General features: G+C 67.5%; 41 protein-coding genes, 1 tRNA gene and 2 pseudogenes. 19 read left to right on the forward strand and 25 right to left on the reverse strand.

Annotated elements, in window-relative coordinates; all coding sequences use genetic code 11:
* From D7Y11_RS15425 to D7Y11_RS15440, 4 genes and pseudogenes are all read left to right on the forward strand, one after another.
* A pseudogene (locus D7Y11_RS15425) lies at positions 1 to 529 on the forward strand (DNA primase); the annotation flags it as partial.
* A gap of 90 nt (positions 530 to 619) precedes the next feature.
* Positions 620 to 2,740, forward strand: a complete 2,121-nt coding sequence (rpoD, locus tag D7Y11_RS15430; RefSeq protein WP_120581520.1) for an RNA polymerase sigma factor RpoD — start codon at positions 620 to 622, stop codon at positions 2,738 to 2,740.
* Between the two features lie 89 nt (positions 2,741 to 2,829).
* The gene (locus tag D7Y11_RS15435) at positions 2,830 to 3,162 is read left to right on the forward strand and encodes an MGMT family protein (RefSeq protein WP_120581521.1); all 333 of its coding nucleotides are present in this window, start codon (positions 2,830 to 2,832) and stop codon (positions 3,160 to 3,162) included.
* A gap of 71 nt (positions 3,163 to 3,233) precedes the next feature.
* Positions 3,234 to 3,306 (forward strand) — tRNA-Ile (locus tag D7Y11_RS15440).
* 98 nt (positions 3,307 to 3,404) lie between these two features.
* Here the strand turns inward: D7Y11_RS15440 and D7Y11_RS15445 are convergent.
* Positions 3,405 to 4,676: a hypothetical protein gene (locus D7Y11_RS15445; protein ID WP_126934079.1), complete on the reverse strand. Its 1,272-nt coding sequence runs from the start codon at positions 4,674 to 4,676 to the stop codon at positions 3,405 to 3,407.
* Positions 4,677 to 4,904: 228 nt separating this feature from the next.
* Between D7Y11_RS15445 and D7Y11_RS15450 the strand changes: the two genes are divergently transcribed.
* Positions 4,905 to 5,459 carry a hypothetical protein gene (locus D7Y11_RS15450; protein ID WP_126934080.1) on the forward strand — a complete coding sequence of 185 codons (555 nt, stop codon included), beginning with the start codon at positions 4,905 to 4,907 and terminating at the stop codon, positions 5,457 to 5,459.
* A 310-nt stretch (positions 5,460 to 5,769) separates the two neighbouring features.
* On the opposite strand, the pseudogene D7Y11_RS15455 reads toward D7Y11_RS15450, so the two are convergent.
* The 4 genes and pseudogenes from D7Y11_RS15455 to D7Y11_RS15470 form a co-directional block, all read right to left on the reverse strand.
* Positions 5,770 to 7,004: pseudogene (locus D7Y11_RS15455) on the reverse strand (IS3 family transposase).
* A 133-nt stretch (positions 7,005 to 7,137) separates the two neighbouring features.
* Complete coding sequence (locus D7Y11_RS15460; RefSeq protein WP_126934081.1) at positions 7,138 to 7,905, reverse strand: hypothetical protein; 768 nt, start codon at positions 7,903 to 7,905, stop codon at positions 7,138 to 7,140.
* On the reverse strand, positions 7,878 to 8,525 hold the full coding sequence (locus tag D7Y11_RS15465) for a DUF3592 domain-containing protein (protein WP_126934082.1): 648 nt from the start codon (positions 8,523 to 8,525) through the stop codon (positions 7,878 to 7,880). The genes D7Y11_RS15460 and D7Y11_RS15465 overlap by 28 nt, the downstream gene beginning before the upstream one ends.
* A gap of 49 nt (positions 8,526 to 8,574) precedes the next feature.
* Complete coding sequence (locus D7Y11_RS15470; protein WP_126934083.1) at positions 8,575 to 9,168, reverse strand: hypothetical protein; 594 nt, start codon at positions 9,166 to 9,168, stop codon at positions 8,575 to 8,577.
* 130 nt (positions 9,169 to 9,298) lie between these two features.
* Here D7Y11_RS15470 and D7Y11_RS44965 point away from each other — a divergent pair, with 130 nt between their 5' ends.
* From D7Y11_RS44965 to D7Y11_RS15480, 3 genes are all read left to right on the forward strand, one after another.
* Entirely contained in the window at positions 9,299 to 9,433 is a 135-nt protein-coding gene (locus tag D7Y11_RS44965) for a hypothetical protein (protein ID WP_255430381.1), read from the forward strand.
* Positions 9,434 to 9,503: 70 nt separating this feature from the next.
* Positions 9,504 to 10,718, forward strand: coding sequence for a methyltransferase (locus tag D7Y11_RS15475; RefSeq protein WP_126934084.1), 1,215 nt, complete (start codon positions 9,504 to 9,506; stop codon positions 10,716 to 10,718).
* Positions 10,719 to 10,856: 138 nt separating this feature from the next.
* Complete coding sequence (locus D7Y11_RS15480; protein ID WP_158629090.1) at positions 10,857 to 12,191, forward strand: CotH kinase family protein; 1,335 nt, start codon at positions 10,857 to 10,859, stop codon at positions 12,189 to 12,191.
* A gap of 198 nt (positions 12,192 to 12,389) precedes the next feature.
* Here the strand turns inward: D7Y11_RS15480 and D7Y11_RS15485 are convergent, their stop codons facing one another.
* The gene (locus tag D7Y11_RS15485; protein ID WP_120580624.1) at positions 12,390 to 12,740 is read right to left on the reverse strand and encodes a nuclear transport factor 2 family protein; all 351 of its coding nucleotides are present in this window, start codon (positions 12,738 to 12,740) and stop codon (positions 12,390 to 12,392) included.
* Between the two features lie 307 nt (positions 12,741 to 13,047).
* On the opposite strand from D7Y11_RS15485, the gene D7Y11_RS15490 reads away from it, so the two are divergent.
* Positions 13,048 to 13,425: a cytochrome c oxidase assembly factor Coa1 family protein gene (locus D7Y11_RS15490; protein ID WP_158624550.1), complete on the forward strand. Its 378-nt coding sequence runs from the start codon at positions 13,048 to 13,050 to the stop codon at positions 13,423 to 13,425.
* A gap of 31 nt (positions 13,426 to 13,456) precedes the next feature.
* Here D7Y11_RS15490 and D7Y11_RS43300 read toward each other — a convergent pair whose 3' ends face one another.
* From D7Y11_RS43300 to D7Y11_RS15505, 3 genes are all read right to left on the reverse strand, one after another.
* Positions 13,457 to 13,969, reverse strand: a complete 513-nt coding sequence (locus tag D7Y11_RS43300; RefSeq protein ID WP_139920183.1) for a hypothetical protein — start codon at positions 13,967 to 13,969, stop codon at positions 13,457 to 13,459.
* Between the two features lie 663 nt (positions 13,970 to 14,632).
* Positions 14,633 to 15,793: an IS30 family transposase gene (locus D7Y11_RS15500; RefSeq protein ID WP_233605331.1), complete on the reverse strand. Its 1,161-nt coding sequence runs from the start codon at positions 15,791 to 15,793 to the stop codon at positions 14,633 to 14,635.
* A gap of 210 nt (positions 15,794 to 16,003) precedes the next feature.
* On the reverse strand, positions 16,004 to 16,432 hold the full coding sequence (locus D7Y11_RS15505; protein WP_120580628.1) for a tellurite resistance TerB family protein: 429 nt from the start codon (positions 16,430 to 16,432) through the stop codon (positions 16,004 to 16,006).
* A 239-nt stretch (positions 16,433 to 16,671) separates the two neighbouring features.
* Here D7Y11_RS15505 and D7Y11_RS44285 point away from each other — a divergent pair, with 239 nt between their 5' ends.
* Positions 16,672 to 18,423 carry an MSCRAMM family adhesin SdrC gene (locus tag D7Y11_RS44285; RefSeq protein WP_233607296.1) on the forward strand — a complete coding sequence of 584 codons (1,752 nt, stop codon included), beginning with the start codon at positions 16,672 to 16,674 and terminating at the stop codon, positions 18,421 to 18,423.
* Positions 18,424 to 18,483: 60 nt separating this feature from the next.
* Here the strand turns inward: D7Y11_RS44285 and D7Y11_RS15515 are convergent, their stop codons facing one another.
* Positions 18,484 to 20,574, reverse strand: a complete 2,091-nt coding sequence (locus tag D7Y11_RS15515) for an aldolase/citrate lyase family protein (RefSeq protein ID WP_126934087.1) — start codon at positions 20,572 to 20,574, stop codon at positions 18,484 to 18,486.
* Between the two features lie 222 nt (positions 20,575 to 20,796).
* Here D7Y11_RS15515 and D7Y11_RS15520 point away from each other — a divergent pair, with 222 nt between their 5' ends.
* Entirely contained in the window at positions 20,797 to 21,435 is a 639-nt protein-coding gene (locus D7Y11_RS15520) for a response regulator transcription factor (RefSeq protein ID WP_233597405.1), read from the forward strand.
* 45 nt (positions 21,436 to 21,480) lie between these two features.
* A complete protein-coding gene (locus tag D7Y11_RS15525; protein WP_126934088.1) occupies positions 21,481 to 21,900 on the forward strand; it encodes a VOC family protein in 420 nt (139 codons plus the stop codon).
* Between the two features lie 63 nt (positions 21,901 to 21,963).
* On the opposite strand, the gene D7Y11_RS15530 is transcribed toward D7Y11_RS15525, so the two are convergent.
* Positions 21,964 to 23,439 carry an adenosine deaminase gene (locus tag D7Y11_RS15530; protein ID WP_233597406.1) on the reverse strand — a complete coding sequence of 492 codons (1,476 nt, stop codon included), beginning with the start codon at positions 23,437 to 23,439 and terminating at the stop codon, positions 21,964 to 21,966.
* A gap of 411 nt (positions 23,440 to 23,850) precedes the next feature.
* Here D7Y11_RS15530 and D7Y11_RS15535 point away from each other — a divergent pair, with 411 nt between their 5' ends.
* Positions 23,851 to 25,434: an amidohydrolase family protein gene (locus tag D7Y11_RS15535; protein ID WP_120580478.1), complete on the forward strand. Its 1,584-nt coding sequence runs from the start codon at positions 23,851 to 23,853 to the stop codon at positions 25,432 to 25,434.
* Positions 25,435 to 25,785: 351 nt separating this feature from the next.
* The gene (locus tag D7Y11_RS15540) at positions 25,786 to 26,406 is read left to right on the forward strand and encodes a hypothetical protein (protein WP_233605054.1); all 621 of its coding nucleotides are present in this window, start codon (positions 25,786 to 25,788) and stop codon (positions 26,404 to 26,406) included.
* Between the two features lie 72 nt (positions 26,407 to 26,478).
* On the opposite strand, the gene D7Y11_RS15545 is transcribed toward D7Y11_RS15540, so the two are convergent.
* Complete coding sequence (locus D7Y11_RS15545) at positions 26,479 to 26,814, reverse strand: hypothetical protein (RefSeq protein ID WP_120580479.1); 336 nt, start codon at positions 26,812 to 26,814, stop codon at positions 26,479 to 26,481.
* Between the two features lie 189 nt (positions 26,815 to 27,003).
* Positions 27,004 to 27,549, reverse strand: a complete 546-nt coding sequence (locus tag D7Y11_RS15550; protein ID WP_120580480.1) for an ester cyclase — start codon at positions 27,547 to 27,549, stop codon at positions 27,004 to 27,006.
* Positions 27,550 to 27,692: 143 nt separating this feature from the next.
* On the opposite strand from D7Y11_RS15550, the gene D7Y11_RS15555 reads away from it, so the two are divergent.
* Complete coding sequence (locus tag D7Y11_RS15555; protein ID WP_120580481.1) at positions 27,693 to 28,499, forward strand: hypothetical protein; 807 nt, start codon at positions 27,693 to 27,695, stop codon at positions 28,497 to 28,499.
* Between the two features lie 96 nt (positions 28,500 to 28,595).
* On the opposite strand, the gene D7Y11_RS15560 is transcribed toward D7Y11_RS15555, so the two are convergent.
* The 3 genes from D7Y11_RS15560 to D7Y11_RS15570 all read right to left on the reverse strand — a co-directional run bounded on the left by D7Y11_RS15560 (position 28,596) and on the right by D7Y11_RS15570 (position 31,466).
* Positions 28,596 to 29,528, reverse strand: a complete 933-nt coding sequence (locus D7Y11_RS15560) for a PD40 domain-containing protein (protein WP_126934089.1) — start codon at positions 29,526 to 29,528, stop codon at positions 28,596 to 28,598.
* 103 nt (positions 29,529 to 29,631) lie between these two features.
* Positions 29,632 to 30,417 (reverse strand): LytTR family DNA-binding domain-containing protein, encoded by a 786-nt coding sequence (locus tag D7Y11_RS15565; RefSeq protein ID WP_126934090.1) that lies wholly within the window; start codon positions 30,415 to 30,417, stop codon positions 29,632 to 29,634.
* Positions 30,414 to 31,466 (reverse strand): sensor histidine kinase, encoded by a 1,053-nt coding sequence (locus tag D7Y11_RS15570; protein ID WP_121753891.1) that lies wholly within the window; start codon positions 31,464 to 31,466, stop codon positions 30,414 to 30,416. The genes D7Y11_RS15565 and D7Y11_RS15570 overlap by 4 nt, the downstream gene beginning before the upstream one ends.
* A gap of 38 nt (positions 31,467 to 31,504) precedes the next feature.
* Between D7Y11_RS15570 and D7Y11_RS15575 the strand changes: the two genes are divergently transcribed.
* Positions 31,505 to 32,569, forward strand: coding sequence for a hypothetical protein (locus tag D7Y11_RS15575; protein WP_121753892.1), 1,065 nt, complete (start codon positions 31,505 to 31,507; stop codon positions 32,567 to 32,569).
* 18 nt (positions 32,570 to 32,587) lie between these two features.
* Here D7Y11_RS15575 and D7Y11_RS15580 read toward each other — a convergent pair whose 3' ends face one another.
* Genes D7Y11_RS15580 through D7Y11_RS15590 form a run of 3 tightly spaced genes read right to left on the reverse strand, consistent with a single transcriptional unit; the run spans position 32,588 to position 36,386 of the window.
* Complete coding sequence (locus D7Y11_RS15580) at positions 32,588 to 33,247, reverse strand: hypothetical protein (protein WP_158641953.1); 660 nt, start codon at positions 33,245 to 33,247, stop codon at positions 32,588 to 32,590.
* Positions 33,248 to 33,290: 43 nt separating this feature from the next.
* Complete coding sequence (locus D7Y11_RS15585) at positions 33,291 to 34,721, reverse strand: aldehyde dehydrogenase family protein (protein ID WP_126934092.1); 1,431 nt, start codon at positions 34,719 to 34,721, stop codon at positions 33,291 to 33,293.
* A gap of 33 nt (positions 34,722 to 34,754) precedes the next feature.
* Positions 34,755 to 36,386: an acetolactate synthase large subunit gene (locus D7Y11_RS15590; protein ID WP_121753894.1), complete on the reverse strand. Its 1,632-nt coding sequence runs from the start codon at positions 36,384 to 36,386 to the stop codon at positions 34,755 to 34,757.
* Positions 36,387 to 36,488: 102 nt separating this feature from the next.
* On the opposite strand from D7Y11_RS15590, the gene D7Y11_RS15595 reads away from it, so the two are divergent.
* On the forward strand, positions 36,489 to 37,373 hold the full coding sequence (locus D7Y11_RS15595; RefSeq protein ID WP_120581157.1) for a LysR substrate-binding domain-containing protein: 885 nt from the start codon (positions 36,489 to 36,491) through the stop codon (positions 37,371 to 37,373).
* A 9-nt stretch (positions 37,374 to 37,382) separates the two neighbouring features.
* Here the strand turns inward: D7Y11_RS15595 and D7Y11_RS43305 are convergent, their stop codons facing one another.
* Positions 37,383 to 37,793 (reverse strand): MAPEG family protein, encoded by a 411-nt coding sequence (locus D7Y11_RS43305; protein WP_158620746.1) that lies wholly within the window; start codon positions 37,791 to 37,793, stop codon positions 37,383 to 37,385.
* Between the two features lie 205 nt (positions 37,794 to 37,998).
* On the opposite strand from D7Y11_RS43305, the gene D7Y11_RS15605 reads away from it, so the two are divergent.
* Together D7Y11_RS15605 and D7Y11_RS15610 are read left to right on the forward strand one after the other, a co-directional pair.
* Positions 37,999 to 38,751: an alpha/beta fold hydrolase gene (locus tag D7Y11_RS15605; protein WP_126934094.1), complete on the forward strand. Its 753-nt coding sequence runs from the start codon at positions 37,999 to 38,001 to the stop codon at positions 38,749 to 38,751.
* 85 nt (positions 38,752 to 38,836) lie between these two features.
* Positions 38,837 to 39,379, forward strand: coding sequence for a biotin transporter BioY (locus D7Y11_RS15610; RefSeq protein WP_233607297.1), 543 nt, complete (start codon positions 38,837 to 38,839; stop codon positions 39,377 to 39,379).
* Positions 39,380 to 39,623: 244 nt separating this feature from the next.
* On the opposite strand, the gene D7Y11_RS15615 is transcribed toward D7Y11_RS15610, so the two are convergent.
* From D7Y11_RS15615 to D7Y11_RS15630, 5 genes are all read right to left on the reverse strand, one after another.
* Entirely contained in the window at positions 39,624 to 40,379 is a 756-nt protein-coding gene (locus D7Y11_RS15615; protein ID WP_126934096.1) for a DUF5953 family protein, read from the reverse strand.
* Positions 40,376 to 40,990 (reverse strand): DUF6310 domain-containing protein, encoded by a 615-nt coding sequence (locus D7Y11_RS15620; RefSeq protein ID WP_306770439.1) that lies wholly within the window; start codon positions 40,988 to 40,990, stop codon positions 40,376 to 40,378. The genes D7Y11_RS15615 and D7Y11_RS15620 overlap by 4 nt, the downstream gene beginning before the upstream one ends.
* 304 nt (positions 40,991 to 41,294) lie before the next feature.
* Positions 41,295 to 41,750, reverse strand: a complete 456-nt coding sequence (gene arsN2 / locus D7Y11_RS15625) for an arsenic resistance N-acetyltransferase ArsN2 (RefSeq protein ID WP_126934097.1) — start codon at positions 41,748 to 41,750, stop codon at positions 41,295 to 41,297.
* A gap of 187 nt (positions 41,751 to 41,937) precedes the next feature.
* A complete protein-coding gene (locus D7Y11_RS43310) occupies positions 41,938 to 42,093 on the reverse strand; it encodes a hypothetical protein (RefSeq protein ID WP_158624588.1) in 156 nt (51 codons plus the stop codon).
* A 133-nt stretch (positions 42,094 to 42,226) separates the two neighbouring features.
* On the reverse strand, positions 42,227 to 44,287 hold the full coding sequence (locus D7Y11_RS15630; protein ID WP_126934098.1) for a glycosyltransferase family 39 protein: 2,061 nt from the start codon (positions 44,285 to 44,287) through the stop codon (positions 42,227 to 42,229).
* Positions 44,288 to 44,426 lie beyond the last annotated feature (139 nt).

Here is a 44,426-nt window from a genome sequence, read left to right on the forward strand (position 1 = left end):
CCCCAACGCCGTCCCCGTCCAGGCCGTGCCCCGCCCGGTGCCCAAGCCCCAGGCGGAGCGCCCTCCGCCGGAGTCAGAAGCGCTCTATGTGGCCGCAATCCTTCGGGATTCCCGGCTGCTGGCCCGGGACACCTTCCGCGTGTGTGATGAGTTGTCCCACATGGGACTGCGGATGGTGCTGGCCCAGACGACGTCCGGGCAGGGGCTGGAGGAGGCGCTCTTCGAGGCCTCGGAGGTCGTCAAGCGGACGCTCCTGGAGGCCGGCCGCCGGCTCTCTCCGGCGGGAATGGAACTCGAGACGGAGTTCATCCTCGCGTGCCGCGACATCATGAAGAAGCGCATTGACGAGCGGCTCGTTTATATAAAGCGAGCGACGGAACAGACGCAGGGGGCTTTTGATTTGACAGAGGAGACGCGGTTGCTCCTTTCCGAGCGCAAGGAGCTGCTGGCGCTCCGCAAGCGCGTCCTGGATGAGCTGACCCCCGCTTCCTCGGCAACGGGAACAAAGGGACCAATGCAACCGGTTTGAGTTCGCGTTTGTAAGAAAGCTCGACTTTGCGGTAGATCGGCCGGCTCGCCCAGGCCAAAGCACCTGATTTTCTTAAGGAGAAGTACCCGAATGCCGACGCAGAAGCCCCCCAAGGCATCCGTGAAGCCCACCAAGAAGAAGGTGGACCCGGTGATCCGCAAGAAGAAGGCCCCGGACAGCCCTGCGGCGAAGGTCACGAAGGCAGCGGAGCCCGAGGAGAAGGAGCTGCTGGCGAAGGACGCCCCCGCCGAGGCGCCCGAGAAGATCAAGAAGAAGAAGGGCGTCGCCGCCATGGCCGACGACGTGGACCCCGAGGAGGCCGCGGAGGAAGCCGCCGCCGCCGTCCAGGTGGACCCGGACGCCGTGGAAGACGACGTGGAGGAGGATCCCGTCGCCGAGCGCAAGGAGGTCAAGGACCTGCTGGCCGCGGGCCGCGAGAAGGGCTTCCTCACCTATGACGAGGTGAACGACGCCCTCCCCGCCGACATCGTGTCGTCCGATCAGATCGACGACGTGATGAGCATGTTCGGCGACAACGACATTGAGATCGTGGACGCGCAGAAGGCCGCGCAGTCCAACGAGATCAAGCCCACCGTCGCGGTCGAAGAAGAGAAGGAAGACCAGGACGAGGACGAGAAGGACGAGGACGACGAGCCGGGTGGCAAGTCCAACGATCCCGTCCGTCTCTACCTGCGCAAGATGGGCAGCGTCAGCCTCCTCACCCGCGAGGGAGAGGTGGAGATCGCCAAGCGCATCGAAGAGGGCGAGAAGGAAGTCCTGCGTGCGCTGCTCGCCTGCCGCGTCGCGGTGGCGGACATCCTGGACATCAGCAACCGCCTGAAGACGGGCAAGCTGCGCGTGCGCGACGTCATCAAGGACGCGCCCGAAGAGGCCCAGACGGAGAACGCGGAAGAGCCCGCCGAGGAAGCAGCCGAGGGCGAGGCCCCCGCGCAGCTGGCGCAGAGCGAGCTCAACAAGATCGAGCAGATCTCCAAGCAGATTGAGCGCTTCCGCAAGTTCGCCAAGGACTGCGAGGTCCTGGAGGAGGAGCTCTCCGGGAAGAAGAAGCTCACGGAGGTTCGCAAGAAGGAGCTGAAGCAGGAGGTGAAGGACCTTCGGACCAAGATGATGGAGGTCCTGGAGGAGATGCGGCTGAACAAGAAGCAGGTGGACCGCATCGTCGTGAACCTCAAGGGCCTCATCGAGCGCGTGGAGAAGGCGGAGGAGGAGCTCGGGGACCTGGAGCGCCGCTACGGCGTGGTGATGAAGGACCTGCGCCCGCAGCTCAAGGAGTCGCGCGAGAACCCGAACATCGCCAAGAAGCTCCAGAAGCAGCTCAACTTCACGCCTGAGCAGCTGGAGGTCCTGGACCGCGACGTGCGCACTGCGGTGCGGAAGATCAAGCGCGTGGAGGAGGAAGCCAACCTCCCCGTGGACGCGCTCCGCCGCAACTACGACGCCATCCGCCTGGGCGAGAAGCGCGCCGAGCGCGCCAAGAGCGAGCTGGTGGAGGCGAACCTGCGCCTCGTGGTCTCCATCGCGAAGAAGTACACGAACCGCGGCCTGCAGTTCCTGGACCTCATCCAGGAGGGCAACATCGGCCTGATGAAGGCGGTGGACAAGTTCGAGTACAAGCGCGGCTACAAGTTCTCGACGTACGCCACCTGGTGGATCCGTCAGGCCATCACCCGCGCCATCGCGGACCAGGCCCGCACCATCCGCATCCCGGTGCACATGATCGAGACCATCAACAAGCTCATCCGCACGAGCCGCTACCTCGTGCAGGAGATTGGCCGCGAGCCGACGCCGGAAGAGATCGCGGAGAAGATGGAGCTGCCGCTCGACAAGGTGCGCAAGGTCCTGAAGATCGCCAAGGAGCCCATCTCCCTGGAGACGCCCATTGGCGAGGAAGAGGACAGCCACCTGGGCGACTTCATCGAGGACAAGAGCCTGGTGTCGCCCGCGGACGCGGTCATCAACATGAACCTGGCCGAGCAGACCCGGAAGGTGCTGGCCACGCTCACGCCGCGCGAGGAGAAGGTCCTGCGCATGCGCTTCGGCATTGGCGAGAAGAGCGACCACACGCTGGAAGAGGTGGGCCAGGACTTCGAGGTGACGCGCGAGCGCATCCGCCAGATTGAAGCCAAGGCGCTGCGCAAGCTGCGTCACCCCAGCCGCTCCAAGCGCCTGCGCTCCTTCGTGGAGAGCTGAGCCGCTGAAGTAGACTGTTGAGCCCGGAGGCCTCCGTTCCTTGAGTGGACCGGGGGCCTTCGTCGTTTTCGTCCCGAGTGAGGTGCGCCATGGCCGCGAAGAAGCCCGCCGGAGAGCCCCTGCCCTTCTCCGACAGCGTGATGAAGCAGGTGCGCTCCATTCCCCGGGGAGAGGTGCGCTCGTACGCACAGGTGGCCATCTACGCGGGCAGGCCGGGCGCGGCGCGAGGCGTGGGGCGGGAGTTGAAGCACCTGCCGGGGCAGGCCACGCAGGTGCCCTGGTGGCGGGTCGTCCGCTCTGACGGGACGCTGGCGCCCCCGGTGGCCCACGAGCAGGCGAAGCGGCTGCGCGCGGAGGGCGTCACCGTGGACGAACGGGGGCAGGTGTTCCGCGTGGTGGTGAAGAAGGACGGCAAGGCCTGACACGCGGCGGCGCTTGCCAGGCGCGAGCGGGCGGAGAGATAGTCAGCGCGCGTCTGGCGTCAGAGACATGAGGGCCCTTAGCTCAGCGGTTAGAGCTGTCGGCTCATAACCGATTGGTCCCTGGTTCGAATCCAGGAGGGCCCACTCCCCTCACCTTCCGCCTGCACTACCGGCACAGGCGGTCAAAAGCGCAGGCTGCACCCAGGGCAGGCCGCCAGGTCCGCAAGGTCGTACGAACTGGCTCACCGAGTCTTCTTCACGGAACGCTTGCGACCCCCTGTCTGCTTCTTGGCTGCCTGGGGACGCTTGTTCTTGAACCGATTGAGCAAGATGCCGTGGAGTTCCTCCTCGGGGAGAGTGCTTGCAATGGAATCAGGTCTAGGGCCGAACTTCCTGGGCCTGGACTTGAGCCAGTCTCGAACCGAGCGCATCTCCATGGGCTTGTCGGGAGGAGCGCGTCCTCCCATGACCTGTTGAAAGAACCAGACCTCTGTCTCCGCGAAGGCCGGATGTGAGGTCAAGACCTCAACAGGGATGCGCCAGGTGAAGGCATACCGCGCAAAATAAATCCCCAGGCTCGAGATGAGAGGAAAGCGTGGGTCATCCTGCCGAGTCGCCCGCGCAAGCAGGAAGTAGCCACAGAGCTGGCGCAGGTGTTCGAGTGTGACCCTGGCCTCTTGGGTCGTCTTGATCTCGAACAAGGTGCCATCCACGATCAGGTCCGCGTCGGCTCCGCCCACGGCGCGGGAGTACCGGCCGAACGTGGGGTTCAGGAATATCGTCCCCGATGTCGTGAATTCGTCGAGCGGTGCATGCTCAAGCATCCTGCGGACTTCGTCGACCTCACGTGGGTCCACACGCGCGAAGTCCTCATCCCAGGTGTAGGAATTGAAGGGGGCGCGGCAGGCCAAATCGAGCGCGGAGAGCGCGAGCGCAGCTTCGGCCATCGCCTGGAGGTCTTTCGCTCCGACCTTCGTGAGGCGCCGATAGGCACGAATGACCTGCTCCGCGTTCTGGAGGACCCGTGCACCCAGTTCCCAAGGACTGGATGAGCCGGTCCGGGTAAGGATTTCACCGGGTAGGACTCCCAGCGCGCCGTGAGCAATCCAACTCTCTTCAATGGCATGAGGACAGCGCCGCCCCAATTCAAAGCGCAAGGCATAGTCCACGGCGGTACCCAGGAGTCCTGCCCGGCCCCGGTGCACGGAGCGAATAACCAGTACGTCAGGAGGACGAGGGCGCACTACCGATTGAAGAAGAGGGTTGAGCCGACTTCGTACGTTCACTTGCTCGACGACGCGCTTGAGCGACATGATGCCCTCCGCCGCAGGATCGACAATCCGACGAGGTAGAGCGCACCATGCCCGGGTTCCCCGAACGCGAACCATCACCCATTCGGGGAATTGCTCGTCATCCAGGACAGTGATGTCGGCGCGAACGAGACTCCCCGTCCACTCCTGAAGCATCCCCTCATTTTCGATTTCCCCTCTGAGCTTGCTCGCTCGGCTGCTCATGCATTCTCCGAGGGGAATCTTCAAATGAGGGGATAGCTCAGCGTCCACTCAGCGCTTCCTTCTCCTTCGCGCAAGGGTAAGACGGATGGGAACTCTGTTAGAGCATGAGAGGCCCTGCCATGACGTTCGCGACCGAATAGGATACCGCTGGCCAGAAGGAGCGTGCATGGCACATTTTCGAGCGTCATCCGGCCAGCGAGAACGAGCCAAGTCGGCTATGCTGGAACGATGCTCGTCTCCGTTGCCCGGTCACTCGTCGCGGTCGGTGGACTCGCTGCCCTCGTCTTTGCTGAGACAGCCTTCGCACAAGACAAGGCATCCGCGGACGCCAATTGGGTCCTCTCTGTTGATTGGACAATCCAGCAGAAGGAGGACGGCAAAATCTCTCAGGGCTACCACGTCAATCAACTCACCTGTACCAAAGCAGGCTGCTCGTTACTGGCTGTGACGCTCAACCAGTGCTTGGGCAACGGCAAGAGTGCAGTGTTTGTTCCCAAGATTGAGCGGTGGGACACGAGCGAAGGGACTCTCAGCGTAACGCCCAAGGAGGGCGTCATCTTGCTGGAGCAGTCTATTCCGGGCGGCCGTATCACCCAGCGCCTCACGCTCTCCAACAAGAATCCGCTCAAACTGCCGAAGGTGATCGGCTACAGCGGCGGCTTCACCAAGGAGTCAGCAGTTCTCAAGAAGGTGATTAGTGTCGAGTATGTGCCTTTGGAAGGTGCGACCAGCGTGCGTGCGATGGACTGCCGGGCTGAACTTCCCGGAGTAGCTGACGACTAGATATAAGTCCCATTCCCGGGCCCAGGGCCAGTGGAGGGCGTGTCAGAAGCCCAGCGACACTCACGCATAACGCTGCACTCCAAGAAAATCATTTGCCCTCGTCGGACACCCCATCTTCTCTTGCCTTAACGGCCGCCGCTGAGGAGCACTCCGCGTTACTTGGTTTCATCTTCCTCGCTGGATTTGAGGAGTAGGTCGCGGAGTTTCCCCTTGTACTCCACGGATGCGACAAGCAGGGTGACCACAGTCTCTGCTCCAGGGACTTCGAACTGTACCGCACCGGATTGTTGAGACACCAGGTTGGGCGTAATCAGGCCGCTTGCTTCTGCATCAGTTCCCGCCGGGCCTGACTCGGCGAGAGGAAGTGGTGACGCTCCAGCAACCAGTGCTCGTTGTACCGGTGAGCCCACTCCAGCAGCGCCAGCCGGAGTTCCTCCACGGTGGCGAAGGTGCGCACCCAGAGCAGTTGCTCCTTGAGGGTACGGATGAAGCGCTCGGCACAGCCGTTGCCCTCGGGACTGCGGACGAAGGAGGGACTGGACACGGCCCCCAGGAAGCGCAGCTCGTTCTGGAAGGCGTCGGAAGTGTACTGGCTGCCGTTGTCGTGGCGGATGGACAGCCCCGCGGCCACGCCCCGGCCGTACGCCCCGAAGCGAGCCTTGACGCCCTGGCGGATGGGCTCGAGGGCCTCGAAACGGGTGCCGACCTTGGCCGCGTGGATGCCGACGCACTCGGCGGTGCCGTGGTCGATGGCGATGAAGACGGTGGCCTGGCCCTCCAGCTTCGTCACGGTGCAGGTGGCGTCGGTGCCCCACATGACGTCGGGCTTGTCGGTGGTAATCGTGCCGTCATGGTTGCGCGGTCCCAGCACCCGGCGGGCCCTGCCCGGTGCCAGCAGCCCTGCCTCGCGCATCCGCCGCAGGCAGCGGGCCTTCGACGTGCGTACGCCCTGAGCGCGAAGCCGGGCCCATACCTTGCGGTGCCCCTCGCCCAGAAACGGGGAGGCGGCCAGCACGCCGCGGATGGCCTCCAGCAGCGCCTCGTCCGTCAGCGCCGTCTTCGGGCCTCGCCGGGCTGTCGGAGAGAGCGCTGCCTGCCGGCGGGCACGGTGCCGGTACACCGTGGCGCGAGGCACTCGCCAGGTGGCCGTCACGAGCACCAGTCCGTACGGCTTGCCGCTGGAAGGCGAGAGACTGGCGCTCATCCTCTCGACTTCCTCCAAGGAAAACCCGGCGCGTTGCCCTCCAGCAGCCGGGCCTTCTGCGCCAGCAACTCGTTCTTCATCATCAGCTCGCCCACCATGGCCTTGAGCCGCAGCACCTCGTCGTCCGCTGCTTCCGGCTCGCGGCTCTTGAGGTTCGCCTCGGCCCCAGCCAGGAACTTCTCCCGCCACTCGCTCAGCACCGCTGCCGTGACGCCCAACTCTCGGGAGAGGGCGTCGAGCTCCTCGCCCTTGAGCAGACGGAGCACGGCCTCCTTCTTCCGCTTCGCCGAGAACCGACCGCGCTCTGCCGTCCTGTCCTGCTTCTGCTTCTTCACATCCACCTCACGAGGGGGAGGCTATCCCCCAGAAAGGTGTCTCAGGAATCCCTGGGGCGGAGGAGAACGACGCAAGCAGCCCAGCCATGAGGAAACGCCGTGCTGAGCCGATTTGACCACCAGCGAGCGCGTTTTATCACTACGGTGAAAGCGTCTTTATGGTCTCGCAGTTCATAAGGGCACGCCGCATGTAGCGGTGGTGAGAGTGCGCCGTGATTTTGGGCGTGAGTTCATTACACATTGCATCATCAGAGGTAACAACGCGCGTCTGGGTGTACATCCAATCCTCTTCCTTGGGGTCGTATGTAAGGACGAGCGTCAGAACAATGCCGCACAGCCCCCCGGGTCCGGAGACGCTCACCCACTTGTTCTTCGACTCCCGCTTGAACACGCGCTCAAAGCGCGTGTGGGTGATCGAGCAGGCGTTTTTCGGCTCAAGGAGCAGCTCACGCATCGCCGAGACAACGCAGTCGGAGGTGCTGCACCCGCATACCCGAATGAGCGAGGCCCGCTCGCGCTCAAGGTCGGCTAGCTTGGACGGCTCTGTTGTAACGGACCGCACCTCATCGAGATACGCAAGCGCGCTGCGGCACGACGCATGTGCCTTCTTGATTCCCTCATCTCCAGAATAGCGCTTGCGAAGTTCGGTCTCCCCTTTGGCGATCTCCTGAGGTGTTGGGGAAACCGCCTTTGTCACAAGCAAGTGAGAGAAGGCGCAATCGACCTCACGGAGTGAATTCCGTGCTGCGGCAGTAGGTCGACACTCCATCGACATCGTGTCGACCGAGTCTGGTGAATAGAGCAGTGCCGACATGTACGCGAGTTCATTCTTCCCGCCCTCAATGGGCGGATGCGTGGCCTCAGCAACACCAGCCACTATCAGGACCAGGAACGGAAGAGCGCGCATCCTGCCATTCTCCCCAACGCCGGAACCCAGGTCCACTGTCCACGACGTGACCATCCCCGGGGCAATGGACAACCCGGTGTCAGGTTTGTACGCGCAAGGGGGCCCGGCATCCCGACAAGAAAGGGGGCACCGAGAACCACGAGCCCGATGCTCCCCAGGATGCTCAGGCCCACCCACAGGTTCTCTCCGGGCAGCACCGCGTGCCGGGGCTGCTTCGGGTTGTAGAGCACCTGGACCCTGTCTCCATGCTTGAACCTGGAGGCCTTGCCCGTACTGAGCCCGATCTCCAGGGGCTCCCCTCCGTCCTCCGGGCGGATGAGAACCCAGAGCTGGAACATGTGCCTGCGACGGAACTCCTTGTCGCGCAACCTGGCCAGCTCGTTGCCCTCCTTGAAGTGGTACTCGAAGTCCCCTCCCCCCGCGACCCAGCTCACCTCTGCCGGAAGCAGGAAGGCGCCGCGCTGGAAGCGCACCAGCTTCATGGACTGGTAGGCCACGAACGCGAGAATGAGCACGCCGGGCGCGAACATACAGAACAGCCCCGTGGCATTGGCGGTGGCGAGCAGCGCCCCCTGGTCAGACTCCACGAAAAGGAAGGAGATGGCACGGTCGTTGACCACTCACTGGAAGTCGAGGAGCAGCAGGCTCTTGAAGCAAGGAGCCACCGGGTCATCGAGCCAGGATGGCGTGGAGCAGGACACGCGGCTCGTCGTGGCCCCCTCGCCCCAAGAAGTAGAAGGGCGCGGTGGTCGGCAGGCCGCGGAACTCCGGGCTGTCGACCGCGCGAGCCAGGGCGAGCGAGGTCCACTCGAAGCTGCGCAGGAGGAACAGGCTCCGAAGCTCGTCGAAGCGCGCGTGGTCCTGGACCGATGGGTCTTCCGCCGCGTCTCCCAGCAGCGGCAGCGGTGAGGGGTCGAAGCCCTCCAGCTCTCGGAAGAGCACGCGCTCGGGTCGGAACTCGCCATCCTGGAGCGTGTGCCCGGCGTAGCCAGCACCCCAGGCTTGCGTGGGCACCCAGGGCGCGACATCCGCGCCGATCCAGGAGAACTGGAGGACCGACAACCGGTCCACCGCGCTCACCTTCCCGGCGTACATGGCGAAGGACTTCTCCAGCGCGCCCTTCAGCGCCAGGATTTCTGGCTCTGGATCCAATTGGCGGAATGCCTCCAGGAGCGGTTCCAGGATGGCATCCGAGGCCACCTGGAGCGAGGTGAGGTGTTGCCGAACCTGTTGAGCGAACGCGTCAGCGGGCATGGTGGGCACGGGGCGCGGAGCTTATGCGAAAGGGGAGCACGCTCCCGCCGGGGTCCGGCAGCGGCTGCTCGAAGAATTCGCGCGGCGCTTCGGCCCCTGGGCGGCGTGCCCGCGGATGGAGCCTGCGGGACAATTCGACATGTGGCTGGGCGATATCGAGCTGTCCAAGACCTGTTATCACAACGACTTGAATGGACAGATTCCACTGCCTGGCTCACTCGCCCGCGACAGCCGGGATGTCGAGGTGGGCAAGCACCTCCGGGTCCTCAAGTAGTTGACCGAGGAGAGCGACCTGTGGTGCGGAGACGCTGTGTCATGTGGGAGCCCGGGTAGGATGCGCGGACATGGACTTCCAGGCGCGACTCGAGGCGCTCACGCACCAACTCCGGCCCTGGTCCCCTCTCTGGTCCCGCTCCATCCTCCAGGGCTGGCCTGGGTCCGGCGCCGCCTTTCCCGAGGACTGGCTGGCCTACGCCCGGTCGCTCGATGAAGCGGACGAGCGACAGCTGGACCAAGGAGTGCTCGTGGGCGCACCGCCTCCGTCACTGGCCGCGCTGGTGGGCGCGCTCCAGGAGCTGACGGCGCTGCCCTGGCACCAGGGCGCTCATCCGCTGACGGTCGCGCAGACGCAGGGACTCAGCGTCAAGAAGACCCACGAGCTCGAGCGGGTGCTCGCCCTGCTCGCGCCCAGGACGCGCTTCATCCAGCAGGCGGTCGATATTGGCGGCGGCATGGGACATCTTGCCCGCCTCTGTGCGCGGACGTTCGGGTGGACCTTCCACAGCATCGACCGGGACGCCGCGTTGCAGGACAAGGGACGGCGGTGGCTGGGGAGAACCCCCTCCCCGGGTGGGGACACCCTGAGCTTCATCGAAGCCTCCGTCGAGGACGGGCCCCAACCGCGAATCGATCCGCTCTTCTCCGGCCGGGACCGGGCCTCCATCGGTCTGCACACCTGCGGACCGCTCGCCCTCACGCAGCTCCGCAAGAGCCAGGGGGCGGGCTTCGTCCTGAACATCGGCTGCTGCTACGACAAGCTGGAGGCCCCGCGAGACTTCCCCGTCTCCCGCTTCGGAGGCGCCCATCCGCTGCCCTTCACCCCGCATGCCCTGGCGCTGACGACGCGGGGACGGCATCACAAGACCGAGGTGGAGTTCGCGCGGATGAAGCAGGTGTACGCGTGGCGCTTCGCGTTCCATCTCCTGTCGAGGCAACGCTTTCCCGAGCGCGGCTTCGTCAGGGCAGGAGACGCGCCCCGGGCGCTCTATGCCGGACGCTTCGCCGCCTACGCGCGGGACCGCCTGGAGCGACTGGGCCTCGATGCGAACATGACGGACGCAGAGCTGGATGCCTTCGAGGTGTCTGTTCGCGCCGAGACGCGAGACCTCCTGCTCTGCCATCTGCTGAGGGACCGCTTCGCACGGGCGCTGGAGGTCGTGCTCCTGCTCGATCGCGCGCTCCTCCTGGAGGAACTGGGCTTCCAGGTCGAGTTCCTCCAGCTCTTCGATCCACGCCTGTCTCCGCGCAACCTCGCGCTCATCGCGTCACGGAGCGCTTGAGCCCGTGCCGGGCCGAGCGCCCGAGCTGAGGTGATGGCGGGACGACAAGAGCCTCGTCCCCGGGGACACGACCCACCGCCACCTGGGGAGCCATATTGGGGCGAACGCATGGCTCGCTTCGTGGCGTGGAGGAAGGAAATGGGACAAGCGAGGCGGGGGTCCCCGCACGTCGCCACGGCCCTGCTGGTGCTGGCGCTGGGAGTGGCCGCGTCCGGCTGCCAGCCCCAGGGGCCCTGGGGGTCCGCCGTTCCCGAATGCACCGGGACGGAGGGCGCCGCCCGCGAAGACGCCGCTCTCTCGCTGGGACAGGATCCGCGCCGCTACGTCGAGGAGGATGGGCTGCCGGTGCTCCACCTCTACGTGGCGGACTCCCTGCCGGATGACGACGACTACCAGGCGGCGCGCGTCTTCTATCGCGGCCGCTGCTACGTCTCCCGGGCCCGGTATCGCGGCGCGACGTCCAAGGACTTCCCCAAGCGCAGCTTCACGCTCGACTTCCGCGACGGGCAGTCCTTCGACGAGCCCCTGCTCGCGGCTGGCTTCTCTGGCCGGCGCAAGGTGGTGTTGATCAGCTCCTTCAATGACAACTCATACCTCCGCGCGAGGCTGGGCTTCACCTTGTGGGGCCTCATGTCTCCCGACCACCTCCAGGTGAAGACCTTCAGCGCGGTCGTCTATCTGAACGGGCGCTATCACGGGCTCTACACGGTGGCGGACCACGTCGACCGTCACTCGCTCTCCGCGCAGGGAATGGATGTCCAGGGAGAGCTCTTCAAGGCCGTGGGCCCCGACGCCAACTTCTCCCGGCGGGACGCGTCCGGCAGGCCCAAGGCCTCACTGCATCTGGGCTACGAAAAGAAGGAGGGCGAGCCCGAGGAGGGAGCCGGCGCCTACGCGAGCATCGAGCAGCTCACCGACTTCGTGGCGGGGACCCCTGCGGAGCGCTTCCGCGCGGAGCGCGGCGCCTGGATGCAGGTGGAGGACTACGAGGACTGGTGGATCCTGGTGCGACTGGCGGCGCTGTCCGACTCCGTGACGAAGAACGCCTACCACTTCCGCGCGCAAGGGCAGGCGCGGCGCTGGCGCTACATCCCCTGGGACCTGGATGCGAGCTTCGGGCAGAACTGGGACACCACGCGACAGGCCCCGGACGTGAGTGCCTCCTTCACGGTGGAGAACCTCCTGCTCGCCCGGATGTTGGAGGACCCCGCCATCCGCCACCCCCTCCGCGAGCGCCTCCACACGCTGCTCCACACCACACTCCACCGGGACGTCGTCCAGGGGCTCATCGCCACCTATGCCGCCGAGGTCGACCGCGCGGCACGGAAGGATGAAACACACTGGGGTGAGGCCTATCGCCACTTCCCGCGATGGAACCAGCGCACGGACCTCCTCGGCTTCGAGGACGAGGTGAAGTACCTCCGTGACTGGGTGGATGCCCATTGGGCGCTCCTGGACGAGGAGTTCCACTGATTCAGGGCGGGTGAGGGTGCGCGTTCGCGACCCGGCCCAGCCCGACAGTACGCAGGGAGTGCGCAGTGGACAGATTCCACTGCTCGCGGAGCGCTTGAGCCCCCCGGAGCTGACGGCGGTCTCAAACGGTCGTCGCGGAGCGCTTGAGCGCCCCGGGCCTTGCGCATCTGCCCATGGGGCAAGCAGGGAAGCGCGGGCTCAGCGCTTCTCAAGCAAGGGGCGCGGATCGAAGGTGACGCGAATGCGGGTGATGCGCCCGCTCTCGACGTGGCTCCAGTTCGCCACCGGCACGGGCTCGTGCCCCGAGGGATGGATTTCGAACCAGGTCATCACGTCGTCGCCGTCCACGAAGCGGTGAAGCACGGTCACCTGGGGCGACACCTTCCACATGCCGTTGACGAGCCCCTTCACGCAGGCCTCCGCGCCCTCCGCCTTGCCGAGCGCGCCGACGAAGCTCACGTCGGGCGCGAGCGTGTCCCGCAGCATCGACTCATCCTTCGCGCTCCACGCATCGAAGTACGCCTGCACCACTTCCACGGGACGTTTCATGCTCGGCCTCCAGGTGCTCGACGGAAGAGTCCGTCGAGCATGGACGTGAGCATCCTCCCGGCTTCGGACAACCCTGTGTCAGGTTTGTTCGCGCAAGGACCCGCTTCACGCCGCCCGATGGCTGTGACCATCCAGCGCACAACCCACCACGCCGACGAGCAGCGTTTGGGAAAGGGAAGCGTGCCCCCATGGCCTCCGCGGACCAGCCCGACTTTCGCCGGGCCTGGGGCAGCATTAGGAGGCGTTCCACAGGACTCGCACACTGGAAAGGACGTACCGCATGCCCCGTCGCCGCCAGGAACAGGGAATGTCGTCCACCACGAAGTGGGTGCTTGCGGGGCTGCTGGGCCTGCCGCTGCTGTGTTGCGGCAGCGGAGGCCTGATGTGCCTCGGCATCCGGTCCGAGCTCCCCTACGCCGAGGCGATCTCCCGGGTGGAGAACCATCCCGGGGTCGTCAGGCTGCTGGGGGCGCCCATCAGCGCGAGCAGCTTCTTCAGCGGCTCTTTCAACCTCATGAACAAGGATGGTCAGGCGAACATGACCATCAACCTCTCCGGCAGCAGGCAGGACGGCCGGCTGGAGGTGAAGGCCGTGCGCACCGACGACGTCTGGGGATTCAGCCGGCTGCGCGTGGTGGCGGACAACGGCGAAGCGGTGGACGTCGGGGGGTACAGCCGGCATTGAGTGCACGACATTGCCCAGCGCCGGGCCGGCTTCAGCTGTCGCCGGTACCGAAGCCGCAGGAAATCTGCCCGTTCGCGCAGCGCGCCACACATTCCTGCCAGTCTCCGTTCGGGTCACAGGGCCGCCCCCTGCACTCGTTGAGCCCACAGGTGCCGATGGGGTCGCTCCCCTTGCACACCGACGTGGAGATCTCGCCGTCGGGGGCGTGGGTCCAGGACGTCGTGCTGATGTTGGCGTAGCACCACTGGCAAGGGTTGGATGGGTTTTCCGAACCGTGCGGGTACGCAACACCATTGATGACACATTCACTGCCGCCGCTACCACTACAGGTGACGGTGATGCCATCACAGGTGATCGAAGTCGCGGAAATGGAGCTACAGATGTTCCCCGAACACTGGAGCACCTGACCGGTTCCGCACTGGGTCGACGTGTTGCACAACGCGGACGACAGACTTCCCAGAGGCTCCACCCCGCTCTCTTCCGGGGGCACACTACATGCCAGGAACAGCACGCATCCAACGACCGTCGAGACAATACGCTTCATGGTTTTCTCCTCGTGCGCCAGGCACGACAACGCGCTGCCTGCCTTCGATGAGCGCATGGAAACACCCGCTCTCGGGGCATCGCGAGCCGACAGCATACACACAAGAAGTGCTGCTGACGCGGGCCGCCAGAGCCGTAAGCCCAAGGTGCTCCAGATTCGCTCGCACTCTTCCCGCCTCGTTCAAGTACGCCAACGCTCGCCGCACTCGCATTGACGCTGCCTCGACGGATGAATGACGCATGTTGATCGGTTCCAATCGCGGGGCATACGCGGCGCCACTTCTCGCCAGCATCCGCATCAGACGCTTCATGAACGCAGCCCCCGCGACGTGCCCCTTTCTTTTCAACTACGGCGCCGCACTGGACGACGGCTCTCTCTACGTTGCCGGCGTCGCCCGTGAGTTGGAGGATCGGGACGTGCCGTCTACCTCGGCTATGACGGCGTGCTGAAGGTTCGCAACGACGTCGCGGGCTCGAGCGAGGAGCGGCTCACTTTGGACAACGACGGCCCGAGTGTGCTGCGCACGGTCTCCGGCCTCCGGGTCGTGGGCGAGCGATTCTTTGTCGCGGGCATGCGCCGGAGGGGCTTTGGCCGCACCCTCGGCAGCTGCATCGAGACGTGGCGGGGGCGGTGTTCGAGATGTCCACGGGAGCCCCGGCGCTCTCAATCGGTCGTCGCAACAGCTGACGCGAATACTTCGGCAGGCGTTCGCCATGCAAGTGTTTGACGCGGGCGCCCGTTGAGTTCATGCGCGATGGCGTCGAGTTGCTTGCCAGAGAGGGCGCTCAGGTCCACGCCCTTTGGGAAGTATTGGCGAAGGAGACCGTTGGTGTTTTCGTTGCTGCCGCGCTGCCAGGGGCTGTGCGGGTCGCAGAAGTAGACTTGGACCTGCGTGTCGATGGTGAAGCGTGCGTGCTCGGCCATCTCCTTGCCCTGGTCCCACGTCAGCGAGCGGCGCAGGTGTTCGGGCAGCCGCTGAATCTGCGCTGTCAGCGCCTCGCGGACGCGCTCTGCCGTCCGGCCGTGCGGCAGCTCGAGCAACATCACATAGCGGCTGTGGCGCTCCACGAGGGTGCCGACAGCGGACTTGCCTGCCTTGCCGATGACGAGGTCGCCCTCCCAGTGGCCCGCGACGGCGCGGTCCTCAGCTTCCGGTGGCCTCTGGCTGAGCATCACCATGTCGCGCAGCTGGCCGCCCATGTCGTTGCGCTTGCTGGGCCGGCGCTGGGTCCGGCCTGTACGCAGGCAGGCGGCGAGCTCTTTGCGGAGCGCGCCTCGTGCCTGCACGAAGAGCGAGCGGTAAATGGTTTCGTGAGACACGCGCATGTGGGGCTGCTCGGGGAAGTCCGAGCGCAGTCTGGCGGCAATCTGCTGGGGGCTCCAGCGCCGGGCCAGGCACTGCTCCACCTCGTCCCTCAGCGGGCTGCTTTCGGCGAGTTTGCGGTGCTTGGGACGACGCGCCCTGCGCTCAGCGCCTTCCTCGGCACGCCACGCCCGGTACTTCCTCCTGCCACCCGTCGCGGCCACGTCGCGCGACACGGTGGACGCGGAGCGTCCCAAACGACGCGCGATGGCGCGCATCGACTCGCCCGCCTGTACGCCGCGCGAGACTTCCTCGCGCTCCTGCAGCGATAGGCGCAAGGGCGAGCGCGGGCGCGCGCGCGGCGCGACTCCGCCCGTCTTCACCAGGAGCCGCTGAATGGATTTCTTCGAGCAGCCGATGGCCAGCGCCGCTTGCTCAAAGTTCTCGCCAGCGATGACACGCCGACGAATCTCCAGCCTGTCCTCACCTGTCAGCCTTGCTGCTTTCCCTCTGCCTCGCACCCAGTGCCTCCCGTCAAGCAGGGTGCCATGGTGAGCACCCACGTGGTGCGTTCACCGCTTGAGACCGCCCCCCCATCGCTGGAGCCGTTGAGCGTCCCGGGCACGTCGCGGACCTCGTGGATGGCCGCGACCTCCGAGCGCCTCTGTTTTTTCGGCAGCCACAGCGCGCGGGGGTCGGCGGCGACAGGAACTGGGAATGCGGGCGGCTCGTCAGAGCAGCTTCGACATGATGTCGCGCTCGCGCTGATCGAGCTTGATGGAGTCGAGCGTCCAGTTGACGAGCTCGTCGGCGACCGAGGCGTCGTAACCGAAGGTGGTGGCGGCCTCCTTCACCGACGCGCGCTCCTCGGCCGCGAGCTCTCCGTCGGCACAGGCCACCTCGACGAGCATGCGCAGCAGGGAGGCGCGCAGTTCGCGGATTTCAATCTTGCTGACGATGTCGGTGAGCCGGCCGGGCTTCTGGAACTCCGCCTCGATGATGGCGGCGACCTGCGGGTCGCGGGGCGACAGGCCAATGTTCAGCACCACCTCGTCGAGCTGCTGGCGCTCCTCCTCGGTGATGCGGCCGTCGCTCGCCGCCACGTTGGCCATGGCCTGGACGAACGCCAGCAACTGCTCCTGGGGGTACTCGCTCGACATGTCATCTCCTGGGTAGGCGGCATTCGGCTGGCGGAGGGCTCACCGCCGGCCACGGAGCCGGACTGCTCGTTCACGCAGGATAGTGGCGGCCCACGAGGAGCGAAAACGGTTTCAGCCGGACGCCGGTCCCCGCACGAGGAACACGGGTTGGGGACAATTCAGGCTTGTCGCCACGAGGCGGTGACGCAGAAGGCCAAGCCCCCTCGCTTCTCGTCACTGAACCCGTGACAATCCGCGGCATGACCCTGCGACTCTCGATTCTCCCCCTGTTGATATTCTCCCTCGCGGTCGTACCTACCCTTTCAGCTTGTGGCTCCGATGACGGCGATACACCGCCGGATGCGGGCACCAGGCCCGATGCAGGCACCCCGCCCGACTCAGGCACCGAGCTGGATGCTGGCGCCGAGTTCGACGCGGGCACTGAAGTCGACGCGGGCACTGAAGTCGACGCGGGCACTGAAGTCGACGCGGGCACTGAAGTCGACGCGGGCACCGAGTCCGACGCGGGCACCGAAGTGGACGCGGGCACCGAGGCCGACGCGGGCACCGAGGCCGACGCGGGCACTGAACCGGACGCGGGCACCGAGATGGATGCGGGCACCACTCCCGACGCGGGCACCGAGGTGGATGCGGGCACCCCCCCCGACGCGGGCACCGAGGTGGATGCGGGCACCGAGGCCGATGCGGGTACTACTCCCGACGCGGGCACCGAGCCCGATGCGGGCACTGAACCGGACGCGGGCACCACCCCTGACGCGGGCACCACCCCTGACGCGGGCACCACCCCTGACGCGGGCACCACTCCCGACGCGGGCACCACTCCCGACGCGGGCACCACTCCCGACGCGGGCACCACTCCCGACGCGGGCACCGACCCCTTCACCACCTGCGAGGGCACGTGCAAGGACACCGCCGTCACGGTTCAGATCGACGGGAACCAGCGTGTCCTGCCGCGCGCCTTCTTCGGCTACGAAGAGCCGACGAACGCCGGGGACCCGTGGACGCTGTGGATCGAGATCAACAACGGATCGACGAATGAGTGCCCGTCCGAGACTTCGCCGACCCCTCCGCAGCTCGTCAACGTCTACTCGGTGACTGTGCCGGTGGACACGACTCCGGAGACGGGTTCCTCGGGGGTGGGGGGACCGACCGCGACCCTGGTCGACTTCGATGGCGCGCTCCTCGACTGGCCTCCTTTCGTTCACAGCACGAACCTCACCTTCACGCCCGTGGCGGCCTCGCTCTGCCCCAGCTGCGTCAAGGCCGGGACGCCTCCCACGTCGCACTTCGTGGCCTTCAATGTGGACGGCACCTACGAGAACGGCGCCATCTCCGGCCACGGGTACGCCACCTACTGTCCCTCGATCGACCGCCTCCTGAACAACGGACCCGACGCAGGCACCGAACCGGACGCAGGCACTGAGCCAGACGCGGGCACCACTCCCGACGCGGGCACCACTCCTGATGCAGGCACCGACCCCTTCGGCACCTGCGAGGGCACGTGCCAGGACACCACCGTCACGGCCCAGATGGACGCGAACCAGGTGGCCCTGAACCACGCCTACTTCGGCTACGTGGAGCCGACGACCGCCGCGGATCCGTGGAGGCTGGTGCTCGAACTCAGCAACGGCGAGACGGATGAGTGCCCGTCGCCGACAGGGCCACTCCCGCCGCAGATCGCCACTCTCGAATGGGTGAAGGCACCGGTGGACACAACCCCGCAGACGGGCTCCACGGCGGGTGGACCGGCATCGTACTTGTTCGACTTCGATGGCGCGCTCATGCAGGAGTATGCCACTAGCGACACGAGCCTCACCTTCACGCCCGTGGCGGCCTCGCTCTGCCCCAGCTGCATCAAGGCCGGGACGCCTCCTCCCGCGAAGCACTTCGTGGCTTTCGACGTGAACGCCACCTACGAGAACGGCGCCGCCGTCTCCGGCCACGGGTACGCGACCTACTGCCCCTCGATGGACACCCTCCAGAACAACTGAGCGCGGTCCTGACACACGTTCCCCCGGCCCTCCGATTCGGGAAGGCCGGGGGAGCCCCGGTCAGCCCTTGAGTCGCAAGAGGCGCCGCGTGGCCACACACACCACACGGCCCTCCAGCGCCTGGAGCCCGTGCTCCCGGCAGAACGCGTCGTAGGCGGAGGGCCGCTCCCCCACGATGTGGAACAGCGCCCGGGGCAGGACCGTGTCCGCCAACTCCTCGGACGGCGTGAGGTCCGTCACCCCGAGCGTCCGGACCACCAGCTCCTCCAGGTGCGCCTGGCCCTCCACCGGCCTGCGCGACAGGACATACGAGAGCGCCCCCACCGTCTGGGTCGGCGCCACGGGACGCAGGTTGTCCGCCGCGAGCAATTCCTCCCAGAGGACCTCATGCAGGTCCCTCGCGGCCGCCGCGAGCGTCATGGACACCACCAGCCCTCCGCTCACCACCACGCCCCGGCCATGCCCCAGGTCGAAGCGGTGATGGTCCAGGTGGATGGGGTGCGTCACCAACAGCTGCGTCGACATCGCCAGGTTCGCCGTCACGCCCAGCGGCCTCGCGAAGCCGTGCAGCAGCAGCTCGCCCTCCTCGAATGACGTCGCGGGGGCGGCGCGCTGCGGTACGTCCTCCAGCCGCCGCGTGAGCGCATCCCGGAAGGCCGTGGCCATCCCCAGCTCCTCCGACCCCTGCATCGCCGCGGAAGGAGACGGACCAAAGGACTCCGGCTGGCGCCGATACAGCTCCAGCTTGTCCAACGTGAAGACGGGGACGTCGTCCCCCACGCGCAGCATGCGGCGGTGGGTCGTCACCACGGCGCGCTTGCCGTCTCCGGTGTTGCGCACCGAGCGCACCTGGATCTCCTGCCGGAAGGTGTCCCCCACCCGCAGCGGCGCCAGCTGCCGCGCGTCGCGGAAGCCCAGGTGATAGATGGCGCCGTGCGTGCTCGACATGCTGCACGCCAGGTAGAGGCCCATCATGAACGGCAGGGGCGGAGCGTCCGGACCGGACAGCCCCAGCCGGGCCGCGAAGGGCGCGCTCGTCACCACCCGGTCGTGTGAATAGAAGCACTGGGCCCACAGGTCGCGCATCCCCGCCGTCACCGTCATCTCGTACGGGTTGGGCAGCACGTCGTCCGGGCTGGGCGGGCGGTGGAGCGCGTGCGACACGCGGCGTCCCCGCACCCGAGGCTCCGCCTCCATGGCCAGCACGGCCGGAGGACAGAGCGCGAGCATCCGGTGCGCTGCCTTCAGGTGCGGAGGCCCCACGAGCACCCCGTCAACGACAGCCATCCCCTCCGTCTCCGCCGCGCCACCCGCACCGGACGCCGTGAGCCCCGGCACCTTGCGCGTCAGCGTCGCCAGCGCCCCCTGCCCTTGCGCCTGCGTCACCTTCCGGGCCCACGCCAGCTCCGACGCCGTGGGCGTCATGCAACGGTTCACGGTGTCGAGCTGATCCGGATGCAGGCAGCACTTGCCCGTGAAGCCGTGGACGTGGCCTTGCGCCGAGTGCTGCTCCAGGCCGATCCGGTCTGCGACGTTAGTGTACGGCGTATCGAACGGCTCGATGCCCGCCGCGCGCGCCGCCATCACCACCATGCTCCGGGGATGCGCGAGCGTGAGCTCCGCGTGCGGCAGCGCGCCCGTCAGCCGGAAGAGGTCGCCGTGCCCGAGCATCAATCCCAACAGGCGCCCCCCACCCGCCACGGCCAGCCGCCCCACCTCCAGCAGGGCCGCCGGGGTCTCGATGAGCGGCAGGAAGCGCGTGTGTCCCCGGGGCAGCCCCCGGGCCTCCTCCAGCACGCGGATGCGCTCGTGCAGCGCATCCAGGTCCTCCGGACACGTCGTCATGGTGGGCATCAGCGCCGTCAGCCCCGGCAGCCCGATGCAGGCCTCCAGGTCCGCGTCGAGCAACTCGGGACGCGCCGCCTCGTTGATGCGCACCACCACCGGACGCCCGGCGAAGGTGCCTGCCTTCAACGCCTCCACCAGCCCTGCTCGCGCTGCGGCCTTCGCGGCCAGGGGCACGGCGTCCTGCAAGTCCACGATGAAGCAATCCGCCGGCAACCGCGCGGCGTTCGCGAAGGCAAACTGGGGAATGAACAGCAGGCTGCGCCAGGTGGCCGGGGGCCGCGGCGCCTGAGACATGTCTTCCATGAGGGTGCGCTCCAGGAGGCCCGACCCGGGTCAATTCACTGGAATTGAGAAACACAACCAGGCGGCCGTGACGCACTCCTATCCCTTCGCGAAGGCGCCGCCATTGAGCACTTTGTTGCATTGACAGAGGCGGAAGGCGTGGCCTGCGTCATCGCGGTGGCCATGCATGGGAATGCTCTCTTTCCTTCTGCCCTGGCTCACGGCCCCTGGAACCGGTGGGCCGTGATTTCGGAACGGCCCACCATCTTCGTCGTGGACGATGATCCGCCCGTGCTGCGCAGCATGGAGCGCGTGCTCCACACGGAAGGCTACGCGGTGCGGAGCTTCGTGCATCCCCGGTTGATGCTGGAGTGCGAGCCCTGGCAGGGACCGGGCTGCGTGCTCATGGACCTGCGCCTTCCGGAGCTCGACGGGTTGGAGCTCCAGGAGCATCTGCGGAAGGCGGGATGGCGACACCCCGTCGTCCTCGTCAGCGGCTATGGGGACGTGCCCGTCGCCGTCCAGGCGATGAAGGCAGGGGCGGTGGACTTCCTGCCCAAGCCCGTCAGCACGGAAGCACTGCTGACCGCGGTGTCCCAGGCGCTCGCGCGAGACCAGACCTTGAGGGCCGCCCACGCCGAGCACGAGCGGCTCCGCCTGCGCTTCTCCACGCTGACTCCCCGGGAGTGGGACGTATGCCGGGGTGTGGCGAGGGGACTGCTCAACAAGCAGATCGCCGCGGAGCTGGGCACGGCCGAACAGACGGTGCGGTTCCAACGGTGCCGCGCCATGGCCAAGCTGGCCGTGGGCTCCGTGGCGGAGCTGGTCCGGCTGCTGGACCGGTTGGAGCCGCCGTCCGGCGCTGTTCAGGGGACGCAGTAGCGAGCGTCACGTCCGGCTCCAGCGGTGCGTGCTATCCCTGCAGCCATGAGCGACGAGAATCCGAGCATCCTGTCCCACGTCTCCATTGGCACGAACGACTTCGCGCGCGCCGTGGCCTTCTACGACGCGGTCCTCACTCCGCTGGGCTGCCGGCGGGTGTTGGACTTCCCGAACGCGGTGGCCTACGGCCGCCAGTTCCCGGAGTTCTGGGTCCAGACGCCCATCGACGGGAAGCCCGCGACCGTGGGCAATGGCACGCACTTCTGCTTCCTCGCCCCGTCGAAGCAGGCGGTGGACGCCTTCCATCAAGCGGCCCTCAAGGCGGGAGCCACCGATGACGGCGCCCCCGGCCCGCGTCCCCTGTATGGCCCGCCCTACTACGGCTGCTTCGTGCGGGATCCGGATGGCCACAAGGTCGAAGCGAACTTCTGGGACACGTCGCTCGGCGGCCACGAAGGCACCTGAGACGCCGCGCCCGGAATTCCAAGGCCTTCGCGCCTCCTGACGTGGAGGCGCGAAGGCGGGGACTCACGGGGCGATGACGCGCTCGAAGGTGGCCAACTGCATCTCCAGCTTCCACTGCAACATCGCGCGCGTGTTGGCGGCCAGGAAGCTGTTGCAACCGGCGGACACGGCGGTCTGCTCAGGCTTGTCGGAAGCGCAGGCATCCACCGTCTTGGAGAAGTCATCCCGGGCGGCCCAGAGGCTGTCGCCCTCCGCGAAGGCGTGCTCCAGGCTGGCGCGCGCCATCTGCTTGAGCGTCTTGTACTCGAGCTTCTGGTCCGTGGCGGCGGCGACGTACTCCTGGGTGATGTCCCCGCGCAAGATCCCCGAGTCGTCGGTCGACAGCGCGACCGGCACGTTGTTCTTCAGATAGGCGGCGAGCGGGTGCGCCTCTCCCGACATGCCCAGCAGGACGCGGTTGGAGGTCAGGCAGATCTCCACCATCACGCCCGCGTCATGCATGTCGCGCAGCAGGTCCGCGGCGCCATCGCCAGACGTCTCGGCGAGCACGTCCGCGCCGTGGCCGATTCGCTCCGCATGGGCCTTCTCCACGGCCTCGCGGATGTGGAAGGTCATGTGCTGCTGGTCCTGCGCCGTGAGCACCGCGGGGATGAGCTCCCCGGCGTGCAGCGAGACATGAACCAGCTTGCGGCCGACCTCCTGGTCGTTGAAGTCGTCGAGCGTGCCCAGGGCGAACATCTCATCCTGGTAGAAGGCCAGGGAGTTGGCGTTCTCCTCCGGGGACACCAGGTTCACGCCGACGATCTCCGGCACCTTCTGGGCAAGCTCATAGGCATACACCCACTGTCCGAAGACATTCGTCCGGTCCGCTGTGCGGTTGGCGGAGACGATGAGACGCACCTCCACGCCGCAGCCAGGGTCCGGCTGGGCCGTGGCACACCCCAAGAGGGTGCGAGTGCCCGTCAGGGTGTTCGCGATGCTGGTGGCTTGCGCCGTCAGGGCGTTCTGGAAATCCGGCAGCGCGATGAGCTGCTGCCGCCTGGCCAGCAGGGTCGCCTTGTCCCAGGTGTCCGTGGACGTGAACAGCGGCGTCGCGAGGCTGCCACCCCGGCCCGCGCCAAAGCCTTGCATCAGCTCCACGTAGACCTGATGGTGCCTGCCCGCGCGCGAGAGGATGTCCGCGTAGCTGTCGTCATTGCGCGAGTCGTTCTGCACCGCGCCGTACTTGCCGAAGGCGTCGAAGAAGTGCTGGTGCGCCGTCAGCAGGGGCCCCGGGTGGTCCTCCATGGACCAGGCGCTCAGCACCGCATCCCGCAGGGCGAGGTCGCTCTCCGTCTGGGACAGGGGCACCGAACCGGCCGCGCACGGGTTGCTGGCCACGAAGGTCGTCGTGTTCACGCAGGCGCCGTCCTCCGCGCCCCACGCAATCAGCTTCTCCGTGGTGATGGCGCCGGAGGTGTGGCTGTGCAGGTCGCCGCCCTTGGGCATCTCGAACAGGAAGGTCCCGAGCGCCGTGGCGTCGCTTCGCAGCGACTCCATGTGCTCGTTGACCCGCTCCTCTCGCGACTTCTCAACAGGCGGGACGGGATCTTCTTCACTGCAAGCGCTCAGACCGAGCGCGGCAACGATGGCGAATGATGAGAACTTGAGCATGGGGGTAATGGCAATCCTTGTGGAGGTGCGGGGCGCTCCGTACAGGGTGCCAAGGAGAACGTGAAGTGATTTTCACGTCTATCTCATTTTACTCGAATGCATATGAGAATGGATTCAAGAGGGACCCAGGTCGGACGCCGCTCGCTCCGCGCGGAGGCAGAAGCGGGCGCGGGGCGGCGCCCTCGGCCCCGCCCTCGCCCCACCCTCCCGGCTCCGTCGTCCCTATCTTCAAGCTGCTGGGGCCGCCGGTAGCTCCTCCCCGGAGTCCGGGAGGCCCACCGCCATGGGAGGCGAGCCATGAACGCCGGAGCACCCGAGCCCACCGAAGCAGTCCCCCACTACGTCCTGGAAGGCCGGGTGGTGACGCTCAACTCCCGGGACGAGGTGATTGAACGGGGGCGCGTCCTCGTCCGTGGCAGCCGCATCGTCGCGGTCGAGCCGTCGGGCGGCCCCCTCCCCGAGTCCTTCCGGAGCGCCCCCAGGATCGACACCGGCGGGACGCTCTATCCAGGGCTCATCGACCTGCACAACCACTTCGTCTACGACGTGCTGACGCTGTGGCGGGTGCCGAAGCGCTACCTCAATCGCACCCAGTGGCCGCGCCACGCGGAATACGCCACGCGCATCTCCCTGCCCATCCGAGTGCTCGCTGGCCACTCCCCTTCTGCCCGCGCGGTCGTCCGCTACATCGAAGCCAAGGCGCTGCTGGCGGGCACGACCACCGGTCAGGGCATCCGGACCCGCGTGTCCGGCGGAGAGGCCCTCTTCCGGGGCGCCATGCGCAACGTCGAGGAACCTCGCGACGACCACCTGCCCGCGGGCAGCACCCGCGTGATGGACCTGCATGACGACGCCGAGGACATCGAATCCTTCCGCGACGCCCTGAAGTCCCGCGCCGCGTACTTCTACCACCTGGGCGAAGGCGTGGATGACTACGCCCACCGCCGCTACGCCGACCTGGCCGACCATGACCTCGTCCAGCCTTCACTGATTGGCATCCACAGTCTGGGATTGCAGCGCCCGGACCTGGACAGGATGGCCGCCATGGGCGCCAAGGTCGTGTGGTCCCCCTTCAGCAACCTGCTGCTGTATGGACAGACATTGCACATCGCGGACCTGCTCGGCGCGGGCGTGACGTTCTCCCTGGGCTGTGATTGGTCCCCCACCGGCAGCAAGAACCTCCTCCAGGAGTTGAAGGTCGCCCGACACGAAGCAGCGCGACAGGGCGTGTCCCTGTCCTCGAAGACATTGGTGCGCTCGGTGACGGCGGACGCCGCCCGGGTCACGGGCTGGCAGACCCAGTTGGGCACGCTCCGCGCCAACGCACTCGCGGACCTGTTGGTCATCGCGGGCACCGACGGCGACCCCTATGACGCGTTGATCTCCGCCACGGAGAAAGAGGTGCGCCTCGTCATCGTGGATGGCGTTGCCCGCTACGGAGACCGCGCGCTGATGGAACCGCTCGCCTTCGACCCGGGCCATCCCTCCGAGCCCTGGACCGTCGACGGCGTCGAGAAGGCCTTCTCCCTGTGGGCGGACGACTCCCCCCTCAACGACGTGGGCTTCGAAGCGGCGCGCTCCCTCCTCGATGAGGCCATGGCGGACCTTCCGGACTTCCGGCGGCGGATGGACCACGAGGAGCGCGAACAGCTGCGCCCCGGCGCCCCCAGGCCCTTCGAGCTCGTGCTCGACAATGAGCCGCAGGACGTCTTCGCCTCCGGCCCCGAAGCCTCCGGGTTCATCACCGACCTGGACCGGGTGGCCGGGCGCATCACGCTCGACGCTCCCACCGTGGGCGGGCCGGACTACTGGGAGCTCCTGTCCGCGCAGCTCAATCTGGATGACACGCTGAAACAACAGCTGAGGTCGGACTACGCGTGAAAGACGTCCGGGGTGGAGTCGGCGCTCACCCCGGCCGAGGAAATAAATGCCCCTGACGGCGTAATCCCAGTGCAACGGCGGCACTGGACAGACCGGAAGGGACATCTCGAATGAATCACAACGTGAGGAAGACTGCGTGGGCGGCACTGGTCGCGAGCGCCCTGCTCCTGGGCGGCGGGGCTTGCGGAGGCGACGACGGCGCTCCTGACGAAGTCCGACGGGCTGGACGAGGACTTCGCGCTGATCCGCTACAACGCGGACGGCTCGCTCGACACGACCTTCAAGTCCGCGGGCAGCCCGTCCGGCAGCTGGATTGGCGGCGCGTACACGAATGCCGAATCCGTGCAGGGCATGGTGCTCCAGGGCTCCAGCGTCGTCCTGGGCGGGGGTGACCACTTCGCGGCGGTGCGCATCACCTCCAGCGGCAGCCAGGACATGACGTTCGGGACCGGCGGCCTCGCGAGGAGCGAGGACGGACAGGCCCACGCCATGGTGGCGCGGCCCAATGGAGGCCTGCTGCTCGCGGGCGAACGGCAGGACGTGAAGGTCGGCGGGGAAGCGCACGGCGTGCTCAAGCTCGTGGCGTACACGGCGGACGGCAAGCCGGACGTCACCTTCGGCCCCGCGGGCGTGCGGGAGCTCACCGCGCCCGTGGGCGTGCTCGACGTGGTGGACGTCAGCGGCCTGCGCATCCAGGCGGATGGGAAGATCCTCGTCTTCGCGGATGTGTACGCGAAGCCCGTGCTCTTCCGCCTGCTGGCCAATGGTGACCTGGACACGTCCTTCGGCACGGACGGCATGGTGCGCTGGCCGGAGACGCAGCTGGCGGTGCCGCTGTTCATCCGCTCCACCACCGGGCCGAAGCTGGCCATCCTGGGCGACAAGGCCTTCGTCACGGACGCGAACATCTACTCGTCCGGGTTCTTCCCCAGCGAGAGCGCGTACGCGCTGCTCAAGAGCACGGGGCTGTAGGCGCCCAGACAAGAAGCCCGGCCTCCCTCGTGGGCGCCGGGCTTCCTGGACCGCTGCAAGCCTTTGAAAGGCCTAGCAGGTCTTGTTGTAGAGCGCGATGCAGTTATTGCGCAGCTGCGCGGCGGTGCACTTGCCGTTGTCCTTACAGACGCCGATGTCCGTGCCCGGCCACTTACAGTACAGGAGCGTGACCCAGCAGTTCGGGCCCATCGCCGAGACCTCGGACGGCGACTCCATCGACGCCAGCGCCTCATCCGACGACGTCATCGGGTTGTGGTCGAGGATGATGCTCTGACCGGACTCGGTGGAGATCATCTCCGCGTTGTCGGACGGGTAGTCCTCCACGCCCGTACCACATCCCACCAGCGGAACCGCGGCCAGCATGAGCCCCAGGAGCAGCTTCTTCATGGTTGGTCTTTCTCTCGGTCAGTCGGGGATGCCCCGAGTGGATGGCCCCATCCACAGACTCGAACACTACATCCATGAACAAACCGAACAAACTGGATTTCTTCCATTTCCCTGGGAGGACTGCGGATTCTGAACAGAAGGTTCCCACCTTGACATCCTGGGGTCTCTTGAACCGGCCCACCGCCCGCGTCAGTCGTTGAAGACGGGCGGAGTCGTCTGGGTGAGGATGGGCACCGGCTTGTCGCCAGACATCGCCAGCAGGCCCTTGAGGCAGCGCGCGGCGAGCAGCCAGTTCTTCGGGTTCTTCATGTCCAGCCCGCCGACGAGCTGCTTGAGGATGCTGAGCGTGTCGAAGTAGACGCGCTCGCAAACCAGCGTCTCCGTTTCATCGAAGATGAAGTACGCCGACATGCGCACCCGGAACGTGTTGCCCGTGGCGGGAATCTGCCCCAGCGGCCCCAGGTGGGTGCCCATGAGCCAGAACTCCACGATGACCGCGTCATCACTGTGCCGAAACGAGATGATCTCGTGGTGCTGGTCCGGGAAGGCCACGCGGGTGTCGCGGTAGTAGTCGCGCACCGCGCTGTTCCCGTCGTGCACCGTCAGGGTGGGGATGAGCTCGTAATGCGGATGCGGGAAGGTGGACAGGACAGCGTCCCAGTCCTGCTTCACCTCATCGTGGAAATGGGCCAACACCAGCTTCTGTCGTGCCTTGCGGACCTGCTCCGTGAGCATGCCTGTCTCTTTCGTGGGGGGAGCTGCTGCGGGGGGGAGAATGCCCGCCCCGCCACGACACGGGAAGTCATGAAGCCACCGGGCACGGCACGTGCAATCGCTTTCCAGCGCAGGCCCCCAACCCCTCTCGACGGAGCAACGCCATGGACATGCGCTGGAAGAACCGCGGCTCACTCATTCGTAACGCACTCGGACTCGGCTTGGGCGTCGGGCTGCTGTTCGCCGCGACGCCGGGCATCGCCGGGGACACGACGGGCAAGGGCTGCGCGTGGTTCGACGGAGTGGAGAGCTGCCCGATTGACGCCTCGAAGCTGTCCGCCACGAACGAGGGGCTGCTCGTGGAGAGCACGGACGGCAAGCAGGCGGGAGTGAGCCTCCACCTGGAGGGCGCCACCGGCTGGGATGCCTGGCTGAACCCGCTGGAGCCGGATGGGAGCAGCCGGATGCTGCTGACCTACATCGGTGCGCAGCCGGACGGCACGTCGGAGCTGCTGGAGCGGGTGGTGGTGGCCCGCTCGAAGGCGGAGGGCCAGGGCGCCATCTACGTGGACCCGTCCGTCCACGGGGCCTCCACCTACACCGTGCGGGGCTACGTCGACGGGAAGCTGGCCTTCGAGCGCTTCGGCGTGGCCCCCGTCCCGGAGAGCTTCGGTGGGCCGGCGGGCCCGGGGGATGACGCGAAGTTCTCCCGGCTGGTGGCCTTCCCCGGGAAGTGGGGCAGCGGCCACGGCGTCGTCGCCGGCCCCAACGGTGAGGGCTGCACGCCCGGCCTGGATTTCCCGTTCCCCAAGCCCGTCCGCTTCCCCGACCACACGTTCTCGGTCGCGGTGGACCTCGTCACCTTCCGGCCCGAAGGCGTCCAATCCAACTCACACGCGCTCCGGGAAGTGTCCCTCCAGGGAGTGGGGCTGCAAAGCTTCACCCTCCAGAAGGTGGCACGCACCCCCTGATGTCTGAGATGCGATAGCAGTCAGGACCTTCGCGTGTAGCCGGATTCGCTACGAATCCGGCTCCATGCGTGGCAATTCCGGTCACAGCCTTCGCTGTCAGCGCCAGAGGCAGCGCGTGTCCAGGTGGTAGAAGTCCGACGGCACGAACGGGTCCCACGTCTGCCGCACGAAGTAGAGCTGGCTCAAGTCGCGGCTCAGCATGGGGTGGAACTCGTCCTTCTCCGTGTTCACCGACGGACCCAGGTTGGCGGCGGGCGTCCAGGTGCCCGCGACGTTGAAGCTCACGTACAGGTCTCCCAGTCCGTAGCCTCCGGGGCGGTTGAGCGAGGCGAAGACGAGCACCCGCCCATCCGGGGACACCCACGGGTTGTACTCCCACGAGTCAGGGCTGTTCACCGCGGGGCCCAGGTTCTCCGGCGCGGTGTAGTGATTGCCCTGGCGCCGGACGCGGTACATCTCGAAGTCCGTATCGAACGTGCCGCTCGCGAAGTAGACGGTCCCGTCGCGCGTCACGCTGGGGTACAGCTCCTCCCTCGGCGAGTTCACGAGCGGCCCCAGGTGCTCGGGCGCTCCCCAGCCGTTGCGGACGCGGTGCACGACCCAGAGGTCTGTGTCCGTGCGCTCGGCGCCTCCGTTCGCGGGGCGGGTGGAGGAGTAGAAGAGGGACTGCCCATCCGGAGAGAGGAACGGATCCGAGTCCTTGTACGTGCCCGAGAACGACACCACTTCACCGGGCCCCCAGTGGCCGTTCTTCAGCTGGGTCACGTAGATGGCCTGGTACGGCGGCGTGTCCGAGTCGACGTGGTAGTACGCCGTCTTCCCGTCCGCGGACAGCGCGAGCCGGTACTCCGAGCGCTCCTCCAGGGAAATCTCTCCGGGCGCGAAGAGGCTGCCTCCCGGCTCGCACCGGGGCCGCGACCCGAACGCGAACTCCGACTCCAGCTCCTGGGCCCCTGCGGCACCGGACACCGCCACCGCGGAGACGGCGAGGAGGACGTTCATCGACCACTGCCTGGCGAAACGACGCATGTGCATCTCCTTTGTTGAAGGCACCGTCGCCCGGCGGCGGCGAAGCGGTCCAAGGAGATGTGACGAACCGTGGAGGGTCAGGGACGAACGGTGGAACGCAGCCTCACGTCTGCAACTCGAGCGCGCGTTGCACCTGCGCGCGGTAGCTGCGGCCCGAGGTCAGCCGGGTGCCATCCCGCAGGACGAACACGTACTCACCGGGAGGGAGTGGCTCCACCTCCGCGATGCGATCCAACCGCACGATGAATGAGCGGTGCGCACGCAGGAATTGCCTGGGGTCGAGCTTCTCCTCCAGCGCCGCCATCGTCTCGCGCGTGAGGTGCGACTGCTTGCCCACGTGCACGGCGACGTAGTTCCCCTCCGCCGTGAGGTAGTCGATGTCCTCCACCGGGAGGAAGCGCATGCGCCAGCCCACCCGGGCCACGAGCCGCGTCACGTAGCGCTCGGGCGTGGCGGAGGGCCGGGCGGCGAGCGACTCCAGCCGCTCGAGCAGCGCCGCGTCCAGGGAGGATGGCACGGTCCGCCGCCGTTCGCGCGCACGCTCCAGGCTGGAGCGGAAGCGCTCCCGGTCGAAGGGCTTGAGCAGGTAGTCGAGCGCGTTGGCCTCGAACGCCTGCACCGCGAAGTCCCGGTGGGCCGTGACGAAGATGACCGCGGGCGCGGGGCCAGGGGCGAGCGCCCGGAGGACGCCGAAGCCGTCCGGCCCGGGCATCTCCACGTCCAGCAGCACCAGGTCCGGACGCTCGGCGCCGATGGCCGCGATGGCCTCGTGGCCGTTGCGGCACTCCCCCACGAGTTGCATGTCGGGGGCCTCCGCCAGCAGGTCCTTCAGGCGCTGACGGGCGAGCGGCTCGTCGTCGACGATGAGCACGCGCATGGCGGCGCTCATGGAGAGGGCTCCGTGCGGAAGGGAATGGCGAGCGCCACCGTGGTGCCGCCGCCCACCGCATCCCGGAGCTCCAGCCGGTGCGCACCGCCATACAGCTGCACCAGGCGCTCGCGGGTGATGCGCAGGCCCCGGCCGCCGCGCACGCCCTGGGAGATGTCCGCCGGGCGCTCCTTGAGGCCGACGCCGTCATCACGGACCTCCAGGTGGAGCTCGGGCCCCTGGCGCCGAGCGACCAGCGTCACCGTCCCCGGCTCCGAGCCCGGCGCGATTCCGTGCTGGATGGCGTTCTCCACGAGCGGTTGGAGCACGAGGTGTGGGACATGGGCGCCGAGCGCGTCCTGCGCGATGTCGTGCTTCACCGTGAGCCGGTCCGCGAAGCGCACCCCCTGGATGTCCAGGTACGGCTGCAGGGCTCGCAGCTCCTCCTGGAGCGACACCTCCTCCGTGCCCGCGGCGTCGAGCGTGCCGCGGAGCAGGTCGCTCAGCCGCGCGATCATCCGCTCGCTCCCGTTCGGGTCGCGATGCACGAGCGCGGAGATGGAGTTCAGCGTGTTGAAGAGGAAGTGGGGGTGGAGCTGCGACTTGAGCGCGTGCAGCTGCGCGCGGGCCAGCTGGGTGTCCCGCAGACGCAGCTGGTCCGCGTAGTAGACGGCGTGCGCCACGCCGAGCACGGTCAGATAGACGAACGGGTTGGAGAGCAGCGCGTGCTCGAGCACGTCCACGAAGGGCGGACGCTGCGCGTACCAGCCGACCCAGGGGTCCAGGGAGAAGATCATCGCCGCGCGGATGAACGACACGGCGAGCGCTCCGGCCACGTGGAGCGCGACCCGCGACGTCACCTGCCGCCGCTCCAGTGGGAAGCGCAGCCCGAACTCGAGGATGGCCATGGAGAGGGGCACCCAGAGGACGTGGGCCACCATCGACGTGAGCAGCGCATGTCCCCATTCCATCCCACCCACGGAGTGGGACTCGCTCGCGGCCGCCAGGCCGGCCAGCGACCAATAGGCGGTTGCGACTGCCCACCCCTGCCAGGTTCCGCGACGTGCCATGACGCCGCACTCTACGCCCGGCTTATGCTCGGAACGCCATGTCGATCCTCTACGCGGTGCCCCCCATCGGCAATTCGACCAACGCCCAGAAGGGCCCGACGTGCTGGTACTACGCGGCCAAGATGGTGGCCCGCTGCCATGAGCCATGGCCTCCCGCCGGACAGAAGTGGATCTCCCTCATCCGGAAGATCAGCACCTTCATCGCCGACAACGGCCAGAACCTGAACAACCTGGGCGACCAGGAGCTGCTGCAGGCGCACCAGGGCTTCATGGGCTCGACGAAGAACAAGGACAAGGTGCAGCTCAACTCCGCGTTGAGCCGGACGGGGTTCAAGGCCCTGGACCCTGTCTACAAGTGGGACCACCTGCCGGACTCCATGGTCAACCCCACCAATATGCAGCGGGTGCCCATGCCGACCTTCATCCGGCCGCAGGACATGCCGTTGCCGTCCGGCCTCAAGAGTTCCCTCAGTCAGCTTGAAGGAAGGCGGTTCGATGGGCTGGACGAGGTCATCCAGCTGCTGACCGGGCAGCACGGAGAACGGGACGTCCGCTTCTATCGCAGCCAGATTGAAAGCAGCTTCGTCGCCACCAAGAAGCACGACGAACAGGAGGTCCAGGCGTCCCTGCAACAATTCACGGAATGGAGGAAGCAGGGTTTCGCCCGCGGCTATCTGCTGACGATGCTGGGCTTCAAGGGCCTCGACAAGCTGACGACGATGGACATCCTGGGAAGCACCAGCAAGCTCGACGTCTTCATGAAGGCCCACGGCCCGCTCTGGTGTGGCTCCCCGCTCAGCATGGGGGCGATCGACAGCAACACGGCGCACAACTATACGAAGTCAGTCGGCTTCGCCGCGTACAAGTGCCCGCTGGTCGCGACGTCGGGGGCGTCCACGCATGCCATCGCCATCTGCGGGGTCAGCGTCAACAAGGACTGCATCTACTACCGCGACCCCAACTTCAGCGGGCACGTCTTCTTCACGGACTTCAACGCGTTCACGTCTGCCTTTGGTTCGGTCCTCAGGGATCCGAACGTCGGCCTGATGTATTACGTGAAGAACGCCAGCGGAGGGACCACCTGTCAGCAGCTGTCGAATTGAGGCCCCTCCGCGAGCAACTCACTTCGCCTTCGTCTTGAGCGGGACGACCTGGAACTTCGACTGGACGTACTCGAAGGTGCCCAGCTCCTTGCCATAAGCGGAGTCGGGCTCATCCACGTAGGACGTGATGCGGATGACCCGGCCCTTCCGGGGCAGGTGGTAGGCCAGGATGGAGCCTCCCCAATCCTTGAGGTCCTTCCGGGTCAGCCCGGGTTTGCCCTTGGGCGCGATGAGCCCCGCGTTGTCGTAGAGCTGGATGGCCTTATCGAGGGGCACCTCCAGGGCGTTCTTTTCGAGCGTCCAGCCCGACTTGTCACAGCGGTAGACCGCGGTGTTGATGACGGAGTCCCCGGTGCCCACGAGCACCAGGTGGTAGCCCTCCGGATTCTTGAAGAGGGCCGCCTCAAAGGCCGTGAAGGAATCGTTCCCCACGGCCATGTAGCCGTTGGGGACGTCTCGGGACGTCCAGGTCTGGCCCACGGCCTCCTCCGCGAAGTACATCGCGGAGTTGTCCACCGAATCGTCCTTCGACGCGGACGCCACGGCCGTCTTGAGGTGTGCCTCCAGACGCTGGAGCGAGGTCTCGATGTTGGTGGTGGCACAGCCAGCGCTCGCCGCCGGCTTCGCGGGAGGTGCAGAAGCCAACGACAGGAGGACGACAGCCTGCAAGAGCATCACGGTGGATTCCTTTCACGGGGCCATGCCCGGAGCAGGTGGGACTTTACTGGCGGAGCACCAGCAGCCGCACTTCTGTCATGTCTTCCATGGCGTACTTCACGCCCTCGCGGCCCAGGCCTGAGCCCTTCACGCCGCCGTAGGGCATGGTGTCGACCCGGAAGCTGGGCACGTCACCGACGACGACCCCGCCCACCTCCAGATCGTCCCAGGCCCGCATCGCCCGTGACAGATCCTGCGTGAAGAGGCCCGCCTGGAGGCCGTAACGGCTGTCATTCACCCGGCGCAGGGCCTCGTCGAAGTCGCGGAACGGCTGGAGCAGCACCACCGGACCGAAGGCCTCCTCCGCGCACAGCGCCGCGTCTTCCGGCACATCCTCCAGCACGGTGGCATCAAGCAGCGCGCCGCGCCGCCCTCCTCCCGTCAACACCCGAGCCCCTCGCTCCACGGCCTGATGGATCCATCCCTCCAGCCGCCGCGCCGCGTGCTCGTCAATCAGCGGCCCCAGCGTGGTGGATTCATCCCGGGGATTGCCCGCGCGCAGGGCTTTCGCCCTCGCGACGAGCTTCTCCCGCAGGGCGTCGTACAGCGACTCGTGTGCGAGCACTCGCTGCACCGAGATGCAGCTCTGCCCCGCCTGGAAGAAGGCCCCCTGGGCGATGCGGTCCGCGACGAAGTCCAGGCGCCCGGCCTGGTCCGCGTCCACCACGCAGGCCGCGTTGCCACCCAGCTCCAGCACCACCTTCTTGCGGCCGGCTCGGGCCTTCAAATCCCAGCCCACCTTCTCCGAGCCGGTGAACGACAAGAGCTTCAGCCGGTCGTCCTTGATGAAGGGCCCCACGTCCTCCAGGCGAGTGGGCAACACGGAGAAGGCGCCTTCGGGCAGCGCTGTCTCCGCGAGCACCTCCGCCATGAGCAGCGCGCTCACCGGCGTGCGGTCCGACGGCTTGAGGACGAAAGGGCAGCCCGCGGCGATGGCGGGCGCCACCTTGTGCGCCACCAGGTTGAGCGGGAAGTTGAACGGCGTGATGAAGGAGCACGGCCCCACCGGCACGCGCTGCGTGAAGCCCCGGTAGCCCGCCGCGCGCTGAGACACCTCCAGGTTGAGGACCTCTCCGCCGCCGCGCACCGCCTCCTCCGCCGCCGCCTTGAAGGTCTCGATGAGCCGGGTGACCTCCGCCCGCGCGTCGCGCAGCGGCTTGCCCGCCTCGATGCAGAGCGCGAGCGCGAACTCCTCCGCCCGCTCCTGGAAGCGGCGCACGCAGTGCTCCAGCACCTGCTGCCGGGCATACGGCGCCAGCTTGCGCATGGGCCCCGTCGCGCGCACCGCCGCGGCGATGGCCTCCTCCACGGCGGCCGCGTCCGCCACGGCCACTCGCGTGACGACCTCCCCTGTGTACTTGTCGGTGACGGGCAGCTCCGCGTTGGGCTGCCTCGGGCGGTTGGCCACGTAGTACGGGTAGCGCTCAGCCAGCATGACGTTCCTCTCCTTCGCGTGTGTGCCCATGGCTCACGACTCCACCCGGGGACCGGCACCGAGCGCCCGCGCGGTGTCCGTGTAATCAATGGGCAGGTCGATGACGTGCACGCCGCCCGACTCCAGGCAGCGCGTGAGTGTGGCGCCGAACTCGGTGGCGCTCGCCGGGCGGTGGCCTCGTGCTCCGTAGGCCTCCGCGTAGCGGACGAAGTCGGGATTGCCCAACGTCATCCCGAAGTCGTGCAGGCCCATCTCCTCCTGCTTCCAGCGGATCATCCCGTAGGCGTCGTCGCGGACGACAATCACGGTCAGGTCCAGCTTCAGGCGCACCGCCGTCTCCAGCTCCTGCGAGTTCATCATGAACCCGCCGTCACCGCAGACGGCCACCACCTTGCGCCGGGGGTGCACGAGCTTCGCGGCGATGGCGGACGGCAGGCCCGCGCCCATCGTCGCGAGCGCGTTGTCGAGCAGCAGCGTGTTGGGCCGACGGCAGCGGTAGTAGCGGGCGAACCACAGCTTGTACATGCCGTTGTCCAGGCACACGACGCCGTCATCCGGCATGGCGCTGCGCACCTCCGCGACCAGCCGCGCGGGGTAGATGGGGAAGCGGTCATCCGCGGCGCCACTGACGAACTGCGCGTCGAGCCCCGCGCGCGACTTCTCGAACGGCGTGAAGTCCCAGTGCGAGCGCGGCCCCACTCCCTCCGCGATGCGCCACACGGCGTTCGCCAGGTCTCCCGTCACCTGCACCTGCGGGAAGTACACGGGGTCCACCTCCGCCGAGGAGAAGTTCAGGTGGATGACCGTGCGGCGGCCATCGCGCATGACGAACGGGGGCTTCTCGATGACGTCATGGCCCACGTTGAGGATGCAGTCCGAGGCCTCGATGGCGCGGTGGACGAAGTCGCCGTCGGACAGCGCGGCCGTGCCCATCCACAGTGGATGTGTTTCATCCACCACGCCCTTGCCCATCTGCGTGCTGAAGAAGGGCAGCCCCACGCGGTCCACGAAGGCGCGGAGCATCTCCGACGTCAGCTTGCGGTTGGCCCCCGCGCCAATCATCAACAGCGGGCGGCGGGCCGACGCGAGCGTCTCCACCGCCTGGGCAATGGACGCCTCGTCCGCCACGGGCCTGCGCGCGACACCGGGCGACAGGGGCACGGCGTCGGTGGGCTCGCGCGCCACGTCCTCGGGCAGTTCCAGGTGGGTGGCGCCGGGGCGCTCCTCTTCCGCGCGGCGGAAGGCCTCACGGACCGCCGAGGGCACGTGCTCCGCGGAGACGAGCGTGCGAGTCGACTTGGTGAGCGGCCGCATCATCCCGACGACGTCGACAATCTGGAAGTGCCCCTGCTTGCTCACCTTGATGGGCTTCTGGCCGGTGAGCATCACCATGGGCATGGCGCCAAGCTGCGCGTACGCCGCCGCGGTGACGAGGTTGGTGGCCCCCGGCCCCAGCGTCGCCAGACACACGCCCGCGCGTCCGGTGAGCCGTCCCTGCGTGGCGGCCATGAACCCGGCCGCCTGCTCGTGCCGTGTGACGACCAGGCGCATGCCGGCGGTGCGCATGGACTCCAGCAGGTCCAGGTTCTCCTCGCCGGGGAGTCCGTAGACACAGCGCACGCCCTCCGCTTCGAGCGCCTTCACGAACAGATCCGATGCCTTCATGGGGTGCCTCTCCTTCGGTGACGAGGAAGATGTACCCGGGGGCCTCGATTCGTACATTCGTCTGTTTTCATCGAGTCGATAGATGCCGTCTATGATGGCTCCATGGAGCTCCGACACCTCCGCTACTTCTCCGCCGTCGCGGACGCGTTGCACTTCGGGCGCGCCGCGCGGCGGTTGCACGTCTCCCAGCCCACGCTGTCGCACCAGATCCACCAGTTGGAGGAGGAGGTCGGAACACCGCTCTTCGAGAGGGCTCGCACCGGGGTGCGGCTCACGCAGGCCGGGGAGTTGTTCCGCACGTATGCGTCCCGTGCGCTGGAGGACGTGAACGCGGGCCTGTCCGCGGTGGGCGCGTTGCGAGGACTCGCCACGGGAGCGCTGCGCGTGGGCTATCCCCCGAGCATGCGCGGCCTCGTGGTGCCGGCGCTGACGGCGGTGCTGCGCAGACATCCCGGGCTGGCGCTGAGCGCGCAGGAGGCCGTGGTCCGGAAACTGGAGCGGCAGCTGGCGGACGGAAAGCTGGACGTGGGCCTGGGCTATGCGCCCGCGCGCCTGGCGGACCTGGACGCGGAGCCCGTCTTCGACAGCCGGCTCGCGCTCGTCGTCACGCGGGGGCATGCGCTGGCGGGCGCGGAGTCCGTGGGGGTGAAGCTGCTCGCGGAGGAGCCGTTCGCGCTGCTGTCACGCGGCCTGCGGGTGCGCGCCCGCGTGGACGCGCACTTCGCGGCGATGCGGTTCGCACCTCGCATCGCGCTCGAATCGAACGCGGTGGCCACCGTGCTGGCCATCGTCCGTGCGGGCCTCGCCGTCACGGTGCTTCCGGAGCCACGACTCGCGGATGCGGAGCGGCTGGTGGTGAAGCGGCTGTCCCCCGCGCCCCGCTCGGAGCTGGCGGCGCTCCTCTGGCGTAAGGGTGCCCCGCGCACACCCGCGGCGGAGCTGTTCGCGGCCGAGGTCCGGACACGGGCGAAGGAAGACGTGGGTTAGGCGAAGGCTTCAGCCCCAGGGCCGCAGCCAGAGCACCCATCCCGCCAGGCCCAACTGCACGACCAGGGTCAGCGTCGCGCCGACCGCCTGGATGGGATTCGTGCGGAGCAGTCCGACCGCATGCGCCAGCCGCGCCACGAGCAGCGCACCGCCGAAGACATGGAGCGCCGTCGAGTTCCCACCGCTCAGCTCCGCCAACAGCAGCAGGATGAGCGCCAGGGGAACCTGCTCGACGTTGTTGCCATGCGCGCGGATGGCGGACCCGAGGCCGGCATGGCCTCCGTCGCCCCGGAACACCTTGAGCTTCGTGCGGACCATGCTGACGTTGATGGAGAGCGCCAGCGTGAGGAAGGCGTTGAGCGCGGCGTAGAGCGAAGTCACCGGGACCAGGGAGAGCGTGCCGAGCAGGGGATTCGTCAAGGAGAGAGCCTCCAACCACGAGAAGGCTGGGACGCTAGCCGTTTCATGACGCCCGTGGGATGCGACGACTCCGGCGTTGACGCCGCGAGGGTTGACTGTGACCCTGAGTCCCGTGTCATTGAACTCCCAGGCGGAAGCGTTCTTCACGGCATCAGGCGTTCGGCTCCGGCGGCGGGGGGCTCGTCCAGGCGCCTTCAACTGGCTGATGCTCCCGGGCGGGCCGGGGATTGGCTCCGAGAGCCTGTTCAGCCTGGCGGACGCGTTGGACGTTCCCGGGACGTGCTGGATGGTGGACCTGCCGGGAGACGGGTCCAACGTCTCTCCTCCCGGTGCGCCCCAGAATCCCTACGACGTGTGGCCGAGGGTCCTCATCGAGGCCGCCCAGGCACTTCCGAACTGTGTCTATCTGGGGCACTCCACGGGCGGCATGTATCTGCTGTCCGTGCCGGAGCTGGAGTCGCTCCTCGTGGGCCTGGTGCTCGTGAGCACGGCGCCGGACGCGAACTGGCGTGCGCCGTTCTTCGAGATGACCCAGCGCCATCCCCTGCCCGAGGTCGACGCCGCGACCCGGCGTTATGAAGCCGAGCGCACGGATGAACGGCTCCGCGACATCGCGGTGGCGTCGGCGGAGTGGAACTTCACGCCGGAGAGCGTCGCGGCGGGGCGCGAGCTGTTGCGGCGGATGCCCTACAACCGCGCGGCGGTGGACTGGTCCGACCGGAACTTCGATGAGACGTACGTCCACACCTGGTGGCCGCGCTCCCTGCCCACGCTCATCATCAGCGGCGCCGAGGACCGCATCGTCCAGCAGACGCCCTGGTCGCAGCCCGCGTTCCAGGGGCCGCACATCCTCCACCAGCGGGTGGAGGGCGCCGCGCACTTCCCCTGGATGGAACGCCCGGACGCCGTGGCTTCCGCGATGCGCGCGCTGGTCGCCCGGATGACGCCACATCCCTGAGTCCCCAGGTCTTGCACCGGCGTACGTCCTCGCCGAGCATCGACCCGTGTCTCCCCTCCCCCTTCACGTCCTGGCTGACCGCTTCGTGCGCACGCGCGCACAGGAAGCCGCGCTCGTCCTGGGCGCGGCGCTGTGCACCGCGCTGTTCGCCCAGGTCTCCATCTCCGTGCCGGGCTCACCGGTGCCCATCACGGGACAGACGCTCGCGGTCGTCCTCACGGCGGCGGCGCTCGGCCCCGGGCGTGGCCTGACCGCGCAGGTCGGCTATCTCCTGCTGGGCGCGGTGGGACTGCCCTTCTTCGCGAAGGGCGCCAGCGGATGGGGAGCGCTCGCCGGTCCGACGGGCGGCTTCCTGGTGGGCTTCCTCCCCGCCGCGTTCCTCGTGGGCCTCGCGGCGCGCCATGGATACGACCGGCGGTGGTGGACGGCGGTTCCGCTCTTCCTCGCGGGCCAGCTCCTGGTCCTGATCATCGGCGTGTCGTGGCTCCACGTGAAGGCCGGGCTCGACTTCGCCACGGCCTTCCAGAAGGGCTTCGTTCCCTTCATCCCCGGGGGAGTGATCAAGGCCGTCATCGCCGGCCTCGTCATGCCGCTTGCCTGGAAGCGCTTCCGGCATGGCGCGCCGTGAAGAAGCGCGGTCATGCCCCGGAACGGCCGAGCCACTCCTCGAACCGCGTCTTCCGCCTGCGCGGCCCCCGGGTGACGGCTCGGCGTGCGCCTCGGCTCCCCATGCGAGCACCAGCGCAAGGGCCAATCTGAAAGGTTGGGACAGGGATGCGTGACCTCCCACATGGGCACGCTAGCATCGCGGATGCTCGCGCAGTGCCGCTCTTTCCCTCAGTCCGAGCTGCGTCCAAAGCCCCTTGATTGCGTCAAGGCGCCGCCCGTCCACCGACCTCCGGAAAGCGTTGGTAGGCGCGCTTGAGTGCATCCAAATGGGCGGGGTTTTCCAGGTCGAGCGGCGCGTCGGTGAGCTGTACGACCCAGCCGCCGGATGCCGTTCGACGCGCTCGCGAGAGCAATTCAGCGTCGCGGGTCGGGTCGGGGAATCCAAGGGTCCGCGAGGCAGCGGCTGACCAGTAGTTCAGCCACCCAAGGTAATAGGGGATCTCTGGTGCGCGGATCTGATCGAGGAGCTTGAGGGCCGGCAGCCCCCGACGTGGGGACGGCGGCCCTTCCAGTGTGGGGGCTGTCTGATACGCGATGTCCAGCGCAGCGTCATCCGGCGTCGCATGCCCCCAGAACGCGCAGGCGCCCTCCGCTACTCGCTCCAGCATCGCCCCCGCTGCCGCGATAACGGCCGCATCTAGCGGTAACTCCGCTTGGACGTCGAGCAGCGGCTGACCGCCCGGTCCGAGGCGTCCCGACCTCCCCCTTCCTGAAACCGTCACGGGGTAGCTCTCGTCGCCATTGCACAGGAGTGGGAGCTTTCCGCGTGGTGTCGCCTCAATGAGCCAAGCGTCGCGTTGAGGTAACTCGATAGGGCGCCCTCCTTTGCCCACTTCCCAATTCAGGCGCAAGCCGGGCAGCGCCCGTTCCATTCCACGGACGACCGCGAGTGTGCGGCCATCATTGGCCACGAGCACTGGCGCGTAGACGGTCAGATCGAGGCGTTTCTGAGTGGTCATCGCTTGCATCCTGTGACGACGACATTGAGGAATCGATTCGCTCGCAACAGCGCGTCTTTGTGCGCTTGGGTGCTCACCCCGATCACGCAGCCATATCCGCATGCCGCCGCTGCGTCTTGCTCCCTTTCTATTTGCTCCAACTCCTTCGCAATCTCCTGCCTCCGGATGAAGTCATTGTACGAGTCGAATCGATGAGTCTTGATCTCCCACAGCACGCGCACGCCAACTTGCAACGCATCGAAGCGCACGCCGCCAACAAGCACATCCATTCCGGGATAACGGTTGGGTGGGAACTTGTCGGCGCATTCATCATGCGGGGCGTCCTCACCCGCGTGGGGCACTGGAACAGGCTCGCAACTGGCGCGGCCCGTCCTATCCACAGGCACAGGTGGCACCGGGGGCTGCCAGTCCTGCCCCGCTGGCTCGGGCTTCAGCTTGGGCTTGCGTTGCGCTTCAGCTTCCCTGGAGGACACCTTCGTTCCTCGTGAGGTCCCTGCTTCTTCGGGGTAGGCGTGGCGGAGTTCGTATGAATCCAGCGCTTCTTTGATGGCGACGGCGACCACCACCACGCCAAGCACGATCACGGCGCCCACAACGATCTCAGGAGCCACCAGAACGCAGCGCCCGACTCCCATGGCACCAGCGCCAGCGGAGGCGACCGCGCATCTTCCCTCAGTGTCGTGGAACTCGATCCGGTCATGGTCGAGGGCCTGATAACACCGCTCCACCAGGACGGGCCAAGGCTGGAAGCCTCACGGACAACGCACTGCCCGCCGTCCGTCCAGGGCAGCGCCGCCGCTCGCTGGAGATGGGCAATCCTTGGGTTGCGCGCCGTCGGTCTTCCAGGGCTCGGAGGAGTCGTAGCGCACGCCGTGAGGAAGAGGAGGAGCGCGGCGCAAGCACGGAGCCTCATGTCTATGAACCGTTCTTCAGCGCAAGAGCGGAGCGACGCATCACGATTGCGCTTGCCGGACATGCCCCGCGTAGCGCTTCGGAGGCGTTCAGCTCGGAAGGGAGCGTGTCACGGCCGATGCAGACAAAGCCGAAGCGCGGGAAATAGTCCGCGGCCGTCGTGGTCAGCAGGTACAGCACTGGGAGTCTGTCTTCATCGGCCTTCGCAAGAACTCGCCGAACCAAGTCGGAACCTACGCCCAGCCCCTTCACCTTCTCCGCGACGGCAACGGAGCGGAGCAAGCCGCCCGTGGCGTAGACCTCCAGCCCGGCGACAGCGAGCAATGTTCCTGCCTGCTCAGTGACATGGAAGTGCGGAAGGTGCTCAGTCACCCCCTGGAGGGGCAGCCCAGCCGAGGAAAGAAGAGCCTGGATCGCAACCAGGTCACCGGGGCGGGCAGCGCGTATCGTGAGGGTCATCGACGCCACTCCTCTTGGGACAGAAGGACCAACACACGAGAGCGCACGTCGTCCCGGCTCTCACGCACGCGCTCCAGTGATTTACCCTTGAGGTCTTCCAGAGCCAATCTTCCCGCTTCAAGCCAGGCACGAAGGGGCACGCATCCCCGCATCCCATCCAACGCCGTACGACGCCCAGCTCCGAGCATCACGAGGGCCGCCCCCTGGACGTCCAGTCCGAGTTCGGCTTCCTGTCGCGGGTGACTTGCGCGAGTGACTCCAGCGCTTCAAGCGTTCCGACGCCGTGACGGTGCTCGCGCAGATGGACGCGGGCGAAGTACTCATCCTCGACGGGCAGCGGCACCTGGGCATCAACAAGCGGACCGAACTGCTCGCCCGAGTGGCCAGGCCTGACGAGAGTTCGGAGAGCCTCCTCGAATGCACACGGCGTTCGCTGGGTGAAATGCAAACGCATGCACCCGGAATGTCTTTGCGGCTCAGGGAGGAGACACGGCGACGCGCTGCCCCACGGCGCCAAACTCCAGGTGTGTCACCTTCGCGCGGGGCGGCCCCAATGCGGGCAGGATGAACCACGCCGCGCCCACCAGGGCCTGGGGCCTGCGCAGCGTCACCCCTGGCTCCAACACCCGCTCCACGATGCCGTCGGGACCGTGGAAGGTGACCCGCAGCGTCTGTGGCACACCGAGCGCCCGGACATAGAAGGCGTAGCGCTCGATGCCGTGGCCCAGGCTCCGGGACGCGAACCCGAGCACCTCCAGGTTCCCCTGCCGCACGGACAGGGGCGTGATGCCGTCAGGCAGGGGCGCGGGCTGGGGCAGCGGCGCGTCCAGGTCATAGGCCCGCAGCGCGGCCTGGGGCGGCACGCCGGGCACGGGGGCGTAGGGCTCCGCGAGCGGCGAGACGAGATACGGGTGATACCCGCGCTCGTGCGCGAGGGCCACGTCCGGAGCCCGCCGGTACGTCATGCGCCCGCTCCAGAACATGAGGTTCAGGTTCTCGAAGTTGAGCGGCGGATCCGAGTCCAGCGCGGCGAAGACGACGCTGCGCTTCGGCGTGTTCCGGGACAGCGCCAGGCCCACCTCGCGCGAATAGCTGACGTACAGCTCTTCGAGGTGCGCGTCCTCGTAGCGCGCCTTCTCCACCGGCAGGGTGATGGCCAGGTGCCAGGCGAGCACGCCCGACGCCGCGAGCCCCAGCACCCCGGTCATCCATTCGGGCCGGCGCGCCAGCCGCCACACCACGGCGGTCATCGCCCCCGCGAAGAAGACCATCACCAGCCCTTCGGCGAGCCCCGGAAGCGTCCGCGTCTGGTCCCAGGACGCGGGGAGCGACTCGCGCATGCGGGTCAGCGCGGGCAGGTGCTCCATGGCCAGCGGCGTGCCGAGCGCCGCCAGCAACAGCGCCGCGAGCGTCGGATGGCGCCACGCGTCCGAGCCCGCGATGGCCAGCGCGGCGAGGACCGCGGGCACTGCGCCCCAGGCAATGGCCGGGACCTTCACCGTGCCCAGCGACAGGACGAGCCACGTCGCCCCCACCCACAGCGCGAGCCCCACTGTCTCCAGGTCCCGCTTGCGCGCGGCGCGCACCAGCAGCCAGCAGAACGCGACCAGGGGCAGCACGTTCGGGAGCGGCTGGAAGCTCGTGCGGTTGACCTCGTTGAGGACGGCATCCAGCGGGCGGCGCCAGGGCCCCACGTCCACGGTCGGATCAGGGAAGAGGTGCGCGCGTGTGACGCGCGACTCCAGGTCATGCAGCTCCGGCCAGCGCCACCCGGAGTAGAGACTCCAAGGCGCCGCCACCACTCCGGCCGCGGCCACCATGGCCAGCACCGTGGCGAGCCTCGGGCCCGGACAGAAGCGCAGCCGGCTCAAGGCCCACAGCGTCGCGGCCACGCCCAGCGGGGTCAGCGCGAGCCCCGTCTTGCAGAGGAAGCCCAGCCCCACCACCGCTCCCGCAGCGAGCCCCCACCGCCAGGAGTTCTCCCGGGTGGCGTGGAAGAGCAGCGCCACCGCCACGGCGTTGCACCCCGCCAGCGTGCAGTCCGTCACGTCCCCGAAGAAGCGCCCCTGCACCAGCTGCCAACCGAAGGGCAGTGCCAGGAACCCCACCGCCGCCAGCGTGGCCCACAGCCGCCCCGCGGGCCGTCTGGCGATGAGGTAGATGGCGGCCCCCGCGGCCAGGTGGCCCAGGAGCGAGGCCAGCCGCAGCGCGAGCGGCGTCACACCCACGACGTGCATCATCAGCGCCCCGAACCAGAAGGGGCCCGTGGGCTTGTGCATCCAGACGTTCGCGGCCCACCAGTGCCGGATGTCGCTCGGGTAGAGCGGATCCTTGTAGATGTGCGGCGTGAAGAAGGTGTCGTGCGTGCCGCGCGCGGCGGCCTGATGCATCGCCTCGTCCCAGTTGTAGATGGCGGGATGGGCCAGATGCGGCGCCAGCTGCGCGAGCCCCCACACCACGAGCGCCACGACAATCAGGCCGTCGAGCTTCGTCCGGTACGGGCCAGGGGCGCGGTAGGTCTGGAGGGGGGCGTTCATCGGAAGGGGGCAATTCACCACCCACGCCCTGGGACCGCAAGCCGCGCAGGAGCGGCCGCCCGAGCCGATTCCGGAGCAGGAACGGACCAGACGCCGCAGGTCCGGACCGTGTGTCCGCCCCCGGTTTCGGGCCCAATCC

The sequence above is a fragment of the Corallococcus sp. AB018 genome, from assembly GCF_003986945.1.
GTDB lineage: Bacteria > Myxococcota > Myxococcia > Myxococcales > Myxococcaceae > Corallococcus > Corallococcus exiguus.

What these genes read in the sequence shown, in the direction of transcription:
- D7Y11_RS15550 (WP_120580480.1), bottom strand. Translation starts at nt 27,549, where the DNA reads ATGCTCACGGAGCAGGTCCGCAAGGCACGACAGAAGCTGGTGTTGGCC.
- D7Y11_RS15545 (WP_120580479.1), bottom strand. Translation starts at nt 26,814, where the DNA reads ATGAAGAAGCTGCTCCTGGGGCTCATGCTGGCCGCGGTTCCGCTGGTG.
- D7Y11_RS15480 (WP_158629090.1), top strand. Translation starts at nt 10,857, where the DNA reads ATGGGACAAGCGAGGCGGGGGTCCCCGCACGTCGCCACGGCCCTGCTG.
- D7Y11_RS15570 (WP_121753891.1), bottom strand. Translation starts at nt 31,466, where the DNA reads ATGGCACGTCGCGGAACCTGGCAGGGGTGGGCAGTCGCAACCGCCTAT.
- D7Y11_RS15560 (WP_126934089.1), bottom strand. Translation starts at nt 29,528, where the DNA reads ATGCGTCGTTTCGCCAGGCAGTGGTCGATGAACGTCCTCCTCGCCGTC.
- D7Y11_RS15590 (WP_121753894.1), bottom strand. Translation starts at nt 36,386, where the DNA reads ATGAAGGCATCGGATCTGTTCGTGAAGGCGCTCGAAGCGGAGGGCGTG.
- D7Y11_RS15565 (WP_126934090.1), bottom strand. Translation starts at nt 30,417, where the DNA reads ATGAGCGCCGCCATGCGCGTGCTCATCGTCGACGACGAGCCGCTCGCC.
- D7Y11_RS15525 (WP_126934088.1), top strand. Translation starts at nt 21,481, where the DNA reads ATGAGCGACGAGAATCCGAGCATCCTGTCCCACGTCTCCATTGGCACG.
- D7Y11_RS44965 (WP_255430381.1), top strand. Translation starts at nt 9,299, where the DNA reads ATGTGGCTGGGCGATATCGAGCTGTCCAAGACCTGTTATCACAACGAC.
- D7Y11_RS43300 (WP_139920183.1), bottom strand. Translation starts at nt 13,969, where the DNA reads ATGAAGCGTATTGTCTCGACGGTCGTTGGATGCGTGCTGTTCCTGGCA.
- D7Y11_RS15460 (WP_126934081.1), bottom strand. Translation starts at nt 7,905, where the DNA reads ATGCGCGCTCTTCCGTTCCTGGTCCTGATAGTGGCTGGTGTTGCTGAG.
- D7Y11_RS15485 (WP_120580624.1), bottom strand. Translation starts at nt 12,740, where the DNA reads ATGAAACGTCCCGTGGAAGTGGTGCAGGCGTACTTCGATGCGTGGAGC.
- arsN2 (WP_126934097.1), bottom strand. Translation starts at nt 41,750, where the DNA reads ATGACCCTCACGATACGCGCTGCCCGCCCCGGTGACCTGGTTGCGATC.
- D7Y11_RS15490 (WP_158624550.1), top strand. Translation starts at nt 13,048, where the DNA reads ATGTCGTCCACCACGAAGTGGGTGCTTGCGGGGCTGCTGGGCCTGCCG.
- D7Y11_RS15585 (WP_126934092.1), bottom strand. Translation starts at nt 34,721, where the DNA reads ATGCTGGCTGAGCGCTACCCGTACTACGTGGCCAACCGCCCGAGGCAG.
- D7Y11_RS15535 (WP_120580478.1), top strand. Translation starts at nt 23,851, where the DNA reads ATGAACGCCGGAGCACCCGAGCCCACCGAAGCAGTCCCCCACTACGTC.
- D7Y11_RS15605 (WP_126934094.1), top strand. Translation starts at nt 37,999, where the DNA reads ATGCTCCCGGGCGGGCCGGGGATTGGCTCCGAGAGCCTGTTCAGCCTG.
- D7Y11_RS44285 (WP_233607296.1), top strand. Translation starts at nt 16,672, where the DNA reads ATGACCCTGCGACTCTCGATTCTCCCCCTGTTGATATTCTCCCTCGCG.
- D7Y11_RS15475 (WP_126934084.1), top strand. Translation starts at nt 9,504, where the DNA reads ATGGACTTCCAGGCGCGACTCGAGGCGCTCACGCACCAACTCCGGCCC.
- D7Y11_RS15530 (WP_233597406.1), bottom strand. Translation starts at nt 23,439, where the DNA reads ATGGAGTCGCTGCGAAGCGACGCCACGGCGCTCGGGACCTTCCTGTTC.
- D7Y11_RS15595 (WP_120581157.1), top strand. Translation starts at nt 36,489, where the DNA reads ATGGAGCTCCGACACCTCCGCTACTTCTCCGCCGTCGCGGACGCGTTG.
- D7Y11_RS15435 (WP_120581521.1), top strand. Translation starts at nt 2,830, where the DNA reads ATGGCCGCGAAGAAGCCCGCCGGAGAGCCCCTGCCCTTCTCCGACAGC.
- D7Y11_RS15575 (WP_121753892.1), top strand. Translation starts at nt 31,505, where the DNA reads ATGTCGATCCTCTACGCGGTGCCCCCCATCGGCAATTCGACCAACGCC.
- D7Y11_RS15515 (WP_126934087.1), bottom strand. Translation starts at nt 20,574, where the DNA reads ATGGAAGACATGTCTCAGGCGCCGCGGCCCCCGGCCACCTGGCGCAGC.
- D7Y11_RS15445 (WP_126934079.1), bottom strand. Translation starts at nt 4,676, where the DNA reads ATGAGCAGCCGAGCGAGCAAGCTCAGAGGGGAAATCGAAAATGAGGGG.
- D7Y11_RS15630 (WP_126934098.1), bottom strand. Translation starts at nt 44,287, where the DNA reads ATGAACGCCCCCCTCCAGACCTACCGCGCCCCTGGCCCGTACCGGACG.
- D7Y11_RS15450 (WP_126934080.1), top strand. Translation starts at nt 4,905, where the DNA reads ATGCTCGTCTCCGTTGCCCGGTCACTCGTCGCGGTCGGTGGACTCGCT.
- D7Y11_RS15540 (WP_233605054.1), top strand. Translation starts at nt 25,786, where the DNA reads ATGGTGCTCCAGGGCTCCAGCGTCGTCCTGGGCGGGGGTGACCACTTC.
- D7Y11_RS15505 (WP_120580628.1), bottom strand. Translation starts at nt 16,432, where the DNA reads ATGTCGAGCGAGTACCCCCAGGAGCAGTTGCTGGCGTTCGTCCAGGCC.
- D7Y11_RS15615 (WP_126934096.1), bottom strand. Translation starts at nt 40,379, where the DNA reads ATGACCACTCAGAAACGCCTCGATCTGACCGTCTACGCGCCAGTGCTC.
- rpoD (WP_120581520.1), top strand. Translation starts at nt 620, where the DNA reads ATGCCGACGCAGAAGCCCCCCAAGGCATCCGTGAAGCCCACCAAGAAG.
- D7Y11_RS15555 (WP_120580481.1), top strand. Translation starts at nt 27,693, where the DNA reads ATGGACATGCGCTGGAAGAACCGCGGCTCACTCATTCGTAACGCACTC.